This window comes from Glutamicibacter nicotianae, assembly GCF_006539525.1.
GTDB lineage: Bacteria > Actinomycetota > Actinomycetes > Actinomycetales > Micrococcaceae > Glutamicibacter > Glutamicibacter nicotianae.
The window spans coordinates 54,613-111,179 of sequence record NZ_BJNE01000007.1 but is presented as its reverse complement, the minus strand read 5'-3'; the positions used below and the strand labels follow the sequence as shown (position 1 = coordinate 111,179).

56 protein-coding genes and 1 pseudogene (2 of these 57 only partly in view) are annotated in these 56,567 nt (G+C 61.1%); 31 read left to right on the top strand and 26 right to left on the bottom strand.

The genetic code is table 11. The features are described 5' to 3' along the window. A protein-coding gene (locus tag ANI01nite_RS10030; protein WP_038990749.1) for a GNAT family N-acetyltransferase crosses the window boundary here: on the bottom strand, positions 1-394 show its 5' portion. Its footprint begins 95 nt before the window's first position; 394 of the gene's 489 nt are visible here — the first part of the coding sequence; the start codon lies at positions 392-394; the stop codon falls past the left edge of the window. A 62-nt stretch (positions 395-456) separates the two neighbouring features. Between ANI01nite_RS10030 and ANI01nite_RS10025 the strand changes: the two genes are divergently transcribed. Further along, the gene (locus ANI01nite_RS10025) at positions 457-1,209 is read left to right on the top strand and encodes a metal-dependent hydrolase (RefSeq protein ID WP_141357776.1); all 753 of its coding nucleotides are present in this window, start codon (positions 457-459) and stop codon (positions 1,207-1,209) included. A 51-nt stretch (positions 1,210-1,260) separates the two neighbouring features. Continuing rightward, on the top strand, positions 1,261-2,211 hold the full coding sequence (locus ANI01nite_RS10020) for a phosphotransferase (RefSeq protein WP_141357774.1): 951 nt from the start codon (positions 1,261-1,263) through the stop codon (positions 2,209-2,211). A 15-nt stretch (positions 2,212-2,226) separates the two neighbouring features. On the opposite strand, the gene ANI01nite_RS10015 is transcribed toward ANI01nite_RS10020, so the two are convergent. From ANI01nite_RS10015 to ANI01nite_RS10005, 3 genes are all read right to left on the bottom strand, one after another. Beyond that, positions 2,227-2,418, bottom strand: a complete 192-nt coding sequence (locus ANI01nite_RS10015) for a hypothetical protein (protein ID WP_013349261.1) — start codon at positions 2,416-2,418, stop codon at positions 2,227-2,229. Between the two features lie 72 nt (positions 2,419-2,490). Continuing rightward, complete coding sequence (locus tag ANI01nite_RS10010; RefSeq protein WP_141357772.1) at positions 2,491-2,946, bottom strand: NUDIX hydrolase; 456 nt, start codon at positions 2,944-2,946, stop codon at positions 2,491-2,493. A 2-nt stretch (positions 2,947-2,948) separates the two neighbouring features. Beyond that, on the bottom strand, positions 2,949-5,480 hold the full coding sequence (locus ANI01nite_RS10005) for a DEAD/DEAH box helicase (protein WP_141357770.1): 2,532 nt from the start codon (positions 5,478-5,480) through the stop codon (positions 2,949-2,951). A 77-nt stretch (positions 5,481-5,557) separates the two neighbouring features. On the opposite strand from ANI01nite_RS10005, the gene ANI01nite_RS10000 reads away from it, so the two are divergent. Beyond that, on the top strand, positions 5,558-6,349 hold the full coding sequence (locus tag ANI01nite_RS10000) for a methyltransferase domain-containing protein (RefSeq protein WP_141357768.1): 792 nt from the start codon (positions 5,558-5,560) through the stop codon (positions 6,347-6,349). A 114-nt stretch (positions 6,350-6,463) separates the two neighbouring features. Then, complete coding sequence (locus ANI01nite_RS09995) at positions 6,464-6,901, top strand: GNAT family N-acetyltransferase (RefSeq protein ID WP_255314494.1); 438 nt, start codon at positions 6,464-6,466, stop codon at positions 6,899-6,901. A gap of 23 nt (positions 6,902-6,924) precedes the next feature. On the opposite strand, the gene ANI01nite_RS09990 is transcribed toward ANI01nite_RS09995, so the two are convergent. Then, positions 6,925-7,584 carry an MBL fold metallo-hydrolase gene (locus tag ANI01nite_RS09990; RefSeq protein ID WP_141357764.1) on the bottom strand — a complete coding sequence of 220 codons (660 nt, stop codon included), beginning with the start codon at positions 7,582-7,584 and terminating at the stop codon, positions 6,925-6,927. A 79-nt stretch (positions 7,585-7,663) separates the two neighbouring features. Here ANI01nite_RS09990 and ANI01nite_RS09985 point away from each other — a divergent pair, with 79 nt between their 5' ends. The 17 genes from ANI01nite_RS09985 (at position 7,664) to secG (ending at position 23,387) form a co-directional block, all read left to right on the top strand. Further along, positions 7,664-8,041, top strand: coding sequence for a GntR family transcriptional regulator (locus tag ANI01nite_RS09985; RefSeq protein WP_038990756.1), 378 nt, complete (start codon positions 7,664-7,666; stop codon positions 8,039-8,041). 316 nt (positions 8,042-8,357) lie between these two features. Next, positions 8,358-8,621 carry a hypothetical protein gene (locus tag ANI01nite_RS09980; protein WP_141357762.1) on the top strand — a complete coding sequence of 88 codons (264 nt, stop codon included), beginning with the start codon at positions 8,358-8,360 and terminating at the stop codon, positions 8,619-8,621. A gap of 31 nt (positions 8,622-8,652) precedes the next feature. Further along, positions 8,653-8,991 (top strand): hypothetical protein, encoded by a 339-nt coding sequence (locus ANI01nite_RS09975; protein ID WP_141357760.1) that lies wholly within the window; start codon positions 8,653-8,655, stop codon positions 8,989-8,991. 28 nt (positions 8,992-9,019) lie between these two features. Continuing rightward, positions 9,020-9,490, top strand: a complete 471-nt coding sequence (locus ANI01nite_RS09970) for a hypothetical protein (RefSeq protein ID WP_141357758.1) — start codon at positions 9,020-9,022, stop codon at positions 9,488-9,490. Between the two features lie 33 nt (positions 9,491-9,523). Beyond that, positions 9,524-9,715, top strand: coding sequence for a hypothetical protein (locus ANI01nite_RS09965; protein WP_141357756.1), 192 nt, complete (start codon positions 9,524-9,526; stop codon positions 9,713-9,715). Positions 9,716-9,944: 229 nt separating this feature from the next. Then, the gene (gene uvrA, locus ANI01nite_RS09960; RefSeq protein WP_141357754.1) at positions 9,945-12,815 is read left to right on the top strand and encodes an excinuclease ABC subunit UvrA; all 2,871 of its coding nucleotides are present in this window, start codon (positions 9,945-9,947) and stop codon (positions 12,813-12,815) included. An 86-nt stretch (positions 12,816-12,901) separates the two neighbouring features. Continuing rightward, on the top strand, positions 12,902-13,606 hold the full coding sequence (locus tag ANI01nite_RS09955) for an HAD hydrolase-like protein (RefSeq protein ID WP_246857044.1): 705 nt from the start codon (positions 12,902-12,904) through the stop codon (positions 13,604-13,606). Then, entirely contained in the window at positions 13,607-14,278 is a 672-nt protein-coding gene (locus ANI01nite_RS09950) for a lysophospholipid acyltransferase family protein (RefSeq protein ID WP_141357752.1), read from the top strand. Positions 14,279-14,281: 3 nt separating this feature from the next. Continuing rightward, complete coding sequence (gene uvrC / locus ANI01nite_RS09945; protein ID WP_066138759.1) at positions 14,282-16,225, top strand: excinuclease ABC subunit UvrC; 1,944 nt, start codon at positions 14,282-14,284, stop codon at positions 16,223-16,225. A gap of 9 nt (positions 16,226-16,234) precedes the next feature. Further along, positions 16,235-17,128 (top strand): RNase adapter RapZ, encoded by an 894-nt coding sequence (gene rapZ, locus ANI01nite_RS09940; protein ID WP_038990765.1) that lies wholly within the window; start codon positions 16,235-16,237, stop codon positions 17,126-17,128. Between the two features lie 5 nt (positions 17,129-17,133). Beyond that, positions 17,134-18,159, top strand: coding sequence for a gluconeogenesis factor YvcK family protein (locus ANI01nite_RS09935; RefSeq protein WP_073706096.1), 1,026 nt, complete (start codon positions 17,134-17,136; stop codon positions 18,157-18,159). A gap of 27 nt (positions 18,160-18,186) precedes the next feature. Next, on the top strand, positions 18,187-19,167 hold the full coding sequence (gene whiA, locus ANI01nite_RS09930; protein WP_141357750.1) for a DNA-binding protein WhiA: 981 nt from the start codon (positions 18,187-18,189) through the stop codon (positions 19,165-19,167). A gap of 61 nt (positions 19,168-19,228) precedes the next feature. Then, positions 19,229-19,858 (top strand): superoxide dismutase, encoded by a 630-nt coding sequence (locus ANI01nite_RS09925; protein ID WP_038990769.1) that lies wholly within the window; start codon positions 19,229-19,231, stop codon positions 19,856-19,858. A 183-nt stretch (positions 19,859-20,041) separates the two neighbouring features. Then, positions 20,042-21,049, top strand: a complete 1,008-nt coding sequence (gap, locus tag ANI01nite_RS09920; protein WP_038990771.1) for a type I glyceraldehyde-3-phosphate dehydrogenase — start codon at positions 20,042-20,044, stop codon at positions 21,047-21,049. Between the two features lie 16 nt (positions 21,050-21,065). Next, complete coding sequence (locus ANI01nite_RS09915) at positions 21,066-22,295, top strand: phosphoglycerate kinase (protein ID WP_141357748.1); 1,230 nt, start codon at positions 21,066-21,068, stop codon at positions 22,293-22,295. A 2-nt stretch (positions 22,296-22,297) separates the two neighbouring features. Continuing rightward, complete coding sequence (gene tpiA / locus ANI01nite_RS09910) at positions 22,298-23,113, top strand: triose-phosphate isomerase (protein WP_141357746.1); 816 nt, start codon at positions 22,298-22,300, stop codon at positions 23,111-23,113. A 22-nt stretch (positions 23,114-23,135) separates the two neighbouring features. Continuing rightward, the gene (secG, locus tag ANI01nite_RS09905) at positions 23,136-23,387 is read left to right on the top strand and encodes a preprotein translocase subunit SecG (RefSeq protein ID WP_038990774.1); all 252 of its coding nucleotides are present in this window, start codon (positions 23,136-23,138) and stop codon (positions 23,385-23,387) included. Between the two features lie 67 nt (positions 23,388-23,454). Here secG and ANI01nite_RS09900 read toward each other — a convergent pair whose 3' ends face one another. The 9 genes from ANI01nite_RS09900 to tkt all read right to left on the bottom strand — a co-directional run bounded on the left by ANI01nite_RS09900 (position 23,455) and on the right by tkt (position 34,779). Further along, complete coding sequence (locus tag ANI01nite_RS09900) at positions 23,455-24,150, bottom strand: potassium channel family protein (RefSeq protein ID WP_255314484.1); 696 nt, start codon at positions 24,148-24,150, stop codon at positions 23,455-23,457. Then, a complete protein-coding gene (locus ANI01nite_RS09895) occupies positions 24,143-25,504 on the bottom strand; it encodes a TrkH family potassium uptake protein (RefSeq protein ID WP_141357744.1) in 1,362 nt (453 codons plus the stop codon). The genes ANI01nite_RS09900 and ANI01nite_RS09895 overlap by 8 nt, the downstream gene beginning before the upstream one ends. A gap of 193 nt (positions 25,505-25,697) precedes the next feature. After that, positions 25,698-26,678 carry an NAD(P)/FAD-dependent oxidoreductase gene (locus tag ANI01nite_RS09890; RefSeq protein ID WP_141357742.1) on the bottom strand — a complete coding sequence of 327 codons (981 nt, stop codon included), beginning with the start codon at positions 26,676-26,678 and terminating at the stop codon, positions 25,698-25,700. A 93-nt stretch (positions 26,679-26,771) separates the two neighbouring features. Continuing rightward, on the bottom strand, positions 26,772-27,512 hold the full coding sequence (pgl, locus tag ANI01nite_RS09885; RefSeq protein WP_141357740.1) for a 6-phosphogluconolactonase: 741 nt from the start codon (positions 27,510-27,512) through the stop codon (positions 26,772-26,774). After that, positions 27,502-28,443 carry a glucose-6-phosphate dehydrogenase assembly protein OpcA gene (locus ANI01nite_RS09880; RefSeq protein WP_073706102.1) on the bottom strand — a complete coding sequence of 314 codons (942 nt, stop codon included), beginning with the start codon at positions 28,441-28,443 and terminating at the stop codon, positions 27,502-27,504. Before ANI01nite_RS09880 ends, pgl begins: the two co-directional genes overlap by 11 nt. Further along, positions 28,440-29,960 carry a glucose-6-phosphate dehydrogenase gene (zwf, locus tag ANI01nite_RS09875; protein WP_141357738.1) on the bottom strand — a complete coding sequence of 507 codons (1,521 nt, stop codon included), beginning with the start codon at positions 29,958-29,960 and terminating at the stop codon, positions 28,440-28,442. The genes ANI01nite_RS09880 and zwf overlap by 4 nt, the downstream gene beginning before the upstream one ends. A 7-nt stretch (positions 29,961-29,967) precedes the next feature. Then, complete coding sequence (locus tag ANI01nite_RS09870) at positions 29,968-31,542, bottom strand: phosphoglucose isomerase-related protein (RefSeq protein WP_073706103.1); 1,575 nt, start codon at positions 31,540-31,542, stop codon at positions 29,968-29,970. Continuing rightward, positions 31,543-32,646: a transaldolase gene (gene tal / locus ANI01nite_RS09865; protein WP_038990782.1), complete on the bottom strand. Its 1,104-nt coding sequence runs from the start codon at positions 32,644-32,646 to the stop codon at positions 31,543-31,545. An 18-nt stretch (positions 32,647-32,664) separates the two neighbouring features. After that, the gene (gene tkt, locus ANI01nite_RS09860; RefSeq protein ID WP_141357736.1) at positions 32,665-34,779 is read right to left on the bottom strand and encodes a transketolase; all 2,115 of its coding nucleotides are present in this window, start codon (positions 34,777-34,779) and stop codon (positions 32,665-32,667) included. Between the two features lie 802 nt (positions 34,780-35,581). Here tkt and ANI01nite_RS09855 point away from each other — a divergent pair. After that, positions 35,582-36,529: a heme o synthase gene (locus tag ANI01nite_RS09855; RefSeq protein ID WP_052253674.1), complete on the top strand. Its 948-nt coding sequence runs from the start codon at positions 35,582-35,584 to the stop codon at positions 36,527-36,529. 811 nt (positions 36,530-37,340) lie between these two features. Here the strand turns inward: ANI01nite_RS09855 and ANI01nite_RS09850 are convergent. The 3 genes and pseudogenes from ANI01nite_RS09850 to ANI01nite_RS09840 form a co-directional block, all read right to left on the bottom strand. Then, positions 37,341-38,216 (bottom strand): COX15/CtaA family protein, encoded by an 876-nt coding sequence (locus ANI01nite_RS09850; RefSeq protein WP_255314483.1) that lies wholly within the window; start codon positions 38,214-38,216, stop codon positions 37,341-37,343. A 93-nt stretch (positions 38,217-38,309) separates the two neighbouring features. Next, complete coding sequence (locus ANI01nite_RS09845) at positions 38,310-39,074, bottom strand: ABC transporter permease (RefSeq protein WP_141357734.1); 765 nt, start codon at positions 39,072-39,074, stop codon at positions 38,310-38,312. Next, positions 39,071-40,024, bottom strand: a pseudogene (locus tag ANI01nite_RS09840) (ABC transporter ATP-binding protein). The gene ANI01nite_RS09845 and the pseudogene ANI01nite_RS09840 overlap by 4 nt, the downstream one beginning before the upstream one ends. Positions 40,025-40,214: 190 nt before the next feature. On the opposite strand from ANI01nite_RS09840, the gene ANI01nite_RS09835 reads away from it, so the two are divergent. The 6 genes from ANI01nite_RS09835 (at position 40,215) to ANI01nite_RS09810 (ending at position 45,443) form a co-directional block, all read left to right on the top strand. After that, the gene (locus ANI01nite_RS09835) at positions 40,215-41,000 is read left to right on the top strand and encodes a helix-turn-helix transcriptional regulator (RefSeq protein ID WP_141357732.1); all 786 of its coding nucleotides are present in this window, start codon (positions 40,215-40,217) and stop codon (positions 40,998-41,000) included. Beyond that, complete coding sequence (gene sufB, locus ANI01nite_RS09830; RefSeq protein WP_141357730.1) at positions 40,997-42,457, top strand: Fe-S cluster assembly protein SufB; 1,461 nt, start codon at positions 40,997-40,999, stop codon at positions 42,455-42,457. Before ANI01nite_RS09835 ends, sufB begins: the two co-directional genes overlap by 4 nt. A gap of 2 nt (positions 42,458-42,459) precedes the next feature. Next, positions 42,460-43,740 (top strand): Fe-S cluster assembly protein SufD, encoded by a 1,281-nt coding sequence (gene sufD / locus ANI01nite_RS09825; RefSeq protein WP_141357728.1) that lies wholly within the window; start codon positions 42,460-42,462, stop codon positions 43,738-43,740. 61 nt (positions 43,741-43,801) lie between these two features. Next, complete coding sequence (sufC, locus tag ANI01nite_RS09820; protein ID WP_038990788.1) at positions 43,802-44,560, top strand: Fe-S cluster assembly ATPase SufC; 759 nt, start codon at positions 43,802-43,804, stop codon at positions 44,558-44,560. 10 nt (positions 44,561-44,570) lie between these two features. Beyond that, the gene (locus ANI01nite_RS09815) at positions 44,571-44,915 is read left to right on the top strand and encodes a metal-sulfur cluster assembly factor (RefSeq protein ID WP_038990789.1); all 345 of its coding nucleotides are present in this window, start codon (positions 44,571-44,573) and stop codon (positions 44,913-44,915) included. 183 nt (positions 44,916-45,098) lie between these two features. Continuing rightward, complete coding sequence (locus tag ANI01nite_RS09810) at positions 45,099-45,443, top strand: metal-sulfur cluster assembly factor (RefSeq protein ID WP_141357825.1); 345 nt, start codon at positions 45,099-45,101, stop codon at positions 45,441-45,443. 1 nt (position 45,444) lies between these two features. Here ANI01nite_RS09810 and ANI01nite_RS09805 read toward each other — a convergent pair whose 3' ends face one another. The 6 genes from ANI01nite_RS09805 to ANI01nite_RS09780 form a co-directional block, all read right to left on the bottom strand. Continuing rightward, on the bottom strand, positions 45,445-46,626 hold the full coding sequence (locus ANI01nite_RS09805; protein WP_141357726.1) for a thiolase family protein: 1,182 nt from the start codon (positions 46,624-46,626) through the stop codon (positions 45,445-45,447). Next, positions 46,623-48,065, bottom strand: a complete 1,443-nt coding sequence (locus ANI01nite_RS09800; protein ID WP_141357724.1) for a class I adenylate-forming enzyme family protein — start codon at positions 48,063-48,065, stop codon at positions 46,623-46,625. Before ANI01nite_RS09800 ends, ANI01nite_RS09805 begins: the two co-directional genes overlap by 4 nt. Positions 48,066-48,069: 4 nt before the next feature. After that, the gene (locus ANI01nite_RS09795; protein WP_038990792.1) at positions 48,070-48,651 is read right to left on the bottom strand and encodes a biotin transporter BioY; all 582 of its coding nucleotides are present in this window, start codon (positions 48,649-48,651) and stop codon (positions 48,070-48,072) included. Positions 48,652-48,694: 43 nt separating this feature from the next. Further along, positions 48,695-49,300: an energy-coupling factor transporter transmembrane component T family protein gene (locus ANI01nite_RS09790; RefSeq protein ID WP_170214622.1), complete on the bottom strand. Its 606-nt coding sequence runs from the start codon at positions 49,298-49,300 to the stop codon at positions 48,695-48,697. Then, positions 49,297-49,986, bottom strand: coding sequence for an energy-coupling factor ABC transporter ATP-binding protein (locus ANI01nite_RS09785; protein ID WP_121866934.1), 690 nt, complete (start codon positions 49,984-49,986; stop codon positions 49,297-49,299). The genes ANI01nite_RS09790 and ANI01nite_RS09785 overlap by 4 nt, the downstream gene beginning before the upstream one ends. Positions 49,987-50,135: 149 nt before the next feature. Continuing rightward, on the bottom strand, positions 50,136-50,852 hold the full coding sequence (locus ANI01nite_RS09780) for a LysE family translocator (protein ID WP_073706111.1): 717 nt from the start codon (positions 50,850-50,852) through the stop codon (positions 50,136-50,138). Positions 50,853-51,008: 156 nt separating this feature from the next. On the opposite strand from ANI01nite_RS09780, the gene ANI01nite_RS09775 reads away from it, so the two are divergent. Beyond that, positions 51,009-51,455 carry an Lrp/AsnC family transcriptional regulator gene (locus tag ANI01nite_RS09775; RefSeq protein WP_066138706.1) on the top strand — a complete coding sequence of 149 codons (447 nt, stop codon included), beginning with the start codon at positions 51,009-51,011 and terminating at the stop codon, positions 51,453-51,455. On the opposite strand, the gene ANI01nite_RS09770 is transcribed toward ANI01nite_RS09775, so the two are convergent. Continuing rightward, on the bottom strand, positions 51,452-52,669 hold the full coding sequence (locus ANI01nite_RS09770) for an MFS transporter (RefSeq protein WP_141357720.1): 1,218 nt from the start codon (positions 52,667-52,669) through the stop codon (positions 51,452-51,454). The genes ANI01nite_RS09775 and ANI01nite_RS09770 overlap by 4 nt on opposite strands. Before the next feature lie 288 nt (positions 52,670-52,957). Here ANI01nite_RS09770 and ANI01nite_RS09765 point away from each other — a divergent pair, with 288 nt between their 5' ends. Continuing rightward, a complete protein-coding gene (locus ANI01nite_RS09765) occupies positions 52,958-54,640 on the top strand; it encodes an FAD-binding dehydrogenase (protein WP_038990798.1) in 1,683 nt (560 codons plus the stop codon). 278 nt (positions 54,641-54,918) lie between these two features. Here ANI01nite_RS09765 and ANI01nite_RS09760 read toward each other — a convergent pair whose 3' ends face one another. Both ANI01nite_RS09760 and ANI01nite_RS17000 read right to left on the bottom strand, forming a co-directional pair. Next, positions 54,919-56,100, bottom strand: coding sequence for a tyrosine-type recombinase/integrase (locus tag ANI01nite_RS09760; protein ID WP_141357718.1), 1,182 nt, complete (start codon positions 56,098-56,100; stop codon positions 54,919-54,921). Positions 56,101-56,121: 21 nt separating this feature from the next. After that, entirely contained in the window at positions 56,122-56,559 is a 438-nt protein-coding gene (locus ANI01nite_RS17000; RefSeq protein WP_255314497.1) for a hypothetical protein, read from the bottom strand. Here ANI01nite_RS17000 and ANI01nite_RS09755 point away from each other — a divergent pair. Continuing rightward, positions 56,482-56,567: the 5' portion of a M23 family metallopeptidase gene (locus tag ANI01nite_RS09755; RefSeq protein ID WP_255314491.1), read on the top strand. 433 nt of this gene lie beyond the right edge of the window; the window shows 86 of its 519 coding nt (coding positions 1-86); the start codon lies at positions 56,482-56,484; the stop codon falls past the right edge of the window. The genes ANI01nite_RS17000 and ANI01nite_RS09755 overlap by 78 nt on opposite strands.

The following is a 56,567-nucleotide window of genomic DNA, read 5'->3' as shown; positions in this document are numbered from 1 at the left end:
AGAACTTGATCGCCGGTTCATTCCAATCCAGCACCGACCATTCCAGGCGCTTGTAGCCGCGCTGGACGCAGATCTGCGCCAGGGTGCGCAGCAACGCGGTTCCGGTGCCCGAACCGCGTCGCGCTTCGCGCACGTAGAGGTCTTCCAGGTGGATGCCGTGCCGGCCTTCCCAGGTGGAGTAGGTCAGGAACCACAGGGCCATGCCCTTCAGCTCGCCGGATTCATCCTCGGCCACGTGGGCGAAAACCTGGGGATTGGGGCCGAAGAGGTGCTCTTGCAGATCAGCTACGGTGTTGTGCACCGCATCTGGTTCCTTCTCGTAGTCGGCCAATTCCTGGATCATCTCCAAGATCTGCGGGCAGTCGCCCGGAACAGCTTCACGCACAATACTCATGTGTTCCAGCTTACCTCCGTCGTACCGCTAAAACGTCGGTGACCAGACCTAAGGTTGAATGCATGATGGGTGGACACCACGCGGTGAGCGGCGCAGCCGCATGGTTGGCAATAACGACTCCGGTCACCGTGGGATCGGTGAACCTGGGGCTGGGCACCTTCCAAATGGACCGCTGGGAAACCCTGGCCGGAGCGATCGTGTGCGCAGGTGCCGCCCTGCTGCCCGACGCCGATCACCATTCGGCCACGATCGCCCGTTCACTGCCGCCAATTTCCAGCATCTTCACCCGGATCATCTGTTCTGCTTCCGGCGGGCACCGCAATGGCACCCATTCGCTGATCGGCATCGCCTTCTTCATCTTCCTGGCCTGGCTGGCCAACGGCTGGGATGTGCAAACCGCGGCCCTGGGGACGGTTTATCCGGCGGCGGCGCTGTTCGCGATCCTGCTGATCTCCTTCGCGGTGAAGACCATGAAGTTCATGCCGCCGCTCTTGTGCTGGATTATCGCCCTGGCCGCCGGCACCTTCGTGGGGATGAACACTCCGGCGGAGAACCAGTGGTTCCTGCTGGCGGTGGCCATCGGCGTGATCGCGCACGTGGTGGGGGACATGCTGATCATCGGAGGCTGCAATCTGCTGTGGCCGATCAAGATCGGCTCCCCGCGCTGGTTCCGCCGGATGCCGGTCATCGGCGGTTGCTGGAAGTCCAACGGCCGGGTGGCGCTGCCGATTCTGGGCGAAACCGGCTCCACCTCCGAATGGCTGCTGGCCACGGGACTGACCACCTATGTGGGCATCGCGCTGATCGTCGCCTAGCTGCCCGCAGGCACGCCAGAACATTTTTGGGAGATGGCCTAAGGCCATGGCATGATCCGAACTATGCCGATCCACTACACCCAGCGCATCAGCTGGCCAGATCTTCCTGCCGAACTGCGCGAACTGATTGAATCGCACCTGGGATCGCAAGTCATCACGGCGCATAGCCAATACGGCGGGTTCTCTGCGGGCAGCGCCGACCGGCTGCTCACCGCCGCAGGGCAGAAGGTGTTCGCCAAAGCTGTCAGCCACGGGCTGAATGGCCCGGGCGCCGCCCTGCATGCGCGAGAGGCGGAGATCGCAGCGATGCTCCCGGCTTCGATGCCGGTTCCGAAATTCCTGGGACGGATTCGCTGGGATGACTGGGAAGCGTTGATTTTCGACCAAGCGCCAGGGGTTAACCCGCAGCTTCCCTGGGGTGCCGACGAGCTTATCCGGGTGCTGGACACGCTCGCGCAGCTGGCGGATCAGCAGCCAGCTGGAATCACCAGCTTGCTTCCTGCCCTCGAAGTAGATCTGCGCGAGGATGCCAGCGGTTTTGCTCGGATCATGGCTGATGAATGGATTCCTGCTGACCCTTGGTTGGCTCAAAACCTGGAAGCACTCCATGAACTGGCCATCGAAGGAATTGGGGCGCTGGCCGGAAACCAGCTGGTGCACACCGATCTGCGCTCGGACAACATCTTGCTGGGCGAAGATGGGGGCGTGCTTCTGGTCGACTGGCCGTGGGCTTCGCGCGGAGCCGCGTGGTATGACGCGTTGACGGTGCTGGTTGAGGCCAGGATTTTCGATCCGGCACTGGATGCGGACGCCATTGCATCATCCCACCGGATTTTCGCCTCGGCGAGCTCCGATGCTCTGACTGGAGTGCTGGCTGGTTTGGCTGCCTACTATGTTGATGCCGCGCGCAGGCCAGAAGTTCCGGGGCTGCCCACCCTGCGCAGCTATCACGCCAAGCAGGCAACGGCATGCGTAGCCTGGCTCAAAGCCCGATTGGGGTAATGCTAAGACCTGTTGCTAGCCGGACCCGGGCATCTCGGCGTTCTCCCCGCGGTAGATCAGGGCAAGGCCGAGGAATATCAGGCCGAGTTGGAGAACGGTCGCGACCCATGCGCCGGAAGCAAAGAGTTCCGACCAACCGCTGAGCAGCCCTATCAGGACCAGCAGCAATATGCCTGCTCCAAGCAGGCGCAGCTTGAATCCATTCATGGCCACACCCTACGACGATGCCCGCAACATTGCTACCGGTTTCCGGCAGGATGTTGCGGGCATTGTGTGCGACTAGTCCAGACGTTGGGGCTGGGGCGTTTCCGTGCCGAATCCCATGGAAAGGATCGGCGGCAGGTCGGAATCCAGCCTGGAAAGTACCAGATCTTCCTGTTCAACGAGGTTATCCGGAAGGGCATCCACCGGGAACCAACGCAGCTGCGCGGCTCGCTCCGGCTCCATAAGTCTCGGTACACCATCCCACTGGCTGGTGCGGAAGAAGAAATCCACGTAGCTGCCAGCTTGCTGGTTACGATGCACCGTGCACAACGGCTGAAGCTGTGCCGGATCGATGTGGATTCCCAGCTCTTCGCCGGCTTCACGCACGGCGGCGGTCTGGGCAGCTTCGCCGGGCTCAACATGCCCGGCGGCCGCAGTGCTCCAGTACCCGTCCATGTAGCCGGTTCCTTGGCGCAGCTGCAGCAAAACCTCATCGCGGTGTTGCAAGATGACGTAGCTGATCGCCTTCATGCCTAGTCCAGACGGCCCACGGAGGTCACGGTAACCACCGGTTCGCCTACCTCGTCCGAGTCATCCAGCGAGATGGTCGCGGAAATACCCCAGTCGTGGTGCTCGGAAGGGTCAGCGAAGACCTGGCGTACTTCCCAGATGCGGTTAGGCAATTCCTTGACGATGAACAGCTTGGAGCTGCGTCCAACCGGACCGTCATCGATGTCATCGTGCTCATCGAAGTAGCCATCCATCGCATCGGCCCAGGCATCCGCGTCGAATCCGTTGTGCTCATCGAGTTCGCCCAGCGCCTTGTCTTGCTCGTCAGCGAAGAGCTTCACGCGGCGGAACATCTCGTTGCGGACCATCACCCGGAAGGCCCGCACATTGCTGGTCAGCTTTTCCGGTGCCGGAGGCGGTGCGGTTTCGGTTTCCTCGTGCAGCTCGCCGCGGGAGAGCTCTTCCCACTCGTCGAGCAGCGAGGAGTCGATCTGGCGGATCATTTCGCCCAGCCACTCGATGAGGTCTTCGAGATCCTCGCGCAGAGCATCCTGCGGGACGGTCTGGCGCAGGGCCTTGTACGCGTCGGTGAGGTAGCGCAGCAGCACGCCCTCGGAGCGGGCCAGCTGGTAGTACTGGACGAAATCGGAGAAGCCCATGGCGCGTTCGTACATGTCGCGGACGATCGACTTGGGTGCCAGCTCGAAATCGGCCAGCCACGGCGCACCAGAACGGTACTGCTCGAACGCGCTCTCCAGCTTCTCGGCCAGCGGCATCGGGTAGGTGACCTCATCCAGCGCGTTCATGCGGTCGTTGTAGTCCATTCCTTCGGCCTTCATCGCGGCAATGGCCTCTCCGCGGGCCTTCTTCTCCTGGCCGGAGAGCACCTGGCGCGGCTTTTCCAAGGTCGCCTCGATCACCGAAACGACATCCAGCGCGTAGCTGGCGGAATCCGGGTCCAGCAGGTCCAGGGCGGCCAGCGCGAAGGGAGAGAGCGGCTGGTTCAGCGCGAAGTTCTGCTGCAGGTGCACGGTCAGCTCATACCAGTTGCCGTATTCGTCGGGCTGCTCGCGGCGCACCACTACCTCGGTGGCGATCAGTTCTCGCAGGATGCCGATGGCGCGCTTCTTGAGCTTGCGCTGCGCGGCCGGGGTCTCGTGGTTTTCGCTGAGCAGGCGCACAGCGGCCTCGAACGCGTTGTCTTCGCGTTCGAGCAGGTTCAGCAGCATCGAGTGCGAGACCTGGAAGGAGGACTTCAGCGTTTCGGGGGCGGCCTCGACGATCTTCTCGAAAGTCTTCTCGCCCCAGGTCACGAAGTTCTGCGGCGGCTTCTTCTTCGGGATCTGCTTGAGCTTGGACGAGCCCTCGCCATGCTTCTTCAGGGCCTTTTCCATGGCCTTGTGGTTCTCGATCGCATGCTCCGGGGCCTGCACCAGCACGGTGCCTGCAGTATCGAACCCGGCGCGTCCGGCGCGGCCGGCAATCTGGTGGAATTCGCGGGCATTGACGATGCGGGTGCGGGTGCCGTCGAATTTGGACAGGGCAGTGATCACCACGGTGCGGATCGGCACGTTGATGCCCACGCCCAGGGTATCGGTGCCGCAGATGACCTTGAGCAGGCCTGCCTGGGCCAGTTGTTCGACCAGACGGCGGTACTTGGGCAGCATGCCGGCGTGGTGGATGCCAATGCCGTGGCGGACCAGGCGGTTCAGCGTCTTGCCGAATCCTGCGGCGAAGCGGAAGCCGCCGATCATCTCGGAGATCTTTTCCTTCTCCTCGCGCGTGGCCACATTCACGCTCATCAGCCCGGTCGCGCGGTCGATGGCATCGAGCTGGGAAAAGTGCACGATGTAGATCGGGACCTGCTTGGTCTTGATCAGTTCCTCCACGGCTTCCTGCACCGGGTCCATGGAGTAGTAGAAGTGCAATGGGATCGGACGCTCGGTGTGCGCGACCGTGACCGTGGTCTTGCCGGTGCGTTCTTCGAGTTCCTTCTCGAAGCGGGTGACGTCGCCCAGGGTTGCGCTCATCAGCAGGAACTGCGCCTGCGGCAGCTCGATCAGCGGAACCTGCCAGGCCCAGCCACGCTGTGGATCGGCGTAGAAGTGGAATTCGTCCATGATCACGCAGCCCACGTCGGCCTTGGAGCCTTCGCGCAGGGCGATGTTGGCCAGGATCTCTGCGGTGCAGCAGATGATCGGGGCGTCGGCGTTCACCGAGGAGTCGCCGGTGACCATGCCGACGTTCTCCGCGCCGAAGATCTTGCACAAGTCGAAGAACTTCTCGGAGACCAGGGCCTTGATGGGCGCAGTGTAGAAACTGATCTGGTCTCGGGCCATGGCATAGAAGTGCGCAGCGATGGCAACCATGGACTTCCCCGACCCGGTGGGGGTGGCCAGGATGACGTTGTTGCCGCCGGCCAGCGCCATCGACGCTTCGTCCTGTGCGGGGTAGAGGCTGATGCCGCGCGTCGCCACCCACTGGCCGAAAGCCTCGTAGATTTCGTCGTCGGATACGTTCTTGGTGTCTGCTGGCAGATAATCGGTGAGCAACATGATGTTCCTAGCCTATCGGTTGAGAACTACGACTGGGGGCTGGATGTTGCCTGCGCCTCGGGTTTAGGCTCAGGAACATGAAATGGGATCCGACGAAATACACTGAATTCTCCGACTACCGCGGCCGCCCATACAAGGATTTGCTGGGACAGCTGGCAGGGGTCGAGGCGTCGAAGATCATCGATCTGGGCTGCGGCCCGGGAAATATGACCCGGCTGCTGGCCCAGCGCTGGCCGCAGGCGAAGGTCACCGGACTGGATTCCTCGCCAGAGATGATCGCGCGGGCTTCGCAGAGCGAGCACGAGGAGAATCTGGGCTTCGCACTGGCCGACGCCACGCAGTGGATCCCTGACGCCGATACGGACCTGTTGTTCTCCAACGCCATGCTGCAGTGGCTTCCTGGGCATCGCGAGTTGCTGGCAGGATGGCTGGTCAACCTGAGGCCCGGTGCGAACGTGGCTATCCAGGTCCCGGGCAATTTCGGTTCACCCTCGCATGCGGTAATGCGCGCAGTGGCCGACAGCCCGAAGTGGTCCGGAAAGCTGGCAGGGGTGCTGCGCCATGAGGACGTGGTCGGCGAGCCGGATGAATACCAACGGATCTTCCTGGACGCGGGGTTCCAGGCTAATGTCTGGGAGACCACGTACCACCAGCTGCTAGCAGGTGAGGACCCGATCCTGAATTGGGTTCGCGGTACCGCGTTGCTGCCCGTTCGGCACGCGCTGGGACAAGAAGACTATCTGGAGTTCGAGAACGACTACCGTGCCGAAGTCTCCGTCCACTACCCTTCATTCACCTCGCAGGATGGAACCATCTTGACGAACTTCCCGTTCCGCCGGATCTTCATGGTTGGCCACAAGCTCGGCTGACACCGCTCATCCGGGACGTTGCGGGCCTGCAGGCTCTGGCGTCCGGGGAGCCAAACGGAGCATACTTTCTGCACGCACGCGTACGATGCCTTTCTTGCGGGACCGGAGCACAGCCTGAACCTGGCCCGCTTGCAAGCGGACTTCAATCGGGAATTCGATTCGCCATGCCCGCCTGTTGCGGTGGTTGCACGGCGCTTGGAGGCCATGCTGGCAGGAGACCAGTGTTTCGCCATCGTCGCGGGGAATGGACGCGGCTTGGTCGGGCATGCCCTGGTCACGCTGCGACCCACAATCTATTTCGACGGGCCGCTGGCCGTGCTTGACGAACTCTACGTGCAACCCGCATTGCGTGGCCGGAGCGTCGGCTCGGCCCTCGTCAACTGCCTGCTGCAGGAACTGGCGCTGCGCGGAAGCCTGGAACTGCATATCAACGTGGACGAGGACGACACCGCAACTCGGCGCTTCTACGAACGCCACGGGTCCGCCAACAACTTTCAGGGAAGCGGCTGGCGGATGCTGTTGTACTACCAGCAGCTGCCGCCGACTAAATAGCCGGTGGCAGCCGCTGCAAGCTCCTACCAGCCGCGCTCCAGCCACTCGGGCAGTGAGGGGCGTTCGGCGCCCAGCGTGGTGCCATCACCATGGCCCGGAAGGATCACCGTCTCATCCGGGAACCGGTCGAAGATGCGGGAGGTGACATCGGCATAGAGCGACGCGAAACGCTCTGGATCCTTCCATGTGTTCCCTACGCCTCCGGGGAAAAGACTGTCCCCAGTGAGGATGATGTGCTGTCCGGAAGAATCCGCGAGCGCGAATGCAATGGAGCCAGGGGTGTGGCCACGCAGGTGGATTGCTTCGAGCGTGACCTCGCCCAACTGGATTTGATCGCCATGGGAGAGCGGGTGCGCCACCTGCACGCCGGATTCCTCCAGGATGCCGGCGACATCATCGGCCCCCGCATAGGTAGGGACCGGGTAGGCGGCCACCGCGTCGGACAGGGCGCGCACGTGGTCCCAGTGCTGATGGGTCGTGGCGATCGTGGTGACCTGCACTTCGCCCTTCGGCGTGTCGGCCGCAGCCGCTGCCAGCAAGTCCTGGATGGCCGGGAAGTCATCCGCGGCGTCGATCAATATTTGCTGTCCGCTGCCCTTGTCGGTCACGACGTACACGTTGTTGGACATGTCCGAAACCGAAATCCAGCGAACACTGAAGTCATCTAGCTGTAGTTCATTCATTCCTCCAGACTACGGTGAAACCGGTCCGCCACACGATAGGCTCGAGAGACATGAAGCACACGACGAAACGGAACATCGCATGACCGAGTTGCCCTTCCTGCGCGTGGACACGGAGTCCACGGTGGCTCCCTACCAGCAAGTCCGCGAGCAAATCCTGACGGCCGTCGCCGAGGGCAAGCTTGCTCCGGGCACCAAGCTTCCCTCGGTGCGCGCGCTCGCCGGCACCCTCGGTTTGGCGGTCAATACCGTGGCCAAGGTGTACAAGGAGCTCGAACTCCAGGGTGCGGTCGTCACCCGCGGACGCCACGGCACGGTCATCCAGGCCGCCGAGGACCGGGCCGAGCAGGAAGTCAGCGATGCCGCCGCAGACCTGGCGCGGATCGCGCAGCAGTGGTCGGTGGACGAGGAAACCGCGGTGAAGTACCTCAGAGCGGCTTTCAGCTCGCTGCCGCAATAAGCCGACGGCGTCGACCAGGTCCCAGCAGCGATTCTGGTCGACTGCACGCAACACCACACACGCACATCACGCGTCCGCACCTGAGAATGAGCACCGGATATTCGGGAGTTCGCCCATGAGCACTTTCAACACCGCACACCGCACACCGCCAGCGCCAGATGGGCGCCGGTCTGGGTGCCGCCCTGCTCTTGGGCGCCCTGGCCGGATTTTCCGCCACTGAGACCGAACAGCCCGTGCAGGATCTGGGGCAGGAGCAAGTGCGGACCGCAAGGACAAGCTGCTCTCCGAAGCCCACGTCGACGAGGCTGGGAATATCGTGCTTGCCGACACCCTGGTGGGCAAAACTCCCTATCTCGTAGCCCGGGACCTGGCCACCGGGGAAGAAGTCTGGAAGCGGAAGTCCGAAGTCGGCAACACGCCGTCCGGCATTGCCTTCGAGGTCAGCGTGGTGGAAAACAACGGCGAGAAATACGTGTCGTTGCTGCAGCTGGTGGAGAAGGATAAGGTGCGGCCCGCGGTGCTCGACCTGAAAACCGGGCAACGCGTCTCCAAAGGATCCAGGATCCCTCTACGACATTGACCGCCCCGGCAAATGCGGCAATACCTGGTGCATGTTGGCAGCAAGCCCTGACACGGGCGGTAACGTCGACTACTACTACGACTGGCAATCGAACAGCTGGAAGAAGGCAAGGAAGCCCATCGAAATGCCTGATCCGAAGAAAAATCTCGAGGACTACTATCTCGGTGAAGGGCTTTCCATCTCCAGCGACCAGGAATCCGGCAGGTCGGTCCTGAGCTATGCCCATGAGGGGGCTCTGGCGTGGAACAAGGAGTACGAACAAATCTACGATGAGCACTACTCCACGAGCGGAGGCTGGGCTTGGGGAGACCTTCGATGGGGAACGAAGTACATTGGTGGGCTCCGGCAATCGCGCCTTCTACCTGTTTGAACTCGGCGGGAGGGATTTCGAGTGGGATATGGCAACGGATTCCATGCTGGTGGGGCTTGACCCGCAGACCGGCGATGGCCGTTGGTTGTTGCCCGGCGCGGATTACTCCTGCTTGGGCATCCTCGATCTGCACGGCGTTCACACCGGCAGCACCCTGGTGACCTGCCAGATCAATTCCGGTACTGCCGAAGTTAATGCCCAAGATGATGGCACTGCCAAGCTCGGCGGCATCAAGAACTTCGAGGGAAATTTCGTCGGCATCGATGTCCACAGCGGCAAGGAAAAGTGGAGTTTCCCCATGCCGGATATGGCCGACAAGGAACTGGTGGAGAAACTGCGCTTGCAGCAGCAATTCCTGGCCGGTGACAACTCAGTGGTCTTGCCGCTAGCCGAAGGCGCGCAGGTCGTCGACATCGACAGCGGCGAAGCCGTCGGAATTGAGCAGGGATTGGGGCAAGCCGTGCTATGCACCATGGAACTTGACGGCGTCGACGTGTAACGCTCGGGCAATGACAAGGACACCGCGAACCTGTTGCCGGCAACGGCAGTCCAGTCCTGCGACCGCGATACTCGCAAGAAGAGCGATCAATTGCCGTTGTTCGCCGAATTCCAGCGGGCCGGCTACCAGGAAAGCGCCACCGTGGTCCTGGAAGGTGAAAAGGGGTTGACCGCTTACACCATGCCGTCTGCCACCGATCCAGCCCCGGAATCCGTCGATAACTAGTGTCCAGGGCGCCGTGCTCGGGGTGCCGAATGGAGGCGGCGGACTGCCCGCGAGCGAACAGCCCAGCAGTCATTCGCGGGCGGTGCCTTGTTGGCAGTCCAGCGCCTGGACTTGTTTGGGCGGTGGCGTGGGGCGCTCGCCGAGCACCGGATCAGGGGTTTCCAGATTTAACTGTGAGATGCGTCCATTCGTACATGTATTCGAAGCAGTTTTCGATTAGTATTGCTTCGTGGCTATTACTGCAGAGAGCAAGAGAACAGATCTGACTCGCCTGGTCGTCAAGGGGGCTCGCGAGCACAACCTGAAGAACGTGGACATTGATCTGCCGCGTGACGCGATGATCGTCTTCACCGGCCTGTCCGGTTCGGGCAAGTCCTCCTTGGCCTTCGACACCATCTTCGCCGAAGGCCAGCGCCGCTACGTCGAATCCCTCTCCGCCTACGCCCGCATGTTCCTCGGCCAGGTGGACAAGCCGGATGTGGATTTCATCGAGGGCCTGTCGCCAGCGGTGTCCATCGACCAGAAGTCGACCAGCCGCAACCCGCGCTCCACCGTGGGCACGATTACCGAAGTGTACGACTACATGCGCCTGCTCTGGGCGCGTGTGGGCCGTCCGCATTGCCCGATCTGCCACGAACCGATCTCCAAGCAGACTCCGCAGCAGATCGTCGACCAGCTGATGGAGCTTCCGGAGAAGACCCGTTTCCAGATCCTCGCCCCGGTGGTGCGCTCGCGCAAGGGCGAATTCGTCGACCTGTTCGCCGAGCTTTCCTCCAAGGGCTTCGCCCGTGCCCGGGTGGACGGTGAAACCATCCAGCTGAACGATCCGCCGAAGCTGGCCAAGCAGGTCAAGCACACCATCGAGGTGGTGGTGGACCGCCTGGCCATCAAGGAAGACGCCCGCCAGCGCCTGACTGACTCCATCGAAACCGCCCTGGGCATTGCCGAAGGCCGCGTGCTGGCCGACTTCGTCGACCTGGACGCCGATGACCCGAAGCGCGTGCGCGCGTTCTCCGAGAACCTGGCCTGCCCCAATGAGCACCCGCTGGCCATCGACGAGATCGAACCGCGCACGTTCTCCTTCAACAACCCGTTCGGTGCCTGCTCGGCCTGCTCCGGCATCGGCACCAAGCTGGAAGTCGACGAGCACCTGATCGTACCGGATGCCGAGGTCACCCTGGCCGAGGGCGCGATCGCCCCATGGTCGCTGGGCAAGGCCACCACCGAATACTGGAACCGGCTGATCGAGGGCCTGGGCAATGAGCTCGGCTTCACCATGGACACCCGCTGGCAGGACCTGCCGGCGGCCGCCCGCGAAGCGATCCTCAACGGCAAGGACCACAAGGTGGTCGTGCAGTACAAGAACCGCTTCGGCCGCGAACGCAAGTACTCCACCGGCTTCGAGGGCGTCATCTCCTATGTGCACCGCAAGCACCAGGAGACCGAATCCGACCACGCGCGCGACCGCTACGAGCAGTACATGCGCCAGATCCCGTGCCCTACCTGCGGCGGCGCGCGCCTGAACCCGGCATCGCTCTCGGTCCTGGTGGGCGGACGTTCCATTGCCGAGGTCTCCGCCATGGACCTGCGCAGCGCCGCGGAATTCCTCTCGTCGATCGAGCTCAGCGAACGCGAGGCGCAAATCGCCGCGCAGGTGCTCAAGGAAATCGACGCGCGCATGAAGTTCCTGCTGGACGTCGGGCTGGAATACCTGACCCTGGAACGCGCCGCCGGCACCCTGTCTGGCGGCGAGGCGCAGCGCATCCGCCTGGCCACCCAGATCGGCTCCGGCCTGGTGGGCGTGCTCTACGTCCTGGACGAGCCGTCCATCGGCCTGCACCAGCGCGACAACCGCCGGCTCATCGATACCCTGCTGCACCTGCGTTCGCTGGGCAACACCCTGATCGTGGTGGAGCACGACGAGGACACCATCGCCGAAGCCGACTGGATCGTGGACATCGGCCCGGGCGCCGGCGAGCACGGTGGCGAAGTGGTGCATTCCGGTTCCCTGGAAGACCTGAAGCAGAACACCAAGTCGCTGACCGGCGACTACCTTTCGGGCCGCAAGCAGATCGACATCCCAGCCAAGCGCCGCAAGGTCGACAAGGACCGCAAGCTCAAGGTGGTCGGCGCCAGCGAGAACAACCTGCAGAACCTCTCGGTCGAATTCCCCCTGGGCGTGCTGACCGCGGTGACCGGCGTGTCCGGCTCGGGCAAGTCCACCCTGGTCAACGACATCCTCTACAAGGTGCTGGCCAATAAGCTCAACGGCGCCAAGCAGGTGCCGGGCCGGCACACCCGCGTGCAGGGCCTGGAGCACCTGGACAAGGTGGTCCACGTGGACCAATCGCCGATCGGCCGCACCCCGCGATCGAACCCTGCCACCTACACGGGCGTTTTCGACCACATCCGCAAGCTGTTCGCGGAGACCAATGAGGCGAAGCTGCGCGGCTACCAGCCGGGCCGTTTCTCCTTCAACGTCAAGGGCGGGCGCTGCGAGTCCTGCTCGGGCGATGGCACGCTGAAGATCGAGATGAACTTCCTGCCCGACGTGTACGTGCCGTGCGAGGTCTGCCATGGCGCCCGCTACAACCGCGAGACCCTGCAGGTGCTGTACAAGGGCAAGAACATTGCCGACGTGCTGGACATGCCGATTGCCGAAGGCGCCGAATTCTTCAGCGCGTTCACCCCGATCGCCCGCCACCTGCGCACGCTCGTGGACGTGGGCCTGGGCTATGTGCGCCTGGGGCAGCCGGCCACCACGCTCTCGGGCGGCGAAGCCCAGCGCGTGAAGCTCGCTGCCGAGCTGCAGAAGCGGTCCAATGGCCGCTCGATCTACGTCCTGGATGAGCCCACCACCGGCCTGCACTTCGAAGATATCCGCAAGCTGCTCAAGGTGCTGCAGGGACTGGTCGACAAGGGCAACACCGTGCTGACCATCGAGCACAACCTGGATGTGATCAAGTCGGCCGACTGGGTCATCGACCTCGGTCCGGAAGGCGGATCCGGCGGCGGCACGATTTTGGCCACCGGCACCCCGGAAAAGGTGGCAAAGGTCGACGAGTCGCACACCGGAAAGTTCCTCGCCGAGATCCTGTGATGCCTCGCGGAGAATGTTCGACATATGCAATTTTAGTTATGGATTGCTAACCCACGTCCGCTTCATGGGAAGATGGCTAGGTGAATATGTCGGTAACAAGCGTGCTCTTCGACCTGGACGGGACCCTCGTGGACCCCGCCGGTGCCATCACTTCGGGTATCCGCCACGCGGTGACCTCCCACGGTTTGGCCGATCCGGGCGAAGCCCGGGTGGAAGCGCTGGTGGGCCCGCCCCTGCAAATCGGCCTGCGCACGCTAGACGGCGTCACCGATGAGAACATCGGTTCCATCATTGCCGCCTACCGCGCCCGGTATGCGGAAGCCGGCATGGCTGAATCCATGGTCTACCCGGGCATCGTGGCGCTGCTGGATGCTTTGAGATCAGCCGGGATCTATGTTGCGGTGACCACTGCCAAGCCGATCAACATCGCGCGCCAGCTCATTGCACGCAAAGGCCTGGATGCGCATCTCGACGCGATTCACGGCAATGCGGATGAACACGGGAGCATGGGTTCGAGCAAGACGCACATCGTAGCCGAGGCCCTGGAGCACGGCCAGCTGGACCCGGAGCGCAGCGTCGTGGTGGGGGATCGGCACTACGATTGGGATGCCGCCCGCGAGAATTCGGTGGCATCCATCGGTGTCGCCTGGGGCTTTGCCCAAGGCGACGAACTGCAGCAGGCGGACGCCATAGCCGTGACCGCCCGGGATCTGGCCGTGTTGCTGCTCGGCGCCGAACGGGCAAACACCATTAACTTCGACGAAGACTTCATGCAGGAAGGTGCAAAGTAGATGAGCATCTACACCATGACCCGTTCGTCGATTCGGGGCATCATCCACGGCGTCTGCCGTGCGGAAGTAACCGGGCTGGAGAACGTCCCGATGGAAGGCGGCTTCATTGTCGCCTCCAACCACTTGTCTTTTTTCGACTCCTTGATCATCCAGGCGCTGACCCCGCGCGACGTGGCGTTCTTCGCGAAGGCTGAATACTTCACCACTCCTGGCCTGAAGGGCAAGATGATGAAGACCTTCTTCGAATCCGTGGGATCCATCCCGGTGCAGCGTGGCGAGCAGGCGGCCTCCGTGGCGGCGCTCGACTCGCTGGTGGAAATCATCGAGGGCGGCTCCGGCATCGGAATCTACCCGGAAGGCACCCGTTCGCGCGACGGCAAGCTGTACCGGGGACGCACCGGCGTGGGCTGGCTGGCGCTGACCACCGGTGTGCCAGTGGTCCCGGTCGGGCTGATCGGCACGGAGAAGCTGCAGCCTGCTGGTTCCAAGGGCTTCAAGCCTGCCAAATTCCAGATCCACTATGGCGAGCCACTGTACTTCGACCAGCTGGGACGCAAGCACCCGTTGCCGCAGCGCCGCCAGGCCACAGACCGGATCGTGGATGCGATTGCCGAACTGTCCGGCCAGGAACGCGTCGATTCCTACAACCAGCTGCCGCCGGACGCGAAATAGGCCATGGCTGATCCGGCAAGCTACCGTCCGAAGACCTCGGACATCCCCACGAAACCGGGCGTGTACCGTTTCCGCGACGAACACGGCCGGGTCATTTACGTCGGCAAAGCCAAGGTCCTGCGCAACCGCTTGACCTCCTACTTCGCCAACCCAGATCGGCTCACGCCGAAAACCCGGGCGATGGTCTTCACTGCCGGGTCCGTGGAATGGACCGTGGTGGGGTCCGAGCTGGAAGCGCTGCAGCTGGAGTATTCCTGGATCAAAGAATACAACCCCCGGTTCAATATCGTTTTCCGCGACGACAAGACCTACCCGTACCTGGCAGTCACGCTCAATGAGAAGTACCCGCGCGCCCTGGTGATGCGCGGTGACAAGCGCAAGGGCGTGAAGTATTTCGGCCCGTTCTATCCGGCCAAGGCCATCCGCGAAACCCTCGATACGCTGCTGCGGGTCTTTCCCGTGCGCAGCTGCGCACCCGGCGTGTTCAAGCGTGCCGAAGCCTCGGGCCGTCCGTGCCTCTTGGGCTACATCGACAAGTGCTCAGCTCCCTGCGTCGGACGGATCAGCGAGGAAGACCATCGCCAACTGGCCGATGACCTCTGCACCTTCATGGGCGGCGAGGCGACCAAGTTCACCAAGGCGCTGACCGTGAAGATGCAGGAAGCCGTCGCGGAGCTCGAATACGAGAAGGCCGCCCGCTATCGCGATGACATCGCTGCCTTGAACCGGGTCTTCGAACGCAACGCAGTGGTCCTTGACGACCGGACCGAAGCCGACATCTTCGGCATCCATGGCGATGAGCTGGAGGCCGCCGTGCAGGTCTTCCATGTCCGCGACGGCCGCATCCGCTCGCAGCGCGGCTGGGTCGTTGAAAAGGTCGCAGATACCACCGACGCAGAATTCGTCGAGCAGCTGCTCACCCAGATTTACGCCGATCACGCAGACCGGATTCCCAAGGAAATCCTGGTTCCGGCACTGCCCGAAGACATCGAGGACGTCACCACCTGGCTTACCGAGCTGCGCGGATCCAAGGTCTCCCTGCGCGTCGCCCAGCGCGGCGACAAGGCGGCTTTGGCAGCCACCGTTGTGGAGAATGCGGAACAAGCGCTGCGCCTGCACAAATCGAAGCGCGCAGGCGATATCACCACGCGATCGCTGGCCATGCAGGAACTGCAGGACGCCCTGGGAGCGGAGCAGGCGCTGCTGCGCATCGAATGCTACGACGCGTCGCATACCCAGGGAACTAACGTGGTCGCTTCCATGGTGGTCTTCGAGGACGGTCTTCCGAAGAAGAGCGAGTACCGCAAGTTCTCCATCACCGGCGAGGCCGCACGCGACGATACCGCCAGCATGTACGACGTGATCTACCGCCGCTTCAGCCGCTACCTGAAGGAGAAGGTCGACCCGACGAGCTTCGCCACCGGGGAAGTGGATGAAGCCACCGGCGAGCAGGAAAAGAAGAAATTCTCCTACCCGCCTTCCCTGGTGATCGTCGATGGCGGCCCGCCGCAGGTGGCCGCCGCGCAAAAGGCCATGGACGATCTGGGAATCGATGATATTCCCGTCGTCGGCTTGGCCAAGCGCCTGGAGGAACTGTGGCTGCCGGATGATCCGTTCCCGGTGATCCTGCCGCGAGCTTCCGCCTCGCTGTATCTGGTCCAGCGGCTTCGTGACGAGGCCCACCGTTTCGCGATCACCTTCCATCGGGCCAAACGGGCCAAATCGATGATCGCTTCCGATCTGGATGCGATCCCGGGCCTGGGCAAGGCCAAGCAGGCCGCCCTGCGCAAGCACTTCGGGTCGATGAAGAAGATCCGGGCCGCAAGCGTCGCCGAACTGATGGAAGTGCCCGGCGTCGGTGAAAAACTTGCTACTTCCATCAAAGAGTCCCTAGAAGACGCTTCATTAACCGGTGTGAATATGACTACCGGCGAAATTGTCGACTAGCCTTGTGATATGACCGCTGAGTATGAAGCTGTAAAACCCCCTGAGTCCGAACTCGTGATCGTGACAGGCATGTCAGGTGCCGGTCGCACCACCGTCGCGCATGCTCTGGAAGACCAGGGCTGGTACGTAGTGGAGAACCTTCCACCGGCCATGCTCGGACCCCTGACCGAGATGATGAGCCGCTCGCAGGGTTCTATCCCGAAGATGGCTGTCGTGATGGACGTACGCTCCAAGGAAATGTTCCCGGAGATCCGCGACGCGTTGGCGAACCTGACGGCCAGCGGAGTGAAATTCCGGCTGGTCTACCTGGATGCCAGCGACGAGGTGCTGATTCGCCGCTTCGAGCAGGGACGCCGGCCGCACCCGCTGCAGGACGACGGCCGCATCGTCGACGGCATCAAGCGCGAACGCGGAATCACCGACCAATTGCGCGAAGCCGCCGAAATCATCCTGGACTCCACGACCATGTCGGTGCACGACCTGGCGCGTGCAGTCAATGAGCTGTTCAGCGAATCCGGGCCGATCATCCTGCGCATCAACGTCATGAGCTTCGGCTTCAAGTACGGCTTGCCGGCGGACGCCAACTACGTGGCAGACGTCCGCTTCATTCCCAACCCCCACTGGGTTCCTGAACTGCGCCCGCAGACGGGCAAGGACAAGGAAGTCTCGGACTATGTCCTCAGCCAAGAAGGCACCAGCGAGTTCATCACGAACTACCTGAAGGCGCTTGAACCAGTCTTCGAGGGCTACCGCCGCGAGAATAAGCATTACGCGACCATCGCCGTGGGCTGCACCGGCGGCAAGCACCGCTCGGTGGCAACCACCATCGAGCTGGGCCGGCGGCTGGCACAGTTCCCGAACGTACGGGTGAACATCAGCCACCGAGATCTGGGGCGTGAGTAGGAGCAATGGCCTTTGCCACAGGTCCGATCCCGATCCAGGGACTGACGCGAAGCGATGATTACCGCAACCCATCGGTGGTTGCCTTGGGCGGCGGACATGGCTTGTCCTCCTCGCTTTCTGCCCTGCGTCGCCTGACTACCGACCTCACCGCCATCGTTACGGTGGCCGATGACGGCGGCAGCTCCGGGCGCCTTCGGGGCTCGTTCGATGTGCTGCCCCCGGGCGACTTGCGCATGGCCTTGGCCGCGCTGTGCGATGACAACGACTGGGGTCGGACCTGGCGCGATGTCATGCAGTACCGCTTCGAATCGACCGAAAACATCGAAGAGCCCTTGAACGGGCATGCCGTTGGCAACCTGCTGATCCTTGCCCTCTGGGAGTTGCTCGACAACCCGGTAGCTGGGCTGCGCTGGGCCGGAGCGCTGCTCGGTGCCCGCGGCCAGGTCCTGCCGATGAGCACCGTTCCGCTGTCCATCCATGGCGAGGTACTCGAATCGGACCCGGTGAACGACACCTTGGTGCGCCGCCGCATCGATGGGCAGGCCAAGCTGGCCCGCGCCGGATCTGGCGGTCTGGTCACCAATGTCTATCTGGAGCCATCCGATGCGCCGGCCTGCTCCGAAGCGCTGGAATCCATCGATCTGGCGGACTGGGTGATTCTTGGTCCCGGATCCTGGTACACCTCGGTGCTGCCGCATCTGCTGCTGCCAGATATGCGCCAGGCTCTGGCATCGACAACAGCCAAGAAGCTGCTGACCATGAATCTGGCCTTCGACACCGCCGAGACCGCCGGGATGGATGCCGCCGCGCACTTGGAGGTGCTGGTCCGCTACGCACCCGAGATCAAGTTCGATGCGATTATTGCCGACGAATCCAAGATCCGTAACAAAGAGCGATTTGAGCTGGCAGCGCAAAAACTCGGCGCGCGGGTCTTTTTTAGTACAGTAGGAGTATCTGACGGTCGTGCCGTGCACGACCCGTTGCGACTAGCGGCGGCCTATCATGAGGTGTTTACCGCGATCGGATCTTAGGAAGATCCAAGTAAGGGAGTTTGATTCATGGCATTGACGGCTTCCGTCAAAGACGAGCTGTCGCGGGTAGAGATTCGCAAGCCGTCGGTCCGCAAGGCCGAGGTTTCGACCATGCTGCGCTTCAGCGGCGGACTGCATATTGTCTCCGGGCGAATTGTCATCGAAGCAGAAGTGGATCTGGCAGCGACCGCCCGGCGGTTGAAGATCGCTATTGGCGAGCTGTACGGGCACGATGCCGAGATCGTAATGGTTTCCGGTTCTGGCATCCGCAAGGGGAGCCGCTACATCGTGCGCGTGTCCAGGGATGGAGAAGTGCTGGCCCGCCAGACTGGCCTGCTTGATCAGCGCGGCCGGCCGGTACGCGGCCTGCCCTCGGTCATCGTCAACGGTTCCACCGCCGACGCCGAAGCGGTATGGCGAGGCGCATTCCTGTCCCATGGTTCGCTGACCGAACCAGGACGCAGTTCCGCATTGGAAATTACCTGCCCTGGACCGGAAGCAGCATTGGCCCTGGTCGGTGCGGCTCGCCGCCTGGGTCTAACGGTCAAGGCCCGCGAGGTGCGCGGCGTTGACCGCGTAGTGATCCGTGATGGCGATGCCATCGCCCAGCTGCTCACCCGCATGGGCGCCCACGATGCGCTGATGGTCTGGGAAGAACGCCGCATGCGCAAGGAAGTGCGCGCCACCGCCAACCGCTTGGCGAACTTCGACGACGCCAACCTGCGGCGCAGTGCCCAGGCGGCGGTCGCTGCCGGGGCGCGCGTCGAGCGTGCGTTGGGAATCTTGGGCGACGAGGTTCCAGAGCACCTGCGCTATGCGGGGCTGCTGCGCCTGGAGCACAAGCAAGCCTCCTTGGATGAGCTCGGCCGGATGGCCGAACCGCCAATGACCAAGGACGCCATCGCTGGCCGAATTCGCCGCCTCTTGGCTATGGCGGATAAAAAGGCGAGCGATCTGGGAATACCCGGTACGGAGTCCAGCGTTCCAGGAGAAGAACTGGAACACTAAAAATGTCCCCGCGGGAGCCCTCCCGTGGAGATTCAACCAATTGAGAAGATTGAGGAGAATCATGGCTGTTTATTCACTGCCAGAACTGCAGTACGACTACGCTGCACTGGAGCCGAACATCTCGGCTCGCATCATGGAACTGCACCACTCCAAGCACCACGCAACCTACGTTGCAGGCGCAAACTCGGCACTGGAGCAGTTGGCTGAAGCTCGCGAAAAGGGCGAGTTCGGCAACATCCCGAAGCTGTCCAAGGACTTGGCTTTCCACCTGGGCGGCCACACCAACCACTCGATCTTCTGGAACAACCTGTCCCCAGAAGGCGGCGACAAGCCTGAGGGCGAGCTGGCAGCTGCCATTGATGACTTCTTCGGTTCGTTCGACGCATTCCGCGGCCACTTCACTGCTGCTGCCATGAGCCTGCAGGGCTCGGGCTGGGCAGTCCTGGCCTACGACGCACTGGGCGGCCAGCTGGTCATCGAGCAGCTGTACGATCAGCAGGGCAACATCCCAGTGGCAACCACCCCGCTGCTGATGCTGGACATGTGGGAGCACGCCTTCTACCTGGACTACGTCAACGTTAAGGCAGACTACGTCAAGGCCTTCTGGAACATCGTGAACTGGGCAGATGTCCAGGCGCGTTTCGAAGCCGCACGCAACGGTGCAGCATCGCTGATCGTTCCAGGCAAGTAATACTTACCTGGTAAGTTAGCTCACATTCTCCGCTGATATAGCGTAGTATGTTTCTAGTGTGTTGCGGATCCCAGCTCCGGCTGGGATCCGCAAGCACGGCACAACGGAGTGTCCTCTTAAAGAAGGCCACCTCCGCTAGTGCGCGGTCGTGGCATCATCATCCCATTTAGAGGAGATAGTCACGTGACAACTCGTGTTGGAATCAATGGTTTCGGTCGCATCGGACGCAACTTCCTGCGTGCAGTACTGGCCCATAAGGCAGATATTGAAATCGTCGCCGTCAATGACCTTGGTTCAATCGATTCGCTTGCTCACCTGGTGAAGTTCGATTCCGTGCTCGGCCCAGTGGGCGAGCCGGTATCCGTAGACGGCGATACCATCGTCGTGGGAGAACGCCGCATCAAGGTTCTGTCCGAGCGCGAGCCGGCCAACCTGCCCTGGGGCGAATTGAAGGTTGATGTCGTAATTGAGTCGACCGGATTCTTCACCAACGCAGAAGACGCCAAGAAGCACGTAGCTGCTGGCGCGAAGAAGGTCATCATCTCGGCTCCAGCCAAGAATGAAGACATCACCATCGTGATGGGCGTCAACCAGGACAAGTACGATCCTGCAAACCACGCCATCATCTCGAACGCATCCTGCACCACCAACTGCCTGGCTCCAGTGGCCAAGGTGCTGAACGACGAATTCGGCATTGTTGACGGCCTGATGACCACCATCCACGCCTACACCGCCGATCAGCGCCTGCAGGACGCGCCGCACAGCGATCCGCGCCGTGCCCGCGCCGCAGCGCTGAACGTCATCCCTACCTCCACCGGTGCCGCCAAGGCCATCGGCGTGGTGCTCCCAGAACTGAAGGGCAAGCTGCACGGTTACGCTATGCGCGTACCAGTTCCCACCGGCTCGGCCACCGACCTGACCGTGAACCTGGCCCGCACCGCAACTGTGGAAGAAATCAACGCGGCCTTCGAGAAGGCTGCCGCCGAAGGCGCATTGAGCGAATACCTTGAGTACTCAACCGATCCGCTGGTTTCCTCGGACATCGTGACCAATTCCCACTCGGCAATTTTCGACTCCGGCCTGACCACCGTAATGGGCAACAGTGTCAAGGTCGTCGCGTGGTACGACAACGAGTGGGGTTACTCATCTCGGCTCGTCGATCTCGTTGAATTCGTGGGATCCAGCCTCTAGTCGATAACCTAGAGACATGTCTTCTCACACCATTGACGAATTGATCGCTGACAACGGCGTCCGCGGACGGTACGTTCTGGTCCGCAGTGACCTGAACGTGCCGCTCGACGGTGCAACTGTGACCGATGATGGCCGCGTCCGCGCGTCGCTGCCAGTCATCAGCAAGCTGGCCGAGGCCGGCGCAAAGGTCATCGTGATGGCCCACCTGGGACGCCCCAAGGGCCAGGTCGATGCCAAGTACTCCATCGCTCCAGCAGCGAACCGCCTGAACGAACTGGCTGACTTCGACGTAATTGTCGCCGAAGACGTGGTGGGCGACTCTGCCCGCCAGGCTGCGGCAAACCTTGAAGAAGGCTCCGTTCTGGTTCTGGAGAACGTCCGCTTTGATGCCCGTGAAACGTCCAAGGACGATGCGCAGCGCGCAGAGTTCGCCAAGGAGCTGGCTGCGCTGACCGGCGAGAACGGCGCCTACGTGAACGACGCTTTCGGCGCCGTGCACCGCAAGCACGCTTCGGTCTACGACATTGCCAGCCTGCTGCCGAGCTACCAGGGCGACCTGGTGGCTACCGAGGTCAAGGTCCTCAAGACCCTGACCGAGGCGCCGAAGCGCCCCTACGTGGTGGTGCTTGGCGGGTCCAAGGTCTCGGACAAGCTCGCTGTCATCGACAACCTGCTGGGCAAGGCTGATCAGCTGCTGATCGGCGGCGGCATGGCGTTCACCTTCCTCAAGGCGCAGGGCCACGCCATTGGCGGCTCGCTGCTTGAAGAAGACCAGATCGCCACCTGCCAGGAGTACCTGAAGCGGGCCGAGCAGCTCGGCTGCGACATCATCGTGCCTAGCGATGTCGTTGTGGCAAGCAAGTTCGGTGCCGATGCTGAGCATGAGGTGCTGGCGGCAGACAAGATCGAGGAAGCCAGCTTCGGCTCCAACGGCCTTGGGCTGGACATCGGTCCGAAGTCCGCTGAACTGTTCGCAAGCTACATCACCAGCGCCAACACCGTGTTCTGGAACGGCCCAATGGGCGTCTTCGAGATTCCTGCTTTCGCTGAGGGTACCCGTACCGTCGCGCAGGCTCTGGCGGACTCGGAAGCGTTCAGCGTAGTAGGCGGTGGCGATTCGGCCGCGGCTGTCCGCGCGCTGGGTTTCTCGGAGGATGACTTCGGCCATATCTCCACCGGTGGCGGTGCTTCGCTGGAGTACCTCGAAGGCAAGACCCTGCCGGGTGTTGCCGCATTGGAAGGCTAAGAATGACCATTTCGCAGAACGGCGCTTTTGTGCGCCAGCCGCTGATTGCCGGCAACTGGAAGATGAACATGGACCACGTCCAGGGGATCACCCTGGTGCAGAAGCTGGCGTGGACCCTGAAGGACCACGAACACGATTACGATCGTGCTGAGGTCGCTGTGTTCCCTCCGTTCACCGACATCCGCGGCGTGCAGACACTGATCCTGGGCGACAAGCTGGACATCGTCTACGGTGCCCAGGATCTGTCGGCGCAGGATTCAGGCGCGTACACCGGTGAAATCTCGGGCCAGTTCCTCAAGAAGCTCGGTTGCACCTACGTTTTGGTAGGCCACTCCGAGCGTCGCGAGTACCACAACGAGACCAACCAGGTGATCGCCGCCAAGCTGGCTGCCGCGTACCGCCACGAGCTGACCCCGATGCTCTGCGTCGGCGAAGGCCTGGAAGTGCGCAAGGCCGGCGAGCACGTGGCTTTCACCTTGGAACAGTTGGCGCAGTCGCTGGAAGGCGTTACCGCTGAGCAGGCCGCAAACCTGGTCATCGCCTACGAGCCGGTGTGGGCCATCGGTACCGGTGAAGTTGCGGGACCGGCCGACGCGCAGGAAATGTGCGCCGCGATTCGCGGTGCGCTGGCCGAGCGCTTCGGAGCGGAGATTGCCGAGAAGACGCAACTGCTCTATGGCGGTAGTGTTAAGGCAGCAAATGCCGCATCGATCATGCGCGAACGCGATGTCGATGGCGTGTTGGTTGGCGGTGCCAGCCTGGATGCCGAGGAATTTGCTAATATTGTCAGGTTCGAGCATCATCTCGTCACCGACTGAATCTAACTAAGGAACCGTCGACTTGGATATTATCAAGATCATTCTGCAGGTATTGCTGGGCATCACAAGCGTCCTGCTCACCCTTTTGATCCTTTTGCACAAGGGTCGTGGTGGCGGTATGTCCGACATGTTCGGCGGTGGCATGACCAGCTCCATGGGATCTTCAGGTGTTGCCGAGCGCAACCTGAACCGGATCACCATCGTTCTCGGTCTGATCTGGGGTGCCGTGATCATCGGCCTTGCCCTGGTGCTTCGATTCAGCGTCGAAGCCTAGGCAGCACCCTTCCGCAGCAGCCAAGAGGCGCCTTCCACATCACGTGGAGGGCGCCTCTTGCGCGTCATCAGGCCAGTTGCCCGAATTTCTCCGTATCGGCAATCGAGCCTAGCACGAGAATCTTGTCGCCGGTGCTAAGGACGGTGTTGCCGTCGGTGTTCTGCCATTCGCCGGCAGCATTGGTCGTGGCCGCGATGGTCACCCGGTACTTGTTGCGCACCGCCGCATCGCTGAGCTTCACCCCATGCAACGTGGCTGGCGCGCTCATTTTGACCATGGCATAGCCTGGATCGACCTCCAGATAGTCCATCATGGATCCGCGCACCAGGTGGGCAACACGCTTGCCCATGTCCTTCTCCGGGTAGACGATGTGATGGACCCCCAGCTGCTCCAGGATCAGTCCATGCCGATCATCTTGCGCCTTGGCCCAGATCTGCGGGATCCCCATGCTGACCAAGAGCGAGCAGCACAGGATGGATGACTGCAGGTGGCTGCCCACGGCCACCACCACACGGTCGAATTCGTGGATCGATAGCTGTTCCAGGACTTCGCGGCTTGATGCGTCGGCACGGACCACCTGGGTCATTTCGCCATTCAGCGACTGGACGTTGTTCTCGTGCACGTCGATGCCCAGAACTTGGGTTCCTGACTTCATCAGTTCCAGGGCAAGGGATTCTCCGAAGCGCCCGAGCCCGATCACCGCCACGGAGTGAGCTTTGGGCAGTCCCTTGGCATCATTGCGAAAATTCAGTAGCTTAGCCAATTGAAGGCCTTTCCTTGGGGAGTTCATAGAGCGCTTTTCGATCGCGCAGGGCAAGCGCGGAACCCAGCGAGAGGACACCGACGCGGCCGAGGTACATCAACGCGATGAGAATGCCTTTGGCGGGATCCGGCAAGTCCGGGGTAATGCCCGTGGACAGCCCGACGGTGCCGAATGCCGAGGTGGCTTCGAAGAGACAGCGGTCCAGGGAATAGTTGGTGAGCAGCAGCAGGCCCATCGTGCCGGCGAACACCGCCGCGACGCCCAGCAGCGCCACCGTGATGGCTTGGCGGTGCACCGAGCGGGAGAGCCGCTTGCCCAGGACGTTGACTGCGGTCTCGCCGCGTAGCTCGGTCATGATGATGAACAGCAGGATCGCGGCCGTGGTGATCTTGATGCCGCCGGCGGTGCCGGCCGGTCCGCCGCCGATGAACATCAGCACATCCATGCCCAGCCAGGAGGCTGGATGCATCGCGCCGATGTCGATGGAGTTGAAGCCTGCGGTGCGCGTCTGCACAGATTGGAAGAATCCGGCCAGGATCCGCTGCGCAGGTTCGAGCTCGCCGAGAGTCTTCGGATTGGTCCATTCCATAGCGGTGATGAAGATGGTGCCGCCAACGAGCAGCAATGCGGTCATCAGAAGAACCAGACGGGTGTTCATGCTCCATTTCAGCGTGTTCCGCCAGTGCTGCCTCAGCTGGACCAGGACCGGGAAGCCCAGGCCGCCAAGGATGATGGCGAGGCTGATAGGGATGCAGAGCCACGGGTCAGCGACGAAGTCCATCAGGTTATTCGAATACAGGGCGAAGCCCGCGTTATTAAAGGCCGAGACTGCATGGAATGCGCCATGCCAGATCGCACCGGCTGGATCGTCGCCGTAGGCCAGCCCGAAGCGGATGGCTAAGATGGCCGCCACGACGGATTCGATGGCCAGCGACAGCTTGATGATCATCAATGCGGCGGTGCGCACATCTTCGCCTGATACCGCGGAGCTTTCGCGTTGGGTGGATAGCCGGGTGAGGTAGCCAATGCGGCCGATGACCAGCATGCTCAGCAGCGAGGCAATCAGCATCAGGCCCAGGCCGCCGGCCTGGATCAGGATGAGGATGACGAGCTTGCCGAAGAGGGTGTAGTGGGTTGCGGTGTCCAAGACAGTCAGGCCGGTCACGCACACCGCTGACGTGGCAGTGAAGATCCCGTCGACCAAGGATGTGAAGACGCCTTGGGTATTGGCTGCCGGGGAGGACAGGAGCAATCCGCCAACGAGAATCGCACCGGCGAAGGCAAATGCTACTGCGCGTGCCGGTTTGGCCAGCACGCTGTGCTGCGCGGCCGGCCGGGGCGCGGGAAAATTCATGGAGATCGCAATCGTAGGAATAACGTCTCGCGAAACCGTGGGACGAGGAGTACGAAGGAAATACTACGCCCGGAAAAACGGGTGTCAATGGTGATTCCCGTCACCGATGGCGGTGCCGGCCAGGCCGCTGGGGGAGAGCTTGAACCGGCGGCCGCGCAGTATCTGCGCGGCTGCCGGCAAGCCGAGGGCATCGCTAGCTGCCGAGCAGTTCCACGACGCGCTGCGCGGTGCCCCAGGACAGGGTCACGCCGGCGCCTCCATGACCGTAGGCGGCAATGACGGGCACCGCATGCCCCTCGATGCGCTCCAGGCGGATCGTCTCGCGTGCCGGGCGCAGCCCCACCTTGTGCTCCAGGACCTCGCAGCCTTCCAGTTCCGGGACGAGGCCGATCGCACGGCTGAGCATCTCGGTGGCGGTCTGCGGGTCGGCTTCGAGGTTGAAATCGTGGTCCACGTCGGTTCCGCCAACGAAGATGTCATCGCGGCGCGGAATGATGTAGCTGACGCCTTGCGGATGCTCGTCATAGCAGAGCCAGTCGGACAGTCCTGCGGTGTTGGCCAGGCGGATCACCTGGCCGCGGATGGGGTAGACGCTCTGGTCGTCCCCGGTGAGCTCGCCGCCGCGCAAGCCGGCTGCCAGCACGACGGTGTCGGCATCGTCCTTCAGCTCGTCGAAGGAATCGACCGTGCGCCAGATGAACCGCACGCCCAAGGCCGCGACCTGGTCCTGCAGCCAGGACAGGTAGGTGGGCATGGTGATCACCGGAACCGTGGCATGCATTCCGGCGGCCGCAATCGGCGGGATCGCTTCTGCCGGTGCTTCGGCGGCGTTGGTGACGATCTTCGCCCAGGAGCGGTCCTCGTCCGCCGAGCCCTCCAAGTTCAGTCCGTAACGCAGATCGATGCCGGTTTCCGCGATGCCCGACAGCTGCTCGAAGCGTGCCAGGGAACGGGCGAGCAGCAGGTCGGCAGCTTCGGAGTTCTCCGAGTGGTAGGGGAACCAGATGGCGGCGGCCACCGCGGAGACCGTCTGCTGCGGCTGCTGGTCGGCGATCACGGTGACCTCGTGGCCGGCGGCGGCCAGCTCATGGGCAGTGGACAGGCCGATGACCCCGGCACCGATCACGGTGACCTTGCGGGGCTGCGCGGCTTCGGGCAACGGTGCGGAAAGCATGGAATCCTCTCGGGCAGGCGGTGCTGGAAAAGCGAAGGCCGGTGCCGCGATCCCGAAAAGTTCAGGATCACGGCACCGGCGATGAGGTGCTGGCTAGAGCAAGGTGGCCGCGGCGCGGTCGATGATCCAGCGGGTAGCTTCAGTGCCGTGCACGGCCGAAGCAGGGACGGCAACCTCGTTGACCTCGTGCTGCGCGGCGGCCAGTGCCGGGGCCTTCTCGGCGCCGGCCACGAGCAGCCACACCTCCTTGGCGGTATTGATCGTGCCCATGGAGAGCGTAACGCGGTCCGCCGGCGGCTTGGGGGAGTCGTGGACTGCGATGACTCCTGGCTCATCCGACCGGGTGTGGTTGGGGAAGAGCGAGGCGACATGCGAGTCCGGGCCCATGCCGAGCATCAGCACATCGAAGGCCGGATTCAGCGCGCCTTCTTCGGCTTCCTCGGCCAGCTCCCGTGCGTAGGCTGCGGCGGCCTGCTCTGCTGTCTCGTACTGGTCGCTGGCGCCCATCGCGTGCACGGTGGCGCGGTCCAGCCCCAGGTCGTCGAGCGCGTCGAACAGGGCGGCAGCTTGGCGCACATTGCGGTCAGCCGAATCGGAGGCGACGAAACGCTCGTCGCCCCACCAGAAGTGCACCTGCGACCAATTGACCGAGGTCTTGGCGGGGTTGGCCGCGACGGCTTCCAAGGCGGCGATGCCCAGCGAACCGCCGGTGACCACCACATGGGCGACACCGCGGGCCGCCAGCGCATCGGCGATCGTGGTGATCAGCCGGGCGGCGATGGCGTGGGCGGTAGCCTGTGCATCCTCGTGGATGAGAATCTGCCTAGCGATCACTGGATCTGATGCTCCTCAGGTTGGTCAGGGCCAGGCCCTTCGTGATGACCTCGCCGAAGACGTCGTCGGCGTCCAGGCGGCGCATCTCCTCGGCCAGGCATTCTGCCACCGAACGCCGCGGCAGCGAGATGCGCTGCGGCGCGCTGCCGGGCAGGTACAGGTGGGCAACCGCGCCGGAGGGGCGCGAGAGCTCCACGTCGCCGTCTTCGCGGGCGAGCCGGACGCTGGAGAGCCCGCCGTTGGACTTGTCCGCGGCGATGGTCACCGGGACGTCCAGGCACAGGGTCAGCCAGGCCGCCAGCAGGGTGGTGGACGGCGAATTGTCCGAGCCCTTCACGGTGATGGCGGTCAGCCCGTCGGTGCCGATCAAGTCGATGATGCTCGCCAGCTGGGCACGCCACAGGGTCAGCCGGGTCCAAGCCAGGTCGGTGTCTCCGGCCCGGTAGGTGGCAATGCGGCTGAACAGCGCGGCGGTCGGGTCCTCGGTCTCCGCCGAATCCGTGATGCGGCGGTGCGCCAGCCTGCCCAGCGCGGTGCCGGCCGGATCCTGCGGCACCCCATGCGGCCACCAGGCCACGATCGGTGCATCGGGCAGCAGCAGCGCGGAGATCAGCGCCTCGTCGGCCACGACATCCGGGCCGTAGGTGCGCATCACGATCACTTCGGAGGCGCCGGCGTCCCCGCCCACGCGGATCTGCACGTCCAGGCGGTTGGCCTCGGACTTGTTGCCGCGCACCACCACGATGATCCGGCAGGGGTGCTCGCGGCTGGCCAGGTTGGCCGCCTCGATCGCGTTCTCGGCGAAGCCCTCGCGGGTGATGACCACCAGGGTCAGCACGCGGGACAGCGCCACCACGCCGTGGGTGCGGCGCGAGGAGATCAGCTTCTTGGCCACCTTGGAGGTGGTGGTGTTGGGAAGATCGATCATCATGGTCGTCGCCACGTCCTTCCATCCTTGGCCATCAGCTCGTCGCTGCTTTCAGGTCCCCAGGAGCCCGGAGCGTAGGGATCCGGCTGGGTGGGCAGCGAGGCCCAGTACTCCTCGAAAGGATCCAGGATGCGCCAGGACTGCTCGACTTCCTCATGGCGCGGGAACAACGGCGGTTCGCCGAGCAGCACGTCGAGGATCAGCCGTTCATAGGCTTCGGGGGAGGACTCGGTGAAGGCGTTGCCGTAGCCGAAGTCCATGGTCACGTCGCGGATCTCCATTTGGGTGCCGGGCACCTTGGAGGAGAAGCGGATGGTCGCGCCCTCATCGGGCTGCACGCGGATCACGAAGGCGTTCTGGCCGAACTCGTCGTCCTCATGGTCGGTGAACAGCAAGTTCGGGGCCTTCTTGAACACCACCGCGATCTCGGTGACGCGCCGGCCCAGGCGCTTGCCGGCACGCAGGTAGAACGGTACGCCGGACCAGCGGCGGGTGTTGATCTCCAGCTTGACCGCGGCATAGGTCTCGGTCTTGGACTTCGGGTTGAAGCCCTCCTCGTCGAGGAAGCCGACGACCTCTTCGGCGCCCTGCCAGCCGGAGGTGTACTGGCCGCGGGCGCTGGCCGCCCCCAGGTCCTCGGGCAGCTTCACCGCGGTGAGCACCTTTTCCTTCTCGCTGCGCAGGTGATCGGCGTCGAAGGAGATGGGCTCCTCCATGGCAGTCAGCGCCAGCAGCTGGAGCAGGTGGTTCTGGATGACGTCGCGGGCGGCGCCCACACCGTCGTAGTAGCTGGCCCGGCCGCCGATGCCGATGTCCTCGGCCATGGTGATCTGCACGTGGTCCACGTACTTGTTGTTCCACAGCGGCTCGAACATCTGGTTGCCGAAGCGCAGCGCCAGCAGGTTCTGCACCGTTTCCTTGCCCAGGTAGTGGTCGATGCGGAACACCGCATCCGGCGGGAACACCGACTCCACGATCTGGTTGAGCTCGCGGGCGCTGGCCAGGTCGTGCCCGAAGGGCTTTTCGATGACCACGCGCTCCCAGCCCGGGTTCTTGTCCTTGGCCAGCTTGTGCTCGGAGAGCTTCTGGCACACCACCTCGAACCAGCTTGGCGGGATCGAGAGATAGAAGGCGTGGTTGCGGCCGGTGGAGCGCGATTCGGCCAGCTCGTCCAGGGTGGCGGCAAGCTGCTCGTACGCGCCGTCATCGTCGAAGGCGCCGGAGATGAATCGCATGCCGGCCGCCAGCTGGGCGAAGACTGTTTCGTTGAAGGGGGTGCGGGCGCTGGCCAGGATCCATTCGCGGGCCTGGTCGGCGAAGTCCTGCGCCGTCCAGTCGCGGCGGCCGAAGCCGACGATCGCGAAGTTCGGGGGCAGCAGGCCGCGGTTGGCCAGGTCGTAGACCGCTGGCATGAGCTTCTTGCGGGCAAGGTCGCCGGTGATTCCGAAGAACACCAGCGCGCCCGGACCGGCAATGCGGTTAAGCCGCCGGTCGCGGGCGTCGCGTAGTGGATTGCTCATTCGTGCCTTACTTCGCTGCCTCTAGCAGGGCGGCGATTCCCGCCGCGCGGTCCGTGAGGTTCACGCGCAGCACCGGACGGTTGTGCTCGGCGTCAGCCAGCACCGCGCCGTCGCCGATAGCCTGGGCGGTGATCAGCCCGCCGAAGGTGTACGGGCGGCCAGGGATCTCAAGGTCTTCCTGGTGATCCGCGGTGACCTGCAGGAACACGCCCTGTGCCGGGCCGCCCTTGTGGTACTGGCCGGTGGAGTGCAAGAAGCGCGGGCCCCATCCGAAGGTGACCGGACGGCCGGTCTTCTCAGCCAGAGCATCACGCAGCGCTTCGAGCTGCTGGTCGGCGGTGCGATCCAGGTAGGCCTGGATGGCGAGGTAGCCATCGTCCGGCAGCTGCGCGGTGAGCGCATCCAGGGCTGCTTCCAGGTTCGCGGCCTCGGTGCCGTAGAGCTCGACCGGGCCGTCCACGGCATCCGGTGCGCTCTGCGCCGGCGCTTCGAGCATGGAACGCGCGGCCACCTTCGCGGCCTCGACATCCGGCTGGTCGAACGGGCTGATGCCCAGCAGGTAGCCGGCCACGGCGGTGGCGTACTCGAAGATCATGAACGCGGTGCCCAGCGGCGCGCTGAAGTGCACGGCGGTGGAGTCCTCGTCGATTTCCTCCGGCAGCTGCTCGTAGATGAACAGCGGCAGCACATCCTGCGCAGGGTTCTGCAGCTCGGGCGCATCCACATGCGCGGCAACCGGCAGCACGCCCTTGCCGTCCTTGCCGGTGGATTCGGCGATCAGCTGCTCGGCCCAGTCGCCGAAGCCCGGCAGGGCATCGCCCACGCAGGCGATGAGCAGCTTGTCGCGGCCGGCGGTGGCCATGGCCGCCCCCAGGTGCAGCGCGAGGTTGTCCTCGTCGTCCATTGCCAGCACGTCGTTGATCAGTCCGGATTCTTCCACCAGCGCTTCGATGTCGGCGCCGGCCAGGCCCGAGGGAACCAGGCCGAAGGCGGTCAGCGCCGAGTAGCGGCCGCCCACATTCGGGTCGGCGTTGAAGACCGCGCGCACCCCTTCCGGGTTGTCCATCGGCGAACCCGGGTCGGTCACCAGCACCAGGCGGGTGGCCGGGTCGATGCCGGCCGCCTCGAAGGCTGCGGTGAACGCACGGCGCTGCGAATCGGTCTCCACCGTGGAGCCGGACTTGGAGGCGACCACCACGACGGTGTGCTCCAGATCGGTTTCCACGATGCCCTTGACCATCGACGGATCGGTGGTGTCGCAGATGACCAGGTCCACCTCGTCGTGCGCGGTGATGACCTCAGGGGCCAGCGAGGATCCGCCCATGCCGCACAGCACGATGCGGGTCAGTCCTTCCTCCTGCAGCTCGTCGCGCAGATCCAGGATCTGCGGGATCAGCTTGCCGGCCGCCTCGAAGGGGTTGACCCAGCCCAGGCGGATGGAGGATTCGGCCTCGGCCGCCGGACCCCAGATGGTGGGATCCTGCGCGGCAATGCGGCTGCCGATTTTCGCGTCGATCAGCTGCGGCAGCAGCGCATCGACGGAGGCCAGAGCCTGTCCAGAAGTTACCAGGCCAAGTTCCATCTATTTGGCTCCCTTCAGGGCCTCGGCCATGTCCTGGAGCAGCTCGTTCCAGGCGACGTCGAACTTCTGCACGCCCTCGACCTCAAGCAGGTTCACGACCTCGTTGTAGTCGATGCCCAGGGCGGCGAGCTTGTCCAGCACGCGGTTGGCGGCATCGTAGCCGCCGGCGATCGCGTTGCCGCGGATCTCGGCTTCGGCCGCGGTGGCATCCAGGGTCTTCTCCGGCATGGTGTTCACCGTCTGCGGGGCGACCAGTTCGGTCACGTACAGGGTCGACGGGTAGGCGGGGTCCTTCACGCCGGTCGAAGCCCACAGCGGGCGCTGCACGTTGGCGCCGGCAGCGCTCAGCACCTCGTAGCGGGCCGAAGCGAAGGACTCCTCGAAGACCTGGTAGGCCAGGCGGGCGTTGGCCACGCCGGCCTGCCCGCGCACTGCCGCTGCCGCGTCGGTGCCGATGGCATCCAGGCGCTTGTCGATCTCGGTGTCCACGCGGGAGACGAAGAAGGACGCGACCGAGTGGATCTTGGACAGGTCCAGGCCGGCGGCATGGGCCTTCTCCAGACCCAGCAGGTAGGCGTTGATGACCTCGCGGTAGCGTTCCAGCGAGAAGATCAGGGTCACGTTCACCGAAATGCCGGCGGCAATGGTTTCGGTGATGGCTTCCAGGCCTTCGATGGTGGCAGGGATCTTGATCAGCACGTTTTCGCGGTTCACGCGCTCGTACAAGGCCTTCGCCTGGGCGATGGTCGGTGCGGTCTCGTGCGCCAGGCGGGGGTCCACCTCGATGGACACGCGGCCGTCGAAGCCGTTGGAGGACTCGTAGATGCCCTTGAACAGGTCGCAGGCCGCTGCCACGTCGTCGCTGGTGATTTCCGTGATCGCGTCCTCGACGGAGCGGTGCTTCTGCTCGGCGATCGCCTCGCCGTACACCTCTGCCTTGGACAGCGACGCGGCGAAGATTGCCGGGTTGGTGGTGACGCCGACGACGTTCTTCTCTTCGATCAGCTTGGCCAGGGAGCCGCTGGTCAGGCGCTCGCGCGAAAGGTCGTCCAGCCAGATGGAGACGCCGGCGTCGGACAGGGCCTGAGTATTCGGGTTGCTCATGATATGTACTTCAGTTCCTTAATTGGCAGCGTTGTTGATGGAGGTTTCGGCGGCAGCGATCACTGCCTCGGTGGTGATGCCGAATTCCGAGTACAGCTTCTTGTAGTCGGCGGACGCGCCGAAGTGGTCCAGCGAGATGATTTCGCCGTGGGCGCCAACCAGTTCGCGCCAGCCCTGGGCCACGCCGGCCTCCACCGAAACGCGGGCGGTGATTGCTGCCGGAAGGACCTCTTCGCGGTAGGCGGCATCCTGCTTGGCGAACCATTCCAGCGACGGCAGCGAGACGACGCGCGCCGCGATGTCCTTGGCCGCCAGCGCTTCGCGGGCCTCGACGGCGAGCTCGACCTCGGAGCCGGTGGCCAGCAGGATGACATCCGGCGTGGTCTCGGCGCCGTCGCGCACGGCCTCGGCCAGGATGTAGCCGCCCTTCAGCGTGCCTTCGGCGCCGCGGAAGCCGGTGGCCGAACGGTCGTAGATCGGCAGGTTCTGGCGCGAGAGCACGATGCCCGATGGGGTGGTGGACAGTTCCAGCATTCCGCGCCAGGCGTAGGCGACCTCGTTGGCATCCGCCGGGCGGACAACGTCGAAGTTCGGGATGATGCGCAGCGAGGCGAGCTGCTCCACCGGCTGGTGGGTCGGGCCGTCTTCGCCCAGGCCGATGGAGTCGTGGGTCCAGACGAAGATCGACGGGACGCCCATCAGCGCGGCCAGGCGGATGGCCGGACGCTGGTAGTCGGAGAAGATCAGGAAGGTGCCGGAGAACGCGCGGGTCGGGCTGGAGAGCACGATGCCGTTGACGATCGACGCGGCGGCGTGCTCGCGGATGCCGAAGTGCAGCACACGGCCGTACGGGCTGGCCGACCAGGAATCGGTGGAGCGGCGCTCGGGAGCGAAGGACTTCGCGGTCTCGATGGTGGTGTTGTTCGAACCGGCCAGGTCGGCGGAGCCGCCCCAGAGTTCTGGCAGCTCGTCGGCGATCGCGTTGATGACCTTGCCCGACGCGGCGCGGGTGGCCATGGTGGAACCAGGCTCGAAGGTAGGAAGCTTCTCGGTCCAGCCTTCTGGCAGCTCGCCAGCCTGCAGGCGTTCCAGCAGGGCGGCCTCTTCCGGGTTTGCAGATTTCCAGGCGTTGAAGGTCTCGTTCCACGAGGCGTGCAGCTGCGCTCCGCGGGTTGCGACTTCGCGGGCGTGGGCCAGCACGTCATCCTCGATCTGGAAGTTCTTCTCCGGGTCGAAGCCCAGCACCTTCTTCAGGCCGGCAACTTCCTCGGCACCTAGCTTCGAGCCGTGGATGCCGCCGGTGTTCTGCTTGGTTGGCGATGGCCAGCCGATGATGGTGCGCAGCGAGATGATCGACGGGCGAGAGGTCTCGGCCTTGGCGGCGCGGATGGCGGCGTCCAGTGCGGCCATGTCCTCGACGTATTCGCCGGTGGCGGTCCAGTCAACGCGCTGGGTGTGCCAGCCGTAGGACTCGTAGCGGCCCAGCACGTCCTCGGTGAAGGCGATGTCGGTGTCGTTCTCGATGGAGATCTTGTTGTCATCGTAGATCACCACAAGGTTGCCCAGTTCCTGGTGGCCGGCCAGCGAGGAAGCTTCGGAGGTGACGCCTTCCTGCAGGTCGCCATCGGAAGCGATGACGTAGACAGTATGGTCGAAGGGGCTGGTTCCGGCTTCGGCGGCTGGATCCAGCAGGCCGCGCATGCGGCGCTGGGCGTAGGCGAAGCCAACGGCGGAGGCCAGGCCCTGGCCCAGTGGGCCGGTGGTGATCTCGACGCCGGCGGTGTGGCCGTACTCAGGGTGGCCAGGGGTCTTCGCGCCCCAGGTGCGCAGCGCTTCGATGTCTTGCATTTCCAAGCCGTAGCCGGAGAGGAACAGCTGCAGGTACAGGGTCAGCGAGGTGTGGCCTGGGGAAAGCACGAAACGGTCTCGGCCGATCCAGTTCGGATCCTTCGGGTTGTGGCGCAGGTGCTTCTGGAAAATCAAGTAGGCGGCAGGAGCCAAGCTCATTGCGGTACCGGGGTGGCCATTGCCAACCTTTTCGACGGCGTCGGCTGCCAGGACACGGGTGGTGTCGATGGCCTTACGGTCCAACTCGGTCAGTGAGAATTCTTCAACTAAGGATTCAGTCGCCACAGCGGCGTTCCTTCCATTCAGGCTTGGACGGGAGATGCCTCCCGCTGACACGCAATACGCCGTCGCCTCCCCATGCCTCCGATATTGCTTAAGTTAGAGGAATGCAGGTCGCGACGGCGCAATCTGAGTCAACTCTATCGCGAAACGGCGCCTTCGGGCGCTGGATTTAGCAAGATGACACATAATTATTCGGTTTGCGCAGGGGTGCGACCCGATGTGACCTTTCATGCCTTGGCCTGAGCCAAGCGCTCAGTCATTCTGCGCAATGGTGCACAGGTCGTTGCAGGTGTGTCCCGGATGGCTGTATACCCGGAGTTGCTGACGCGTTGCCCTGGGGAGGTGTACAAAAAATGAATCTTGTTTCCATGTTGCTTACCGCTTGTGGAATTTGTCCTGGTGCTGCGGGTGCCAAGAATATCTGACGTCTATTAAAGGCCGAGGTCCTGTGGCCGCTGCCTCGGAGGCTGCCGCCTGTGCAAGTGGCCGGTGCGTGAACGGGCGGGGCTCTTGGCCCCCGCCTGCTGAACTGGAGGTAATCGCAGTTTTGAGTGAAGGACCGGCCCGGATAGCCGATTCGAACGCCGGAGATCGATCTGAGCACCCATCGGGTGCGGCGCTTGGTACGTAGCCGGTTTGGGCATTGCAACTATTTAAATTGAGCCAAATCACCCTTTTTGAATGTGATCCTCTCCGTGGGGAGTTTCATTCAATTTCTATCCAGCGTAGAATGAATGTGTCTGTCTTGTACCCGTGAAGAACTGAGTGCGTTTAATTGAAGACTCAAAGTGTCGCCGCAGCATCAGTGCCACGCGCATCGCGTCAGCCTGATGAAACTGCCGGCGACTTTCTGAAGCGCAAGGCCAATGCGTATGTGGCGTTGACGAAGCCTCGCGTTATCGAGTTGCTGCTAGTGAGCACCCTTCCGACCATGATCTTTGCCGAGCGGGGCTTTCCTTCCGTCTGGCTGATGATTTCCACCCTCGTTGGTGGAGCTATGGCCGCAGGCGCATCCGGAGCATTCAACTGCTATATCGATCGCGATATGGACAAGTTGATGAAGCGTACCAAGGGGCGCCCTTTGGTGACTGGTGACCTGACCCCGAAGGAAGCCTTGGTCTTCTCTTGGGCCCTGGCAATCGCATCCTTGGTGATTCTCTGGGTTGGCACGAATCCGCTGACGACCGCGTTGGGCCTGGCGGCCATTCTGCTCTACGTGGTGTTCTACACTTTGATCCTCAAGCGCCGGACGGCTCAGAATATTGTGTGGGGTGGCATCGCCGGCTGCATGCCTGTACTGATTGCTTGGGCTGCAGTGACCAACACAATTGAGTGGCCAGCGATCATCCTGTTCCTGGTGATCTTCCTCTGGACACCGCCGCATTACTGGCCGCTGTCCATGAAGTACGCGGATGACTACAACGCGGCTTCGGTGCCAATGCTTGGCGCGATCGCCAATGCCCGCCGCGTTTCGGTGCAGGTCGTGCTTTATGCCTGGGCCACCGTCGTTTGCTCGATGCTGTTGGTTCCACTGGGTGGCGCCGGCATCGTGTATACCGCAATCGCGGGCGGCGCAGGTTTGTGGTTCGTCTACGAGTCCCACGTGCTTTACCGCGAGGCGCAGAACGACCACAAGCCGGCTGAGATCAACCGCAAGGCCATGAAGGTCTTCCACATCTCCATCACCTACTTGTCGATCGTCTTCTTGGCATTGGCCATTGATCCGTTCGTGGGCAGCCCGCTGTTCGGCTGAGTTCAACTCCGCAACGAAGCTTCACAAGCGCCTTGCTTGGAACCCAAATTCGTTTGGTTTCCAAGCAAGGCGCTTTTCTTTAGCTTATGCACGCCGGTCTCTAGTGCATTGGATGCATCTGGGCCATTCATTCAACCGGAGCAGAAACTGGGTCCTTTGATAATTCTGGCTTAGTCGACGCAACTCCCGGTTGTGCCTGTCCAGCACCAAAGAAGTCATAACCTGCCATTCACTGGCGGGCTGCCGACCTCTACGCGCTCGGTTCCAAAACGGACAGTGATGAATGCGGCACGGAACTTGCTGCAACCTTTGATCTCCTGGAGGGTAACTCCGTTGCGGGAGCTCGTATTCTGTGTTTGCGGCGATGATCAACAGCGGATTGCTGGATACCCGTCGCTCGATGAACTCACCGCCAGAGGCACGTGATTTCTCTGAAGTCCATCAAGCTATCAGGCGAGAAATGTGGCAACGTCATGGTAGCGGTATAGGTTATCGAAGACGGCGAGGCTTTGGCAGCAGAGCGCTGTGAAAAAGAAGGACGGGAGCGGCAAGTCGAGGATGGCGTGCCGTTGCCGGTTTGATGAAGCGAGAATGCAGTTGCAAGCTGATTCGAATTGCCAGGGGCACCAGCTTGCTTTCGATGGCGGAGATCTTGGGCGCGGGTCGTTTGCTGAGCGGAGCTGCCTACCTATAGGACTCACTGGATTGCTGGGGTCGTAGACCTCGGAACAACAAGAAGATAGTTAAAGCGATTCGGGGGTTGCCGTGCACTTTGAGTGCAGGGCAACCCCCGAAACGCTTACGCAGAATGCTATGAAGCGATGACCCTGTATCCCGGAAGGATAGCGGCCCGGTCCCAGACGTTTGCAGAAGCTGAGAGCAACAAGCTGGCGCCGAGCATGTGAGAGAGAACCAGGGCAACCGGCAGGCCATTGAAGTGCTGGATGTATCCGATCGCTGCCTGAATCGCGATAGCGGCCACGAGCCACCAAATGGCGTTGCGAAGCTGGCTGTTTCCGCCCTGCTTGTAGGCCAGGATGAGAACAACAACGGTGGCGGCGACCAGCAAGTACACCGGAGCCGTGTGCAGCCGGGTCACGAATAGTGGATCGAACAGGTGACGAGGAGCATCGGCATCACCAGCGTGCGGTCCGGTGCCTGTTACGACAGTTCCGAACGCGACAGCGAGCAGCGAGAAGATCCATGCGGCAAATGAAATCTGGCCGATGGACTTGGTGCTCCGCGGAATCTCCCGGCTTTTCAGTTCCTTGGCCGTACGGTTGACCTGGAACGTGGCCATGATGACCAGAGCCCCGGAAATCAGGAAATGCACCGACACAACCCAGGCATTCAGACCAGTCCATACGGTGATGGCGCCGACAAGGGCCTGAAGTGCGATGCCGGCGAGCAAGCCGACGGCCAGTTTGTACAAGGTACGGTGCGTCGGGCGCATCTTCCAGATGGAGACCAGGAAAGCAACGGCGATAACCAGCAGGACGAAGGTCAGCAGGCGGTTGCCGAACTCGATGATGCCGTGGATACCCATTTCCGGAACAGGAGTCATCGAGCCGGGGACGCAGTTGGGCCAATGTGAGCAACCGAGTCCCGACTCGGTAAGCCTTACGGCCCCTCCGGTGACGATAATGCCAATCTGCGAGATCAAGGATGCGATCGCCAGACCATGCACGAGGCGGTTTACCTTCGTGGGCAACTTATCGGCCCAGCTCTGTTTGGCTTGGACTGAAGTCAAGGAAATCTCCCTCTTGGAATTGAGTGGTGGTTAGCTCCATTTGAACAGCTTGATGGCTGCAAAGGAGCCGGCTGCTGCCCAGAGGATCAAGAAAATCAGTCCAGCGATGCTGAACTGGCCATGGATGAGGGCATCGCGCATGGCATCGCCCAGCGCTGCCGAAGGCAGTGCATTCAGCGTCGGCTGTGCCCAATCTGGGGCCATGCTCAAGGGATACAGGACACCGCCGGCGCCGGCCAGCAGGATCCAGGCAAGGTTGGTGATGGCCAACGTCGCTTCAGGGCGAACGGTGCCAGCAATGAGCAGGCCCAGCGCGGTAAACGCCGCTGCACCCAAGAGCAAGAAGAGGATACCCGGGAGGATTCCCCAGGGGTTCGGATGCCAATCCAGGAACAGCAGCGCGACTGAGCAGATCAAGACGACCTGGATCAACAAGACGGACAGCACTGCAATGACTTTGCCGAAAATCAGTCCGGTTTTCCCCAATGGGGTCGTTGAGAACATGGTCAGCACGCCGTAGCGGCGGTCAAAACCTGTCCCGATTCCCTGTCCGGTGAAAGCCGTTGAAATGACGCACAGGGCGAGCACGCCGGGTACAGCTGCATCAATGCTTCGGTCGGCCACGTTATTGACGAGATCGGTGAGGGTAAGCACGAACAGCGCAATGAGCGGCATGACAACAGCGAGAATGAGTTGCTCGCCATTGCTGAGCATCTGGATGGATTCGTATCTGCCTTGGTTCAGGATTCTGCGCAGTGGCGAGGCAGCATTGGAGCGCGTGAGTGCTTGGCTCATGCTTTTTCCTCCTTGATCGCGATTTCGAGGAAAACGTCTTCGAGGCTTCGAGACTGGAGATTAAGCTCGATTGGCAAGATGCTTTCCTTCAGCCACCACTGCGTGAGCCAGTTCAAGTGTTCGGGGGAGTTGACCCCGTCGAGGCGGTACTGGCCGGAGGCGGTTTCTTCCAGACGCAATCCTGCCGGCGGTTCAGGCAGCCGCAGGCCAGCTGGGGCCGAGAAAGAGACCGGGCGGGTGTCCTGGTCTTCGGCAGCGCGGGCAGTCAGCTCGGCAACGGTGCCCTGCGCCACGGTGCAGCCCTTGTCGATGATGTAGACATAGTCGCTGAGACGCTGTGCGTCGTCCATGAGATGGGTCGTCAAGATGATGGCCTTGCCAGCATCGCGAAGTTCGGCAATGAGGTCGAAAACCACCTGGCGCGACTGCGGGTCCAATCCGGCGCTTGGCTCATCGAGGAAAAGCACTTCCGGATCTCCGGCCAACGCGACTGCCAATGCGACGCGCTGTTTTTGGCCGCCGGATAGACGCCGGATCGTGCGGGTGCCGAATGACTCGAGATCAAGGCGTGTGATTCACGCATCAATGTCAATGGGCTTCTGATAGAGGGATGCGACATGCCGCAAGAGCGGAATCGGGCGCATTGACGGAGGCAAACCGCCATCCTGGAGCATGACTCCGACGCGGGAGCGCAATTCGGGGTTGTCGCCGAAGGGATTCTGGCCCAGGAGTTCGACTGTGCCGCCTTCGGGCTGAAGCAGCCCCTGGGCACAGGCCAGAGTCGTGGACTTGCCGGCTCCGTTAGCTCCTAAAAGCGTGGTGACCTGACCGGGAAAAGCTTTTAGGGACACCGACTCCAGGACTCGCAGCATGCGATTGTCCAAGGCGGGGACTGGACCTAAATCTTTGGCCAGCTCGTTGATGACGAGGCTGGGGGATACAGAAGACACTAGAACATTCTACGACATGTCGAACTGGCTGAGTTGAGTGGTTGGTCACCAAGCCTCGAGTTCCGCTTAAGGGGGCGAGACAATGGAAGTGCAAGAGGTTTGAGGCAGGCAACGCCCTAGTCGGGCTAGCTTGCCCTTAGTAAGTCCTTCCTTACTAGACCTAGAGTAAAAATTTACGCATGATTGTGTTGTGTATTCATCAAATTCAGAATCAGCTAGTGGCTCCGCTGCCGCGACGCTTGGCGCAGTTGGGGATACCGAGGAGCGCACGCGTGACCGCGTCCTATACGCAGTATTAGAGGACGGACCGGTCAGTGCCGCCGAGCTTGGAAACAAGCTGGGCTTCACGCCTGCTGCGGTCCGCCGCCACCTGGACGCGCTCTCGAAATCGGGACTCGTCGAGGTAAAACTGGTAGCCAACCAGAAGACCGGTGCTGGACGCCCGTCTCGCCGCTACGTGCTTTCGCACCGCGGTCAGACGAAGCTGGGCAACGACTACTTGGAGATCGCTTCCGATGCATTGAAGATGCTCGGGGATGCGGCTGGCGAGGACGCGATTCGCAAGTTTGCGCGTAATCGATTCGCATCCATGGAGGAGCGGTACGCCAAAGCACTGGTCGGCGTTGAAGGTTTGGAAGCACGAGCCGAAGTGCTGGGCAACCTGCTCAGTGCCGATGGATTCGTCGGATACACCCGAAAAGTGGATACCAAAGTGGCATCTGCTCTGATGCATAGCGTGCAGCTATGCCAGGGGCACTGCCCGATACAAGACTTGGCACGAGAGTTTCCGGTGTTTTGCGACATGGAAACTGAAATGTTCGCCCGCTTGCTGGGCGTCGACGTTCGACGACTGTCGACACTGGCCGGCGGAGGACACGTGTGCACGACCCACATCCCTGTGGGGCGTGAAAAGGCGCCAATGCGCGCCGAGAAGAGAACTCGAATTCAGTTCACGAAGCAGGAGAGGCCGCGATGACGGATCAGATTGCACAGGAGTCTGCCGACCCGGGTGTAATTTCCGAGATTCTGGAGAAGAACCCCGAACTCCACGGAATCGGCAATTACGAGTACGGCTGGTCAGATAAGAACGACGCGGGTGCAAATGCGCGCCGTGGCGTTGACAAGGACGTAGTGGCGAATATTTCTGCCCTGAAGTCCGAGCCAGAATGGATGCTGGAGCGTCGCCAGAAGGCGCTGAAGTACTTCGATCGCAAGCCAATGCCTACCTGGGGTCCAGACCTCTCGGGTATTGATTTCGACAACATCAAGTACTTCGTGCGTTCCACCGAGAAGCAGGCAACCTCGTGGGAAGATCTTCCAGAAGACATCAAGAACACCTACGACAAACTGGGCATCCCCGAGGCTGAAAAACAACGCCTGGTTTCCGGTGTTGCCGCCCAGTACGAGTCCGAGGTCGTCTACCACCAGCTGCGTGAGGACCTTGAAGCACAGGGCGTCATCTTCCTTGACACCGATACCGGTCTGAAGGAACACCCGGAGATCTTCCAGGAGTACTTCGGCTCGGTCATTCCAGCAGGCGACAACAAGTTCGCTTCGCTGAACACCGCCGTATGGTCCGGCGGCTCGTTCGTGTACGTCCCGAAGGGCGTCCACGTGGAAATCCCGCTGCAGGCTTACTTCCGTATCAACACGGAAAACATGGGCCAGTTCGAACGTACCCTGATCATCGCCGATGAGGGCTCATACGTGCACTACATCGAGGGTTGCACCGCGCCGATCTACCAGTCGGACTCGCTGCACTCGGCTGTTGTGGAAATCATCGTGAAGAAGAACGCCCGCGTCCGCTACACGACGATCCAGAACTGGTCCAACAACGTGTACAACCTGGTGACCAAGCGTGCTATCTGTGAAGAAGGCGCCACCATGGAATGGTTCGATGGCAACATCGGCTCAAAGGTCACCATGAAGTACCCGGCTGTCTACCTGGTGGGCGAGCACGCCAAGGGCGAGACCCTGTCCATCGCCTTCGCCGGCGAAGGCCAGCACCAGGACACCGGATCCAAGATGGTCCACATTGCACCGAACACCTCCTCGGCAATTGTTGCCAAGTCGGTAGCCCGCAATGGCGGCCGTTCGGCCTACCGCGGCCTGGTACAGGTCCAGGAAGGCGCCAAGGGCACCAAGAACTCGGTGGTCTGCGACGCATTGCTGGTTGACCAGATCTCGCGTTCGGATACCTATCCATACATCGACGTCCGCGAGGATGACGTGACCATGGGCCACGAGGCAACGGTTTCCCGCGTGTCCGAGGAACAGCTGTTCTACCTGCAGTCCCGCGGCCTGGCCGAGGACGAGGCCATGGCAATGATCGTGCGCGGCTTCGTCGAGCCAATTGCACGCGAGCTGCCGATGGAGTACGCGCTGGAACTGAACCGCCTTATTGAACTTCAGATGGAAGGATCGGTCGGCTAAGAATGTCGGAGACCACCACCCATATCCCAGAAGAGAAGGCGCGCATCGGCGCACCATCGATTCCTGGTTTCACCGAAGAGGGCGAAGACCTTTCGCCGATCAACGACAACGGCGGCTCGCCGCTGGCTGGCGCCTCCACCAAGGCGCACAGCCATGGCGGCGGCGTTGGCGTTCCGGATTCGTCGCGTGCTGGTCGACCGACCAGCACCAACGTTGATGATTTCGCCAAGCTGACCGGCCGTGAAGAGGACTGGCGCTTCACCCCGCTCAAGCGCCTCAAGGGCCTGCATACCGATGAGCTCACCGGCGCAGCTCCGAAGATCGAGCTGACCGGCAACGACATCGCCAAGCTGTCGGTTGTTGCGGCTGACGATGCCCTGAACGGCGTTGCGCACACCCCGGATGACCGCGTGTCGGCAAACGCCTGGAAGTACGCTTCCGAGACCCACGTGGTTACCATCCCGAAGAATGCCGAGGGTGCCAAGGCAACTCTGCGCATCACCGGCGAGTCGCTGGCAGCGGCAGCCCAGCACGTGATCGTTGTCGCCGAGGAGAACTCCGAAGCTACCGTCGTGCTGGATCACGTAGGTTCGGCAGTGCTGGCCCAGAACGTCGAGTTCGACGTCCAGGCCAACGCACGCCTGACCGTGATCTCGCTGCAGGCTTGGGAAGATGACGCAGTCCACGCGTCCTCGCAGCAGGCACTGGTTGCAGCTGGCGCTTCCTTCAAGCACATCGCCGTGTCCTTCGGTGGCGACCTGGTTCGTGTGAACCCATCGGCCCGCTTCACTGGCGAACGCGCTGAGATCGAGCTCTACGGCCTGTACTTCGCTGATGCCGGCCAGCACCTGGAGCACCGCCTGTTCGTTGACCACGCTGTGGCCAACTGCAAGTCGAACGTGCTGTACAAGGGTGCATTGCAGGGCAAGGACGCGCACACCGTCTGGGTTGGCGATGTGCTGATCCAGAAGGCTGCTGTGGGCACCGACTCCTACGAAGCCAACCGCAACCTGGTTCTGACCGATGGCGCCCGCGCCGATTCGGTTCCAAACCTGGAAATCGAAACCGGCTTGATCGATGGTGCTGGCCACGCATCGACCACCGGCCGCTTCGACGACGAGCACCTCTTCTACTTGATGGCTCGCGGTATCGATGAAAAGACCGCTCGCCGCCTGGTAGTGCGCGGATTCCTGAACGAAATTGTTCAGCAGATTGGCGATGAGGCTCTGCAGGAGCGTCTGACCGAAACCATCGAAGAAGAATTGGCTGCAACTAGCAACTAGCTAGTGCCTGCTTCACCAGCTTTTTAGCCTTAGCGCTTTTTAGAAAGAAACGGAACGACGTATGTCTACTCTGGAAATCAAGGACCTGCACGTCTCGATTGACACCGAGCAGGGCGAGAAGGAAATTCTCAAGGGTGTAACCCTGACCATCAAGACCGGCGAAACCCACGCAATCATGGGCCCCAACGGCTCGGGCAAGTCGACCCTGGCATCGACCATCGCTGGCCACCCGCGCTACAACGTCACCTCCGGCTCCATCACCCTCGACGGTGAAGATGTCCTGGAGATGAGCGTTGACGAGCGTGCAAAGGCTGGACTGTTCCTGGCTATGCAGTACCCGGTAGAGGTGCCAGGCGTAACCATGACCAACTTCCTGCGTACCGCAAAAACCGCAATCGACGGCGAAGCTCCTAAGCTGCGTACCTGGACCAAGGACGTCAAGGAAGCGATGACCAAGCTGAAGATCGATGCCGACTTCGCGCAGCGCAACGTGAACGAAGGCTTCTCCGGTGGTGAGAAGAAGCGTGTCGAAATCCTGCAGCTGGAACTGTTCAAGCCTAAGTTCGCAGTGCTGGACGAGACCGACTCAGGCCTGGATGTCGACGCTCTGAAGGTTGTCTCCGAGGGCGTCAACCGCGCGCAGGCCGAGAACGAGATGGGCACCCTGCTGATCACCCACTACACCCGCATTCTGCGCTACATCAAGCCAGAGTTCGTGCACGTGTTCGTTGACGGCAAGGTAGCCGAAGAGGGCGGTCCAGAGCTGGCTGACCGTCTGGAAGAAGAAGGCTACGACCGTTACCTGAACGTCAAGGCCTAAGGGTACAGTCATGAGCGAATCGACCGAACAGAGCACGGGAGCCGCTACGACTCCTCTGGAAGACGTTGAGGAAGCGCTCAAGGACGTCATTGACCCGGAATTGGGTGTCAACATTGTCGACCTGGGCTTGCTATATGGCCTGAAGTACGCTGATGACGGTGTGCTTTTGCTGGACCTCACGTTGACCACTGCCGCCTGCCCGCTCACCGATATCATCGAAGAGCAGGTTGCCAAGGCGCTGGAGAGCGTTGTAGACGACCACCGTCTGAACTGGGTCTGGATGCCGCCTTGGGGTCCAGAACGAATCACCGATGACGGTCGCGATCAGATGCGAGCCCTGGGCTTCAACATCTAATCACGCCTGAAGAGAACAGAACCGCGTATCACCGAAAGGGTACGCGGTTTTGTTCGTTAATGCTGAGCCTCTGCTGTATTCGCCCTGAGCATCCTGCTGAAAGGGTCGAAAAATCAGAAAAACGTGCGTAAAGTTGCGTTTAATTAAATTAGGCATACCTCTAGGAGGATTGAGATGTCCAGCATGACTGGAACAGCACCAGATGCGAGTGCCCACGCAGGACGTCCGCTAGGAGAAATCGAAGAGGCGCTCAAGGACGTAATTGACCCCGAGCTGGGAGTCAATATCGTTGATTTGGGCCTGCTCTACGGGTTGCGTTTTAGCGACGACTCCGTTCTGGACATTGACCTGACATTGACAACTCCTGCGTGCCCGCTGACCGAGATTCTTGAAGCGCAGATCGATGAAGCACTGAAAGATCTCGTCGAGAATCACATTATTACTTGGGTTTGGACGCCGCCGTGGGGTCCGGAGCGCATCACCGATGATGGTCGGGATCAAATGAGAGCGCTAGGGTTCAATATCTAACTTAACAGTCATTGAAATCCAGATGAAGGGTTGACTCGAATGCAAGGGCGCTTCCGGTACCACCGGCAGCAGCCATGAGGGCTATGGCTTGCTGGCCATCCACTTGGGCCTGCTGCGACTGCCAAAACAAGCGTGTAGTCAGAATTGCACCGCTGGCACCGTATGGATGGCCCAATGCCAAGGCTCCGCCATTGAGATTCACGTTTTGCTCTGGAATTCCCAATTCATCGAGGCATGCGAGCGCCTGAACGGCAAAGGCTTCATTGAATTCAATGAGGGGAGTGCCGGATGCGGTGGCAGACGGCAAGAGACTGATCAGCTTTCGGTAAGCCGGCACTGCCGCCATTCCAAGAATCTCGGGATCGCAGGCACCGTGCGCTGAGGCCAGATATCGCAGTGCAAAGTTCGCTTTCAGCGCCCGGCGCATTTGTCCGCTGACCAAGATCACCGCGGCCGCCCCGTCATTGATCGGGCAGGAGTTTCCCGCCGTGACCGTGCCACCGGGTACGAAGGCGGGCTTGAGTGCTGCGAGCTTTCGGAGTGTCAGCCCGGACCTGGGGCAGGCGTCAGACGCGATTCGTCCGCTACTCGTGCCGATGGAAACGAGCTCATCCGCGAAGAGTCCGGCAGATTGAGCGCGCAGGGCACGTCGATGGCTGCGCAAAGCGAACTCGTCTTGACGTTCCTGGGTAATCGCCTTGGACTGGGCAATGGCTTCCGCGGCAACGCCCATGTCGGGATCTGGATCGGGAGCCGGGGTGAATCGCGCACGCGAGTATAGCCTTGGCGGATCGACAACGGATGATTGCTTTTCGACGCGCCACGGAGCCGTACTCACGGACTCCACTCCGCCTGCCACAACAACATGGGCTTCACCGCAGCGGATCATTCGGGCACCGGCTGCAATGGCGTCCAATCCACTAGCGCATTGGGCATCAATGCTCGTCGCGCCGACAGTGTTCGGCAGTACCGATGCCAACGCAGACACGCGGGCAATATTTCCTCCCGGACCAGCCGCGTTTCCTGCAAACACATGGTCGACTTGAGCAGGAGAAATTCCGGTTCGTTCCAATAGCGTATTGATCACCTGCGCAAGCAGATGATCAGCACCAACCCGGGAGAATTCTTTGCCTGCCCTGACGATCGGGGTACGTGCCGCGTCAATGATGTATGCCTTGTTCATCTGAGCCAGTCGCTCCGTTCGATGTCCAAGCCCTGGTCATTCAACGCCGCGGTATTCAATTTGCCGCTGAAGGTTTCCGGCCACGATCTCAGGTACGTAATCCGGTGAGGGATCTTGTATCGCGACAAATGTTGCCCGAGGCCGGAGACAAGCGTGGACCGACTGCGTGGTGGCGAAACGGTGTACGCCACCATTTGGGGTTCAGGACCCGATTCATCTAGTCGTACGATGGCGTTGGGCAGTCCGACGGATTCCAGTGCTGCGCTGACTTCACCGGGGTGGATATTGTTGCCGTTGAGATTCATCATCTCGTCGTTGCGGCGAGCGAGCACGACGCGGGCTGAACCCGACGCCAGCATCGCACGATCTCCGATGCCGATCGACTTGCCGCATCGGGAAACGGACGCTTCCGAGCTGGCATCGTAGCCTTTGGCATTGAAAGGGCTATCGATATAGAGCAGGCCGAAACCGGTAGCAGAATCTTTGCCATGGATGTGTGCCCGAACTCCTGGAAACAACTGGCCTTCGAAATATGGTGATGCGGGCTGGTCGGGTTTGCGTTCGCGATAGGCGATGAGGCTGTGTTCGCTGCTTCCGAAGTATTCAACGCAACGTGCCATAGGGGCGATCTCATGAAGCAATTGCACTGTTTCTTGGTGCAGCGCCTCGCCGCCACTGACAACTACTAGCAGGTTGGACAGAAAAGTCGGCTCGGCCAGCTCAAGCACCCTCCTGAGAATTGTCGGGACACTGACGATGCGGGTGCAACTGGACTGAGAGAGCAACGACCTCATGCCGTTCAGATCCCATTTTCCGGTAGCCAAGAATGTGCCGCCAGAATGAACGGATTCGACCATCGCGTACAGTCCCAGGCCATGGGATATTGGACTCGGGCAGAGCGTGGCCTGATCGAGCGAAGCGCCCAGGATTCGGGAACCTGCACTCAAGGATTCTTCCCAGGAGCCAACCGTCCGGACTACCGGTTTGGGCCGCGATGAGCTTCCCGAAGTGCATATGACTAGCAAGTCGCGGGAACCGGATAAGTTTGCCGCGGACGCGACGTAGTCGTCGTCCGCCGGCGACTCTGGAAATGCCATGAGCCTTGATACCCCGGGCAATGTCGTCAAATTGGGAGATTCAATCATGTACTTGCAGTGAAGGCTCGCTGCCATCGTGCTTGCCAAATTCTCGGGCCAAGCGGGGTCAATGACAACCAACGTTTTGCCACTGGCCGCAATGGCGTAGAAGGCGATGGCCATTTCTATTGGGTCGCTGGTACGCGCACCAATGCGAGTGCTCTGCAATGAATCCAGCTGCCGGGCGATAGCGCTGCTTCTCCTCTTTAGCTGCCCGTAGGTCAGCTGTCTTCCAGGAGTCAGCACGGCAAGGCGATCCGGTTGTTGGTCGGCCCACCTCGCCAGCGACTGCCACAGTTCCACGGAACTAGCCCATCAACCCGCGGTAGCTGCGATGCACGGTCAATGCCACCAATGTCGTCACGACAGCCTTGAAGACGTCCCCTGGCAGGAAGCCGAGCGAGCCCAGCAGCGAAGTTCCCAGACCAAGCCCGGTAGTAGCCGCGGTCCACGGAACTCCGAACAAGTAGATGACAACGACGCCCCCGAGGAGCACCGAGATCAGTCCGGACACGAATCGGACACCCTTATTTTCATTGCGCAGGACCCAGTATTTGAAGAGTGCTCCGATAACGAGGGAGCCGAAAATCCAGCCAACGAGGTAACCTCCGGTCGGCCCGAAGAGGACGCCGAGCCCTCCGCGTCCACCAGATAACAGGGGCAATCCTGCCAATGACAGGACAACCACCACAAGTGAGGCCAATGCTCCGCGCCACGGCCCAAGCAACGCACCGGCCAGCATGACACCGAGAGTTTGCAGGGTAATCGGCACAGGGATGATTCCCAGCGTTATGGGCGGGAGGAGCCCCATAGCGGCGATCATTGCGGCAAAGACCGCTACATAGACAGTGTTGCGCGTCTGCGATGTTGAGTCGGTTTTCGTTGGCATAAGAATTCCTTGTCAGTGCGAGTGAGGTTGAAGGACAAATGGACTAGCGTCGGTATGGAGCTGAATCGTAGCCGCGGGCGTCGAGCGCCTCAGCTGTTTCGTCTGCGATTTTTAGTGACCTGATCACTAGCGGAACGCTCACGGCCAACGGGTTGTTGCCCAGGCCACGAGCATGCTGTGCCTCGCTAACTTCCAGATATACCTTTTTCAATTCCGGAATGAAGCGAATAGTCATGGATAAACCCAAGGCGATTTGCGCAGGATTCGCCCCGATGAAACGTAGGGGAGATGCAACCTGCTGGAACAGTTCCAGCATGGCGTCGAAGCTTGTGGTCAGGCTGACAGAATACGCAAACAAGCACATGGTCAGGAGCCGCAGAACCGAAACTATGGCATTGCCCCAATCTGTTTGCAATCCCAGGAGAACAAACACCACGCTGAGGATCATGGCCAACGACATCAATGGCATGCGCAGTTGCTTGAACCCAACCTTGGCCGACAACAGCAGGACAATGCTCAGTATGAATGACAGCAACAAGAGTTGCCACGAGTCAATCAAATAAAGGCTGATGCTCAGTACCAATAGGGCTCCGAATTTCCATCCGGGTTTTATGCGAGCTAGGTACGAAGAATTTTTGGAAGCGATCATGCGTGGCTCCATTGGCGGTAATTCGCGATCGCTTCATCAGGTCGACCATCGAATGCGATTCGGCCATCGGTGACAACGAGGACTCTGTCGAAATCCTCGAGGATTTCCAAATCGTGCGTCACCACTATCGCGCGTTGCTCCAATTTCGCGATCTCACGTTGGAAGGCAAGGCGGTTGCGCAGATCCAGCATCGTGGTGGGTTCATCGAACACAATGGTTCGAGGCTGCATGGCCAAGACGGAAGCGAGCGCAACCATTTGCTGCTCACCGCCCGAAAGCGTGTGGCTTTCACGGTCCGCAAGATGAGAGATGTTCAGCTCTGCCAGAGTCTCGTGTACACGCTTCTGCCTTTCGGCTTTTGGAAGCTGCAGATTCTTCAGGCCGAATGCGATGTCCTCTGAAACCAGAGGCATGATGATTTGATTTGCCGGATTCTGAAAGACGAAACCCACATCGCGACGTATTTGCTTTGCATGCTTTTGCGTATCCCGGTCGCCAACATACACGGCTCCTTGCGTGGGCAGTACAAGTCCATTGATGAGCCGCGACAGCGTACTCTTTCCAGCGCCGTTTGCCCCGATAATTCCGATGCGTTGCTCGTTGAGCGTAAGGCTGACATCTTTGAGCACGTCGCGCTCTTCAAAGCTGACCGTGACGTTTTCGAATCGTATTGGCGGTAGTTCCACGAATGCTCCAGCGCGAGGATCATAGCTTGAACATCTGATTCGTTGAATGGGCAGTAGTTCATGCTTGCGTTATCGATGACCGGAGTGCCATCGATAACGAGCATACTTGATCACCGTTCAATTGTCTTGATCAGTGTTCAATATATTTCCTATGCGACGAAGAATTGCTCGTAGATCAGGCCTGCGGAAAGGAGGATCATGATGATTCCGGAACACAGTGTTACCACGCGGGCCGCCATCGGCCGTGAGCGGAGCAGTGCGCTCGCGGCCAATGCGACGAGGAAGTAGACGGGGATTGAAACCGAGAAATGCGTCAGTCCAAGCAGGCCTGTTTGCAAGGACAGCGGAAGCGGCTGGGACGAATCCAAGTACTGGGGTATGAGGGCCACATACAGCAATAGGGCCTTGGGATTGGTGCCACTGGTGAGCAGGCCTTTAATGAATTGGCTGCGAGGCGACCGTTGTTCAACTTTATCGAGCAGGGCCACAGACCCCTTGGACGGTTGAGGCAAGGATTGAGAAGAATTTCCGGTCAGCGCTTCAGGTTCTGGGAGTGAAGCCGCATCAGGATTAAAGAATCTCGCGGTCTTGCAGGAACGCAGCGTCGCGACTCCCAGCCACAGCAAATAGAGCGATCCGGCCGCGGTCAGCCACAAGAGAATGGATGGGGAACTCGCTACCAAGGCAGCAATTCCACACACCAAGAGGGCTGTATGAACCAAGTAACCTGCGAGTAATCCCCATACGGCTGGGCGAAAGCCCGCTTTACCAAGTGCCGAGGAAATGATGTATGCCCAGTCTGCTCCGGGCGTGCAGGCCAAGGTAACTGATACCAGGAGGAATCCGGCGAACTGTGCGAGGTCCAATGCTTCTCCAAAAATCCATATTTCAGTGATGTGGCAACCTTAGGCAAAAATTTGTGAAATGTGCTTGCTGAATTTCTGGGGATATCCGTCCGGAAAGCAAGAAAAATAGTACCTGAATGAGTTCTGCGCAAATTATTTGTGCAGTAATCTGAATTCATGGATGATTTAGATCGAGCGATTTTGGCCGAACTGCAGAACGACGGGCGCATGAGCGCGACTGCCGTAGCGGCGAAAGTCGGACTATCTGTGGCTCCCTGCCATCGACGGATCAGAGAACTTGAACGCAAGGGGGTGATCAGCGGATACCAGGCGGTAATTGACCCCGAGCTCATAGGTCTGGGGTTCGAAGCTCTGGTTTTCGTCACCTTGAAGGACCGAGCGCAGCTGAAGCACTTTGAATCAGCCGTAGAGCGTGAGGAGCTAATAGTTGATGCTCAACGCCTTTTCGGCGAACCAGATTTCTTGCTACGTGTCTTCGCCACTGACCTGCCGCATTACCAGCGGGTATACGACGAGGTGCTTGTGGAGTTGCCTGGGGTGGAAAAGCTGACAAGCACCATCGTCATGCGGAATATCAAGGAGCGAGCCATGCTGCCGGTTTAGGAGTTCTTGTCCGCCGGCTTGCCAATGCGAGTTACCGCAGGCGTCAACAGCAGAGAAGTAATGAGCACAATCGCGCAGATCCATAGTGCCTGAGGCAGCTTCAGCGTATCGACGACGAAGCCGATAAAAGGCGGCCCACCTAGCATCGCGCCATAGCCAAAGGCGCTCACGATGCTCACAGCCTTGGGTCCAAGCCGTTCACCGCGGGAAGCGGCAATGCTCATTCCAAGGGGGAATCCCAGTGAACTGCCCAAGCCCCACATCATTGAGCCGAGGCCCACGAGGTACGGGTTTGTTCCGGTGATGAACAGGGCAACACCGAGCAGGCCGATAAGTCCCATGATCAGGAGAGTGTTCTTCGTACCGAGCCGGTCCACTAGTCGACCACCGACAAAGCGTCCCAGCGTCATTGCGGCGACGAATAGGGTGAACATGAGCGCACCGATTCCATGTTCGAAGCCGTGTCCGTCAACTGAAGTTACGGCGATCCAATCATTGGCCGCACCTTCTGTGAAGCTCAATCCGGCAACCATTACACCCAGTAATAGCAATAGCGAGTTCTTCCTGGTGGCCTGCGCCGGACCTTGGCGGGCATCTTGGTTGATAGGAACGAAGTTCTCGTTTTCCCAGCAGGTGACGCCCCTATGGGCAATGTAGGCGAGAATGGCAATGAGTACTGAAACTAGGGAAAAGTGCCAGACGCTAGGAATGTGCATCGAGATGGTTGCAGTTGCCAGACCGGCACCTATTAGTGTTCCCAAGCTGAAGAAGCCGTGAAGGGAAGGCATGATGCTACGCCCCACTCGTCGCTCTACCTGCGCTCCGCTGACATTCATCATGATGTCCAGGCAGCCAAAGGTGATCCCGTATAAGAAGAGTGCAATGTAGGCAAGCGAGGCATTCGCCGTTATGGAGATAGCTATGCCGAGCATGACTAGGCATGCTGCGAGTCCAATGGGTAGGCAGCACAATAATCGTCGCGTCGGTACAAATTTGCTGATAGTTGGAATGAGAGAGATGCCGAGCAGCGTGCCGACGGTGCTGCAGATCAAGAACGACCCAAGGCTTAGGCCAGAGAAGTCGAAAACGGTATCGATGATCGATAGGCGGCCCGCCCAAGTCGCAAAAGATAATCCTGCAAGAAGGAATATTAGGTTGATGCTGGTACGTTCCGTGATTCGCTGTCGCGCGAGGTGGGCGACCAGTTGGACCATCAGAGACTATCCCTTTCGATATCTACAATTCCTAGAGTTTATCTCAAAATAGCGGGATAAGTTACTGTTCAGTCCGGATTCCGTTTGATTATGCGCCGTTGCACCGCTGGTGGTCATGAGATTCACAGAATCGAGGGCCAGCACAGGGCAAAGGAATTGGTTCTCGGGAAGCAATCTGCGCCAGGTGCATGGGGACGGAGCGTATAGCCATGGTGACTTTGCTCACCAGCAAGTAGGCTCTAGGTAAATAATCGTTCACTACATACCATCCGAGGTGGCAATAATCCGATGGGGTCAGAATTCGGCAGTGTACTGATAATCGGTGCGGGGCTGGCTGGATTGGTGGTTGCAGCCGAAGCACTTGATGCCGGTCTAAAAGTCCGGATCCTAGATCAGGAAAACTCGGCGAATCTTGGCGGCCAGGCCTACTGGTCTTTCGGTGGATTGTTTTTGGTTGACACCCCGGAACAACGTCGTTTAGGTGTCCGCGATTCATTTGATCTTGCGTGGTCGGATTGGCAACATAGCGCTCAATTCGACCGCCTGGGAAATGAGGATGTGTGGGCGCATCGGTGGGCGAAAGCTTATGTCGAGTTCGCGGCCACTGAAAAGCGATCTTGGATCAAGCGAAAAGGTATTGATCTGACACCAGTAGTGGGCTGGGCTGAGCGCGGCGACGGGCGTGCCGAGGGCCATGGGAATTCGGTACCGCGATTTCACATCGCGTGGGGAACCGGGACTGGCGTATCAGAACCATTCGCCGACAGGATCCGCGAAGGACTGCGCATGGGGCAAGTTCAATTGCTCAATCGCCATCGAGTCACCGAGCTGGTGACTACTGGCCGCTCGGTCACCGGTGTTCGTGGCGAGGTCCTGTCGCCAGATGACGCTCCGCGGGGACAGGGTTCCACCAGAACCGTCCTGGGCCAATTCGAATTTTCGGCTGAGGCAGTGGTCGTTGCGACTGGTGGAATTGGTGGGAACCACGACCTGGTGCGAAAATTCTGGCCGACTAGGCTTGGCGATGCACCAGAACACATGATCACCGGGGTTCCGGAATACGTTGATGGAAGCGGCATCGAGCTAGCGCAGGCATCTGGTGCACGTTGGGTCAATCGGGATCGAATGTGGCATTACACCGAGGGAATTCAGAATTGGAACTCGATTTGGCCGTCACACGGAATACGAATCCTGCCTGGTCCCAGTTCCATGTGGTTCGACGCAGAGGGAAACCGGCTCAAAGCGCCATGTCTTCCGGGGCATGACACCCTGGGCACGCTGAAGTATCTTCGAACGGATCCAATTGCGCGAAAGTACGACTACTCGTGGTTCGTGCTGAACCAGCGAATAGTTGAGAAAGAATTCGCTCTGTCCGGCTCGGAACAGAATCCGGACCTGACTAATCGGGACAAGGCCGGGGTTGTGAAAGACCGGATCTTCGGCAAAGGGGCGCCGGCGCCGGTTCGAGACTTCTTGGACAAAGGCGCTGACTTCGTTTCGGCTACTACCGTGGAAGAACTTGCTACGAAGATGAATTCCATAGCGCCAGAAGCATTTGTTGAGCCGGAGCGTCTCCGCCAGCATTTGCTTGTCCGGGATTCACAAATTGAGAACCCATTCAGCAAGGATCAGCAAATTCAGTCGATCCGCAATGCGCGCAAGTACATTGGCGACCGTCTCACCCGGGCGGTAGCTCCTCACAGGATTCTTGATCCTGCTGCCGGGCCGTTAATTGCAGTGAAGTTGCATATTCTGACGCGAAAATCCCTAGGGGGATTGCAGACGGACCTTTCCGGAAGAGTTCTCAAGGAAGATGGAAGCATTTTTGACGGACTCTATGCAGCCGGTGAAGCCTCTGGGTTCGGTGGGGGTGGGATGCATGGATATAACGCGCTCGAGGGCACTTTTTTGGGAGGGTGTTTGTTCAGTGGACGTCAAGTAGGTCGAGCACTGGTAGGAGCGCTGCAATAAGGAATGGAAACTGTGGTCAAACTATGGTCAAAAACCTGTTTCCGAGTAAACAAAAAGAAACCGCCGTTCACTTGTTTGACCAAGTGAACGGCGGTTTCTTGTCCGTGCACCCGGCGCGACTCGAACGCGCGACCTAGAGATTAGAGGCAAGGCGATAATCGTGTCTCACATGTTCGCATCTATTCATTGATTGACTTGGAGATTCACCACTTTCTGAGGGTTCCAATTAGTTCGCGTGAGACGCTGTTATGAAACGTTTCCGCTGGGTAAACGCTGGGCTACGGTCCTGGGTTCTTGGTGGCGAACTGCTCCAACACCGCGGCATGGTCCGGTGCATTCGTATTCTTTTGGACGTAGTGCTTTGTCGTGACGCTGGCCGATGAGTGGCCCAGCTGGGCTGCAGCTGCTCCGACACCTTCGGCGTTCGCCAGGATTGTTCCCACGGACTTTCGGAACGTGTGCGGAGTGACCCACTCGAAACCGATCGCTTCACGCGCCATGTTCCATTGTTTCCTGTAGCTGCTCGGATCCCTGAGCTTGTCCACCGATGAAGGGAACACGACATCATAGGGGTTGCGGATCGCTTCGGTGGTTCGCCTGAAAAGCGTGTCCCGCGCGAATGAGGGCAGGCTGTAGGTGAGTCTGGATCCCTCGCTTTTCGGGAGGGGTTGCCATTTCACGCCTTGGCCTTTCACGTAGACCAGTGTGCCGTTGATGGTCACTGTCGCGGGGGTGGCTGCCAGGTCGACATCGGACCAGCGGATGCCTAGGGCTTCGCCGATGCGGCAGCCGGTGGCAAGCATGATGTCCACTACTTCCAAGAGGTCTTGGGGACGTTGCCGGCCTTGGGCATCTTTGGTCTGTTGCCAATGTTGCAGGCCGGCGCGCAGGGCTTGGGCTTCTTCCACGGTGAGTGCGCGGACGGTCTTAGTTTCGATCTGGATGGGGGACACGTCGCGGATCGGGTTCGACTCTAGGGCTCCGTGGCGTACTGCCAGCCCTAGGATGCCTGATAGGACGCTCTTGGACTGCTTGGCGGTGCTGTGTCCGCTGCTGGACGCGAGGGCGCGCAGGAACCGCTCTAGTGCTGGCACTGTGGCTTCGCGGACGCGCAGGGAGCCGATGCCGGGGATTACGTGCGAGTCGAGGACTTGCCCGTAGCGGTCGAGGGTGCGCTCCGCGAGACGCTTGTCTTTGACCTCGGTCCACCATAGTTCGATGACGTCGTTCAAACGGGTTTCGCGGGTGATGTCCGCGCCTACTGAGTTGGCGCGGTCCTGCATGTCGATGATGAAGGCGCGTTCAGCCGCGGCGCCGGAGCGACCTGGGACGGTCTTTTCCAGTTGCCGGGTGACTCCGTCGAAGTCTCTGAATCGTGCGATGGCACGCCAAACACCGGGCGAGATCTCTTTGCGGGAGATCTTCCCCCAGGAACCTATTGGGAGCGGTGGGCGTGGCATGGTTCCCCCATTCTGTTGCTCTTAGCCTTCAGCTTCTATCCACTGGGAAGAAACTCCGGAGTTGGTCGGGTTCGGTTTTTGTTCACCCGAACCAGGGTGCAACACGTCTTTGCCGACAAAGTATTTTTTACTGGCCCGGTCATCTGCGGACGGTTCAACTTGGACCCAGTCGTGAGCGTCGAGGTTCAACGCATCGGCGGCCGCTTGCATGGCCGGCGACGGGTGGTCTTTCAAAAGCGCCTGGATCTCCGGGGAGTCTTTTGCGATCCGGTGTTTCTTCGCCAAGACTTCGGCCTGTTGTTCAGTGGCAGTGCTAGCCGTGGCCGGTGGCCACACGCGGGTATCGACTTCGCGGTGGGTATCGGTAGTGCTGTCCGGTCGATGCTCAACGGTATCGTCCGAAAGATCGGCACTAACGTTGTTCCGGGCCGTACAGGTAGGGGCATGGTTGTTGACCACGCGAACGG

Coding starts and splice junctions, on each gene's coding strand:
- ANI01nite_RS10025 (WP_141357776.1), top strand. CDS start 457: ATGATGGGTGGACACCACGCGGTGAGCGGCGCAGCCGCATGGTTGGCA.
- ANI01nite_RS10020 (WP_141357774.1), top strand. CDS start 1,261: ATGATCCGAACTATGCCGATCCACTACACCCAGCGCATCAGCTGGCCA.
- ANI01nite_RS10015 (WP_013349261.1), bottom strand. CDS start 2,418: ATGAATGGATTCAAGCTGCGCCTGCTTGGAGCAGGCATATTGCTGCTG.
- ANI01nite_RS10010 (WP_141357772.1), bottom strand. CDS start 2,946: ATGAAGGCGATCAGCTACGTCATCTTGCAACACCGCGATGAGGTTTTG.
- ANI01nite_RS10005 (WP_141357770.1), bottom strand. CDS start 5,480: ATGTTGCTCACCGATTATCTGCCAGCAGACACCAAGAACGTATCCGAC.
- ANI01nite_RS10000 (WP_141357768.1), top strand. CDS start 5,558: ATGAAATGGGATCCGACGAAATACACTGAATTCTCCGACTACCGCGGC.
- ANI01nite_RS09990 (WP_141357764.1), bottom strand. CDS start 7,584: ATGAATGAACTACAGCTAGATGACTTCAGTGTTCGCTGGATTTCGGTT.
- ANI01nite_RS09985 (WP_038990756.1), top strand. CDS start 7,664: ATGACCGAGTTGCCCTTCCTGCGCGTGGACACGGAGTCCACGGTGGCT.
- ANI01nite_RS09975 (WP_141357760.1), top strand. CDS start 8,653: ATGTTGGCAGCAAGCCCTGACACGGGCGGTAACGTCGACTACTACTAC.
- ANI01nite_RS09970 (WP_141357758.1), top strand. CDS start 9,020: ATGGCAACGGATTCCATGCTGGTGGGGCTTGACCCGCAGACCGGCGAT.
- ANI01nite_RS09955 (WP_246857044.1), top strand. CDS start 12,902: ATGTCGGTAACAAGCGTGCTCTTCGACCTGGACGGGACCCTCGTGGAC.
- ANI01nite_RS09950 (WP_141357752.1), top strand. CDS start 13,607: ATGAGCATCTACACCATGACCCGTTCGTCGATTCGGGGCATCATCCAC.
- uvrC (WP_066138759.1), top strand. CDS start 14,282: ATGGCTGATCCGGCAAGCTACCGTCCGAAGACCTCGGACATCCCCACG.
- rapZ (WP_038990765.1), top strand. CDS start 16,235: ATGACCGCTGAGTATGAAGCTGTAAAACCCCCTGAGTCCGAACTCGTG.
- ANI01nite_RS09935 (WP_073706096.1), top strand. CDS start 17,134: ATGGCCTTTGCCACAGGTCCGATCCCGATCCAGGGACTGACGCGAAGC.
- whiA (WP_141357750.1), top strand. CDS start 18,187: ATGGCATTGACGGCTTCCGTCAAAGACGAGCTGTCGCGGGTAGAGATT.
- ANI01nite_RS09925 (WP_038990769.1), top strand. CDS start 19,229: ATGGCTGTTTATTCACTGCCAGAACTGCAGTACGACTACGCTGCACTG.
- ANI01nite_RS09915 (WP_141357748.1), top strand. CDS start 21,066: ATGTCTTCTCACACCATTGACGAATTGATCGCTGACAACGGCGTCCGC.
- tpiA (WP_141357746.1), top strand. CDS start 22,298: ATGACCATTTCGCAGAACGGCGCTTTTGTGCGCCAGCCGCTGATTGCC.
- ANI01nite_RS09895 (WP_141357744.1), bottom strand. CDS start 25,504: ATGAATTTTCCCGCGCCCCGGCCGGCCGCGCAGCACAGCGTGCTGGCC.
- ANI01nite_RS09890 (WP_141357742.1), bottom strand. CDS start 26,678: ATGCTTTCCGCACCGTTGCCCGAAGCCGCGCAGCCCCGCAAGGTCACC.
- ANI01nite_RS09880 (WP_073706102.1), bottom strand. CDS start 28,443: ATGATGATCGATCTTCCCAACACCACCACCTCCAAGGTGGCCAAGAAG.
- zwf (WP_141357738.1), bottom strand. CDS start 29,960: ATGAGCAATCCACTACGCGACGCCCGCGACCGGCGGCTTAACCGCATT.
- ANI01nite_RS09870 (WP_073706103.1), bottom strand. CDS start 31,542: ATGGAACTTGGCCTGGTAACTTCTGGACAGGCTCTGGCCTCCGTCGAT.
- tal (WP_038990782.1), bottom strand. CDS start 32,646: ATGAGCAACCCGAATACTCAGGCCCTGTCCGACGCCGGCGTCTCCATC.
- ANI01nite_RS09845 (WP_141357734.1), bottom strand. CDS start 39,074: ATGAGCCAAGCACTCACGCGCTCCAATGCTGCCTCGCCACTGCGCAGA.
- sufB (WP_141357730.1), top strand. CDS start 40,997: ATGACGGATCAGATTGCACAGGAGTCTGCCGACCCGGGTGTAATTTCC.
- sufD (WP_141357728.1), top strand. CDS start 42,460: ATGTCGGAGACCACCACCCATATCCCAGAAGAGAAGGCGCGCATCGGC.
- sufC (WP_038990788.1), top strand. CDS start 43,802: ATGTCTACTCTGGAAATCAAGGACCTGCACGTCTCGATTGACACCGAG.
- ANI01nite_RS09815 (WP_038990789.1), top strand. CDS start 44,571: ATGAGCGAATCGACCGAACAGAGCACGGGAGCCGCTACGACTCCTCTG.
- ANI01nite_RS09810 (WP_141357825.1), top strand. CDS start 45,099: ATGACTGGAACAGCACCAGATGCGAGTGCCCACGCAGGACGTCCGCTA.
- ANI01nite_RS09805 (WP_141357726.1), bottom strand. CDS start 46,626: ATGAACAAGGCATACATCATTGACGCGGCACGTACCCCGATCGTCAGG.
- ANI01nite_RS09795 (WP_038990792.1), bottom strand. CDS start 48,651: ATGCCAACGAAAACCGACTCAACATCGCAGACGCGCAACACTGTCTAT.
- ANI01nite_RS09790 (WP_170214622.1), bottom strand. CDS start 49,300: ATGATCGCTTCCAAAAATTCTTCGTACCTAGCTCGCATAAAACCCGGA.
- ANI01nite_RS09775 (WP_066138706.1), top strand. CDS start 51,009: ATGGATGATTTAGATCGAGCGATTTTGGCCGAACTGCAGAACGACGGG.
- ANI01nite_RS09770 (WP_141357720.1), bottom strand. CDS start 52,669: ATGGTCCAACTGGTCGCCCACCTCGCGCGACAGCGAATCACGGAACGT.
- ANI01nite_RS09765 (WP_038990798.1), top strand. CDS start 52,958: ATGGGGTCAGAATTCGGCAGTGTACTGATAATCGGTGCGGGGCTGGCT.
- ANI01nite_RS09760 (WP_141357718.1), bottom strand. CDS start 56,100: ATGCCACGCCCACCGCTCCCAATAGGTTCCTGGGGGAAGATCTCCCGC.